Annotated in this window: 51 protein-coding genes and 7 tRNA genes (2 of these 58 running past the window's edge); 13 read left to right on the top strand and 45 right to left on the bottom strand. The window is 72.9% G+C overall.

Annotated features, from left to right (window positions below):
- From ABT092_RS06705 to ABT092_RS06670, 8 genes are all read right to left on the bottom strand, one after another.
- Nucleotides 1–97 carry the start of a shikimate kinase gene (locus ABT092_RS06705; RefSeq protein WP_351240660.1) on the bottom strand. It extends 407 nt beyond the left edge of the window, so the window shows 97 of its 504 coding nt (coding positions 1–97); its start codon is at nt 95–97; the stop codon falls past the left edge of the window.
- Between the two features lie 56 nt (nt 98–153).
- Nucleotides 154–1,338, bottom strand: coding sequence for a chorismate synthase (gene aroC, locus ABT092_RS06700; protein WP_351240522.1), 1,185 nt, complete (start codon nt 1,336–1,338; stop codon nt 154–156).
- A 175-nt stretch (nt 1,339–1,513) separates the two neighbouring features.
- A complete protein-coding gene (locus ABT092_RS06695; RefSeq protein ID WP_351240521.1) occupies nt 1,514–2,356 on the bottom strand; it encodes a shikimate dehydrogenase in 843 nt (280 codons plus the stop codon).
- A complete protein-coding gene (mltG, locus tag ABT092_RS06690; RefSeq protein ID WP_351240520.1) occupies nt 2,331–4,052 on the bottom strand; it encodes an endolytic transglycosylase MltG in 1,722 nt (573 codons plus the stop codon). Before mltG ends, ABT092_RS06695 begins: the two co-directional genes overlap by 26 nt.
- Before the next feature lie 122 nt (nt 4,053–4,174).
- Nucleotides 4,175–4,639, bottom strand: a complete 465-nt coding sequence (gene ruvX / locus ABT092_RS06685; protein WP_351240519.1) for a Holliday junction resolvase RuvX — start codon at nt 4,637–4,639, stop codon at nt 4,175–4,177.
- A complete protein-coding gene (alaS, locus tag ABT092_RS06680; protein WP_351240518.1) occupies nt 4,639–7,311 on the bottom strand; it encodes an alanine--tRNA ligase in 2,673 nt (890 codons plus the stop codon). The genes ruvX and alaS overlap by 1 nt, the downstream gene beginning before the upstream one ends.
- Nucleotides 7,311–7,670, bottom strand: a complete 360-nt coding sequence (locus ABT092_RS06675; RefSeq protein ID WP_351240517.1) for a hypothetical protein — start codon at nt 7,668–7,670, stop codon at nt 7,311–7,313. The genes alaS and ABT092_RS06675 overlap by 1 nt, the downstream gene beginning before the upstream one ends.
- 7 nt (nt 7,671–7,677) lie before the next feature.
- Nucleotides 7,678–8,139, bottom strand: coding sequence for a DUF948 domain-containing protein (locus tag ABT092_RS06670; protein ID WP_351240515.1), 462 nt, complete (start codon nt 8,137–8,139; stop codon nt 7,678–7,680).
- A 232-nt stretch (nt 8,140–8,371) separates the two neighbouring features.
- On the opposite strand from ABT092_RS06670, the gene ABT092_RS06665 reads away from it, so the two are divergent.
- Nucleotides 8,372–10,645, top strand: coding sequence for an ATP-binding protein (locus ABT092_RS06665; RefSeq protein ID WP_351240513.1), 2,274 nt, complete (start codon nt 8,372–8,374; stop codon nt 10,643–10,645).
- 20 nt (nt 10,646–10,665) lie between these two features.
- Here ABT092_RS06665 and rpsD read toward each other — a convergent pair whose 3' ends face one another.
- From rpsD to ABT092_RS06640, 5 genes are all read right to left on the bottom strand, one after another.
- Nucleotides 10,666–11,280 carry a 30S ribosomal protein S4 gene (gene rpsD, locus ABT092_RS06660; RefSeq protein ID WP_073792029.1) on the bottom strand — a complete coding sequence of 205 codons (615 nt, stop codon included), beginning with the start codon at nt 11,278–11,280 and terminating at the stop codon, nt 10,666–10,668.
- Between the two features lie 332 nt (nt 11,281–11,612).
- Complete coding sequence (locus ABT092_RS06655; protein WP_351240511.1) at nt 11,613–12,992, bottom strand: replication-associated recombination protein A; 1,380 nt, start codon at nt 12,990–12,992, stop codon at nt 11,613–11,615.
- 74 nt (nt 12,993–13,066) lie between these two features.
- A complete protein-coding gene (locus tag ABT092_RS06650) occupies nt 13,067–13,717 on the bottom strand; it encodes a vitamin K epoxide reductase family protein (protein ID WP_351240509.1) in 651 nt (216 codons plus the stop codon).
- A gap of 203 nt (nt 13,718–13,920) precedes the next feature.
- Complete coding sequence (hisS, locus tag ABT092_RS06645; protein WP_351240507.1) at nt 13,921–15,183, bottom strand: histidine--tRNA ligase; 1,263 nt, start codon at nt 15,181–15,183, stop codon at nt 13,921–13,923.
- Between the two features lie 15 nt (nt 15,184–15,198).
- A complete protein-coding gene (locus ABT092_RS06640; RefSeq protein WP_351240505.1) occupies nt 15,199–15,906 on the bottom strand; it encodes an MBL fold metallo-hydrolase in 708 nt (235 codons plus the stop codon).
- A gap of 223 nt (nt 15,907–16,129) precedes the next feature.
- Here ABT092_RS06640 and ABT092_RS06635 point away from each other — a divergent pair, with 223 nt between their 5' ends.
- Nucleotides 16,130–16,963 carry a peptidylprolyl isomerase gene (locus tag ABT092_RS06635; RefSeq protein WP_351240503.1) on the top strand — a complete coding sequence of 278 codons (834 nt, stop codon included), beginning with the start codon at nt 16,130–16,132 and terminating at the stop codon, nt 16,961–16,963.
- Between the two features lie 134 nt (nt 16,964–17,097).
- Nucleotides 17,098–18,327, top strand: a complete 1,230-nt coding sequence (locus ABT092_RS06630) for a DUF349 domain-containing protein (protein ID WP_351240501.1) — start codon at nt 17,098–17,100, stop codon at nt 18,325–18,327.
- An 87-nt stretch (nt 18,328–18,414) separates the two neighbouring features.
- Here ABT092_RS06630 and ABT092_RS06625 read toward each other — a convergent pair whose 3' ends face one another.
- The 15 genes from ABT092_RS06625 to pgsA form a co-directional block, all read right to left on the bottom strand.
- Nucleotides 18,415–20,961, bottom strand: coding sequence for a RelA/SpoT family protein (locus ABT092_RS06625; protein ID WP_351240499.1), 2,547 nt, complete (start codon nt 20,959–20,961; stop codon nt 18,415–18,417).
- Nucleotides 20,962–21,270: 309 nt separating this feature from the next.
- Complete coding sequence (locus ABT092_RS06620) at nt 21,271–21,810, bottom strand: adenine phosphoribosyltransferase (RefSeq protein ID WP_351240497.1); 540 nt, start codon at nt 21,808–21,810, stop codon at nt 21,271–21,273.
- Nucleotides 21,807–22,904 carry a protein translocase subunit SecF gene (secF, locus tag ABT092_RS06615; protein ID WP_351240495.1) on the bottom strand — a complete coding sequence of 366 codons (1,098 nt, stop codon included), beginning with the start codon at nt 22,902–22,904 and terminating at the stop codon, nt 21,807–21,809. The genes ABT092_RS06620 and secF overlap by 4 nt, the downstream gene beginning before the upstream one ends.
- Nucleotide 22,905: 1 nt before the next feature.
- Nucleotides 22,906–24,687: a protein translocase subunit SecD gene (secD, locus tag ABT092_RS06610; protein ID WP_351240493.1), complete on the bottom strand. Its 1,782-nt coding sequence runs from the start codon at nt 24,685–24,687 to the stop codon at nt 22,906–22,908.
- Between the two features lie 137 nt (nt 24,688–24,824).
- On the bottom strand, nt 24,825–25,319 hold the full coding sequence (gene yajC / locus ABT092_RS06605) for a preprotein translocase subunit YajC (RefSeq protein ID WP_351240491.1): 495 nt from the start codon (nt 25,317–25,319) through the stop codon (nt 24,825–24,827).
- Between the two features lie 164 nt (nt 25,320–25,483).
- Nucleotides 25,484–26,575, bottom strand: a complete 1,092-nt coding sequence (gene ruvB / locus ABT092_RS06600; RefSeq protein ID WP_351240489.1) for a Holliday junction branch migration DNA helicase RuvB — start codon at nt 26,573–26,575, stop codon at nt 25,484–25,486.
- 44 nt (nt 26,576–26,619) lie between these two features.
- Entirely contained in the window at nt 26,620–27,231 is a 612-nt protein-coding gene (gene ruvA / locus ABT092_RS06595; RefSeq protein ID WP_351240487.1) for a Holliday junction branch migration protein RuvA, read from the bottom strand.
- The gene (gene ruvC / locus ABT092_RS06590) at nt 27,228–27,773 is read right to left on the bottom strand and encodes a crossover junction endodeoxyribonuclease RuvC (RefSeq protein WP_351240658.1); all 546 of its coding nucleotides are present in this window, start codon (nt 27,771–27,773) and stop codon (nt 27,228–27,230) included. Before ruvC ends, ruvA begins: the two co-directional genes overlap by 4 nt.
- A gap of 170 nt (nt 27,774–27,943) precedes the next feature.
- Nucleotides 27,944–28,696: a YebC/PmpR family DNA-binding transcriptional regulator gene (locus ABT092_RS06585; protein ID WP_351240485.1), complete on the bottom strand. Its 753-nt coding sequence runs from the start codon at nt 28,694–28,696 to the stop codon at nt 27,944–27,946.
- A 141-nt stretch (nt 28,697–28,837) separates the two neighbouring features.
- Nucleotides 28,838–29,485 carry a pyridoxal 5'-phosphate synthase glutaminase subunit PdxT gene (gene pdxT / locus ABT092_RS06580; RefSeq protein ID WP_351240483.1) on the bottom strand — a complete coding sequence of 216 codons (648 nt, stop codon included), beginning with the start codon at nt 29,483–29,485 and terminating at the stop codon, nt 28,838–28,840.
- 87 nt (nt 29,486–29,572) lie between these two features.
- Entirely contained in the window at nt 29,573–30,421 is an 849-nt protein-coding gene (gene pdxS / locus ABT092_RS06575; protein WP_445402874.1) for a pyridoxal 5'-phosphate synthase lyase subunit PdxS, read from the bottom strand.
- A 271-nt stretch (nt 30,422–30,692) separates the two neighbouring features.
- Entirely contained in the window at nt 30,693–31,235 is a 543-nt protein-coding gene (locus ABT092_RS06570) for a LemA family protein (protein ID WP_351240479.1), read from the bottom strand.
- A gap of 46 nt (nt 31,236–31,281) precedes the next feature.
- Entirely contained in the window at nt 31,282–32,442 is a 1,161-nt protein-coding gene (locus tag ABT092_RS06565; RefSeq protein WP_351240477.1) for a glycosyltransferase family 4 protein, read from the bottom strand.
- Nucleotides 32,439–33,359 (bottom strand): phosphatidylinositol mannoside acyltransferase, encoded by a 921-nt coding sequence (locus ABT092_RS06560; RefSeq protein WP_351240475.1) that lies wholly within the window; start codon nt 33,357–33,359, stop codon nt 32,439–32,441. Before ABT092_RS06560 ends, ABT092_RS06565 begins: the two co-directional genes overlap by 4 nt.
- Nucleotides 33,356–34,042, bottom strand: coding sequence for a phosphatidylinositol phosphate synthase (pgsA, locus tag ABT092_RS06555; RefSeq protein ID WP_351240473.1), 687 nt, complete (start codon nt 34,040–34,042; stop codon nt 33,356–33,358). The genes ABT092_RS06560 and pgsA overlap by 4 nt, the downstream gene beginning before the upstream one ends.
- A 548-nt stretch (nt 34,043–34,590) precedes the next feature.
- Here pgsA and ABT092_RS06550 point away from each other — a divergent pair.
- Nucleotides 34,591–36,249, top strand: a complete 1,659-nt coding sequence (locus ABT092_RS06550) for an AbeC-like domain-containing protein (RefSeq protein WP_351240471.1) — start codon at nt 34,591–34,593, stop codon at nt 36,247–36,249.
- 50 nt (nt 36,250–36,299) lie between these two features.
- On the opposite strand, the gene ABT092_RS06545 is transcribed toward ABT092_RS06550, so the two are convergent.
- Nucleotides 36,300–36,860, bottom strand: a complete 561-nt coding sequence (locus ABT092_RS06545; RefSeq protein ID WP_351240469.1) for an HIT family protein — start codon at nt 36,858–36,860, stop codon at nt 36,300–36,302.
- Between the two features lie 49 nt (nt 36,861–36,909).
- Nucleotides 36,910–38,886 carry a threonine--tRNA ligase gene (gene thrS, locus ABT092_RS06540; RefSeq protein WP_351240467.1) on the bottom strand — a complete coding sequence of 659 codons (1,977 nt, stop codon included), beginning with the start codon at nt 38,884–38,886 and terminating at the stop codon, nt 36,910–36,912.
- Between the two features lie 333 nt (nt 38,887–39,219).
- On the opposite strand from thrS, the gene ABT092_RS06535 reads away from it, so the two are divergent.
- The gene (locus ABT092_RS06535; RefSeq protein WP_351240465.1) at nt 39,220–39,945 is read left to right on the top strand and encodes a 3'-5' exonuclease; all 726 of its coding nucleotides are present in this window, start codon (nt 39,220–39,222) and stop codon (nt 39,943–39,945) included.
- A 70-nt stretch (nt 39,946–40,015) separates the two neighbouring features.
- On the opposite strand, the gene ABT092_RS06530 is transcribed toward ABT092_RS06535, so the two are convergent.
- From ABT092_RS06530 to ABT092_RS06515, 4 genes are all read right to left on the bottom strand, one after another.
- Nucleotides 40,016–40,087: transfer RNA gene (locus ABT092_RS06530), tRNA-Val, on the bottom strand.
- Between the two features lie 39 nt (nt 40,088–40,126).
- On the bottom strand, nt 40,127–40,618 hold the full coding sequence (locus ABT092_RS06525; RefSeq protein WP_351240463.1) for an SRPBCC family protein: 492 nt from the start codon (nt 40,616–40,618) through the stop codon (nt 40,127–40,129).
- 240 nt (nt 40,619–40,858) lie between these two features.
- Nucleotides 40,859–40,930, bottom strand: a tRNA-Val gene (locus ABT092_RS06520).
- 90 nt (nt 40,931–41,020) lie between these two features.
- Nucleotides 41,021–41,464: a TIGR02611 family protein gene (locus ABT092_RS06515; RefSeq protein ID WP_351240461.1), complete on the bottom strand. Its 444-nt coding sequence runs from the start codon at nt 41,462–41,464 to the stop codon at nt 41,021–41,023.
- Between the two features lie 190 nt (nt 41,465–41,654).
- On the opposite strand from ABT092_RS06515, the gene ABT092_RS06510 reads away from it, so the two are divergent.
- Nucleotides 41,655–42,068 carry an SsgA family sporulation/cell division regulator gene (locus ABT092_RS06510; protein ID WP_003959770.1) on the top strand — a complete coding sequence of 138 codons (414 nt, stop codon included), beginning with the start codon at nt 41,655–41,657 and terminating at the stop codon, nt 42,066–42,068.
- A gap of 195 nt (nt 42,069–42,263) precedes the next feature.
- Here the strand turns inward: ABT092_RS06510 and ABT092_RS06505 are convergent, their stop codons facing one another.
- A complete protein-coding gene (locus ABT092_RS06505; protein ID WP_351240670.1) occupies nt 42,264–42,545 on the bottom strand; it encodes a hypothetical protein in 282 nt (93 codons plus the stop codon).
- A 452-nt stretch (nt 42,546–42,997) separates the two neighbouring features.
- Nucleotides 42,998–43,447, bottom strand: a complete 450-nt coding sequence (locus ABT092_RS06500) for a hypothetical protein (protein ID WP_351240459.1) — start codon at nt 43,445–43,447, stop codon at nt 42,998–43,000.
- 164 nt (nt 43,448–43,611) lie between these two features.
- Here ABT092_RS06500 and ABT092_RS06495 point away from each other — a divergent pair, with 164 nt between their 5' ends.
- Nucleotides 43,612–44,130 (top strand): DsbA family protein, encoded by a 519-nt coding sequence (locus ABT092_RS06495; RefSeq protein WP_351240457.1) that lies wholly within the window; start codon nt 43,612–43,614, stop codon nt 44,128–44,130.
- A 26-nt stretch (nt 44,131–44,156) separates the two neighbouring features.
- Here ABT092_RS06495 and ABT092_RS06490 read toward each other — a convergent pair whose 3' ends face one another.
- The 3 genes from ABT092_RS06490 to ABT092_RS06480 are packed head-to-tail and all read right to left on the bottom strand — an operon-like array spanning nt 44,157 to nt 46,919.
- Complete coding sequence (locus ABT092_RS06490) at nt 44,157–44,987, bottom strand: GNAT family N-acetyltransferase (RefSeq protein WP_351240455.1); 831 nt, start codon at nt 44,985–44,987, stop codon at nt 44,157–44,159.
- 60 nt (nt 44,988–45,047) lie between these two features.
- On the bottom strand, nt 45,048–45,866 hold the full coding sequence (locus tag ABT092_RS06485; RefSeq protein ID WP_351240453.1) for an aminotransferase class IV: 819 nt from the start codon (nt 45,864–45,866) through the stop codon (nt 45,048–45,050).
- Nucleotides 45,867–45,878: 12 nt separating this feature from the next.
- On the bottom strand, nt 45,879–46,919 hold the full coding sequence (locus ABT092_RS06480; protein ID WP_351240451.1) for a chorismate-binding protein: 1,041 nt from the start codon (nt 46,917–46,919) through the stop codon (nt 45,879–45,881).
- 144 nt (nt 46,920–47,063) lie between these two features.
- On the opposite strand from ABT092_RS06480, the gene ABT092_RS06475 reads away from it, so the two are divergent.
- From ABT092_RS06475 to ABT092_RS06455, 5 genes are all read left to right on the top strand, one after another.
- Nucleotides 47,064–47,136 (top strand) — tRNA-Gly (locus ABT092_RS06475).
- A gap of 35 nt (nt 47,137–47,171) precedes the next feature.
- Nucleotides 47,172–47,245: transfer RNA gene (locus ABT092_RS06470), tRNA-Cys, on the top strand.
- A 1-nt stretch (nt 47,246) separates the two neighbouring features.
- Nucleotides 47,247–47,318: transfer RNA gene (locus ABT092_RS06465), tRNA-Val, on the top strand.
- A gap of 23 nt (nt 47,319–47,341) precedes the next feature.
- Nucleotides 47,342–47,413, top strand: a tRNA-Val gene (locus ABT092_RS06460).
- 65 nt (nt 47,414–47,478) lie between these two features.
- Nucleotides 47,479–47,550, top strand: a tRNA-Val gene (locus ABT092_RS06455).
- A gap of 92 nt (nt 47,551–47,642) precedes the next feature.
- Here the strand turns inward: ABT092_RS06455 and ABT092_RS06450 are convergent.
- From ABT092_RS06450 to ABT092_RS06440, 3 genes are all read right to left on the bottom strand, one after another.
- Nucleotides 47,643–47,936: a TFIIB-type zinc ribbon-containing protein gene (locus tag ABT092_RS06450; RefSeq protein ID WP_351240449.1), complete on the bottom strand. Its 294-nt coding sequence runs from the start codon at nt 47,934–47,936 to the stop codon at nt 47,643–47,645.
- A gap of 112 nt (nt 47,937–48,048) precedes the next feature.
- Nucleotides 48,049–49,011 carry a phosphotransferase family protein gene (locus ABT092_RS06445; protein WP_351240447.1) on the bottom strand — a complete coding sequence of 321 codons (963 nt, stop codon included), beginning with the start codon at nt 49,009–49,011 and terminating at the stop codon, nt 48,049–48,051.
- Between the two features lie 213 nt (nt 49,012–49,224).
- A complete protein-coding gene (locus tag ABT092_RS06440) occupies nt 49,225–49,431 on the bottom strand; it encodes a hypothetical protein (protein WP_351240445.1) in 207 nt (68 codons plus the stop codon).
- A 622-nt stretch (nt 49,432–50,053) separates the two neighbouring features.
- Here ABT092_RS06440 and ABT092_RS06435 point away from each other — a divergent pair.
- Nucleotides 50,054–51,424 carry a serine/threonine protein kinase gene (locus tag ABT092_RS06435; RefSeq protein WP_351240443.1) on the top strand — a complete coding sequence of 457 codons (1,371 nt, stop codon included), beginning with the start codon at nt 50,054–50,056 and terminating at the stop codon, nt 51,422–51,424.
- On the opposite strand, the gene ABT092_RS06430 is transcribed toward ABT092_RS06435, so the two are convergent.
- The 3 genes from ABT092_RS06430 to cobT all read right to left on the bottom strand — a co-directional run.
- The gene (locus ABT092_RS06430; RefSeq protein WP_351240441.1) at nt 51,391–52,209 is read right to left on the bottom strand and encodes a TrmH family RNA methyltransferase; all 819 of its coding nucleotides are present in this window, start codon (nt 52,207–52,209) and stop codon (nt 51,391–51,393) included. The two genes, ABT092_RS06435 and ABT092_RS06430, sit on opposite strands and share 34 nt — an antisense overlap.
- Nucleotides 52,210–52,285: 76 nt before the next feature.
- The gene (gene cobA / locus ABT092_RS06425; RefSeq protein WP_351240439.1) at nt 52,286–53,548 is read right to left on the bottom strand and encodes a uroporphyrinogen-III C-methyltransferase; all 1,263 of its coding nucleotides are present in this window, start codon (nt 53,546–53,548) and stop codon (nt 52,286–52,288) included.
- Between the two features lie 220 nt (nt 53,549–53,768).
- Nucleotides 53,769–56,416, bottom strand: partial view of a nicotinate-nucleotide--dimethylbenzimidazole phosphoribosyltransferase gene (cobT, locus tag ABT092_RS06420; protein ID WP_351240437.1) — the 3' portion only. It continues 1,450 nt past the right edge of the window; 2,648 of the gene's 4,098 nt are visible here — the last part of the coding sequence; its start codon lies off the right edge, out of view; the stop codon is at nt 53,769–53,771.

Genomic DNA, 56,416 nt, shown 5'->3' with positions numbered 1-56,416 from the left:
GGCCCTCGGCGGCGACGATGTCGTCGTCGGTGTCGCGGTAGGGCAGGCCGAGCCGGTCGGCGAGCAGCGCGCCCACGGTGGACTTGCCGACGCCCATCGGGCCGACCAGCACGACCGCCGGGCCCGGGCGCCCGGGCTGCGGGGTCACGGCCGTCACCGGATGTGCAGGTGGTCGAGGTAGGACCGGACGTTGCGGGCGGTCTCGGGGACGCTGTCGCCACCGAACTTCTCGGCGACCGCATCGGCGAGGACCAGGGCGACCATGGCCTCCGCGACGATCCCGGCGGCCGGCACCGCGCACACGTCGGAGCGCTGGTGGTGGGCCTTGGTGGCCTCGCCGGTGGCCACGTCGACGGTGGCCAGTGCGCGCGGCACGGTGGCGATGGGCTTCATCGCGGCCCGCACCCGCAGCAGTTCGCCGGTGCTGAGGCCGCCCTCGGTGCCGCCGGAGCGGCCGGTGGAGCGCTTGAGCCCTTCGGGGGTGCTCACGATCTCGTCGTGGGCCTTCGAGCCCGGGACCCGGGCCAGTTCGAAGCCGTCGCCGACCTCCACGCCCTTGATCGCCTGGATGCCCATCAGCGCCGCGGCGAGGCGGGCGTCGAGGCGGCGGTCCCAGTGGACGTGCGAGCCCAGCCCGACCGGGACGCCGTAGGCGAGGACCTCGACCACTCCGCCGAGGGTGTCGCCGTCCTTGTGGGCCTGGTCGATCTCGGCGACCATCGCCTTGGAGGCGTCCGCGTCGAAGCAGCGCACCGGGTCGGCGTCGAGGCGCTCGACGTCGCCGGGGACGGGGAGGAGGCCGTAGGGGGCCTTGGCCGCCGCGAGTTCCACGACGTGGCTGACGATCTCGATGCCCGCGGTCTCCTTGAGGTAGGAGCGGGCGACGGCGCCGAGGGCGACCCGGGCCGCGGTCTCGCGGGCGGAGGCGCGCTCCAGGATGGGGCGGGCCTCGTCGAAGCCGTACTTCTGCATGCCCGCGAGGTCGGCGTGACCGGGGCGGGGACGGGTCAGCGGGGCGTTGCGGGCCGAGTCGGCGAGCACCTCCGGGTCGACCGGGTCGGCCGCCATGACCTGCTCCCACTTGGGCCACTCGCTGTTGCCGACCATGATCGCCACGGGCGAGCCCAGCGTGAGGCCGTGCCGCACGCCGCCGATGAAGGTGATCTCGTCGCGCTCGAACTTCATCCGGGCGCCGCGACCGTAGCCCAGGCGGCGCCGGGCGAGGTGGTCGGCCACCATCTCCGTGGTGATCGGGACGCCTGCGGGAAGACCCTCCAGCGTCGCCACCAAGGCGGGGCCGTGCGACTCCCCCGCGGTCAGCCAGCGCAACCTGCTCAACGGTGCTCCTCCTGTGGACCCGCGCATGCGACTGATACGGCCGGGCCGGGTGCGCAGTCCTGTGCCCGCCTCCCCCGATCCTCGCACGTCCCGGAGGGTCGCCCGTTCGAAGGTCCAGCAGGCGGACGCCGACGGAAGGGCGCCGTCCCGCCCGGACCCGGGCGCGCGCGCCGGCTCAGCGGGCGGCGAGCGCCCCTTCTCCCGCACGGCGCATGGCGACCAGCGGCGCCGACCGTCCGGTCATCCGCTCGACCTGGAGCACCGCCTGGTGGACGAGGAGGTCCAGTCCGCTGACGACGGCGCCCCCGTGGGCGGACCAGCGCGCCGCCAGCGCGGTCGGCCAGGGCTCGTAGAGCACGTCGAACAGGGTGGCCGGGCGTTCGGGGACCTCGGCGGCGAGCGCGTCGGTGGTGCCGGCGGGGGTGGTGGCGATCACCAGGGGGGCGCGCAGGGCGCGGGCGGCGTCCGCCCAGTCGGCGGTGCGGACCCCGATGCCGAGGCGTTCGCCCCACTGCCGCATCTCGGCCGCGCGGGCGGCGGAGCGCACGTAGGCGGTGATCTCACCGGTGCAGATCCGGGCGAGGGCGGCGAGCGCGGAGGAGGCGGTGGCCCCGGCGCCGAGCACGGCGGCGGAGTCCACGGTCTCGACGCCGCGCTCCCGCAGGGCCGCGACCATGCCGGGGACGTCGGTGTTGTCGCCGGTGCGGCGGCCGTCCTCGGTGAGGACCACCGTGTTGACGGCCTCGACCGCGGCGGCGGTGTCGCTGACCTCGTCCAGCAGGGGTATCACCGCGCGCTTGAGCGGCATGGTCAGGGAGAGCCCGGCCCACTGCGGGCCGAGCCCGGCGAGGAAGTCGGGCAGTGCCGCCTCGTCCACCTCGAACCGGTCGTAGCTCCAGGCGTCGAGGCCGAGCTCGGCGTAGGCGGCGCGGTGCAGGACCGGGGACAACGAATGGGCGATGGGCGAGCCCAGGACGGCCGCCCGGGTGCGGTCAGTCGCTCTTCGTGCGTCCGGCATTGAACTCCTCCACCAGCTTGTTGTGGTCGGTCAGGTTGTCGGTGAAGGTCGTCGTCTTGCCGTCGACGGAGACGAAGAACATCCAGCCGCCGTCGTCCGGTTCGAGCGCGGCGCTCAGGGCGTCCTCGCCGGGGTTGCCGATCGGCCCGGGCGGCAGGCCCTTGTAGAAGTAGGTGTTGTACGGGTGGTCGAGGTTGCGGATCTCCTTGATGGAGATGTCGAGCTTGCTCTGGTTCCTCAGGTAGTTGTAGGTGGAGTCGAACTCGATCTTCTGGTTGGTGACCGTGTTGTCGGGCTTGAGCCGGTTGTAGACGACGGCCGCCATCTTCTTGAAGTCGTCGTGCGTCCTGCCCTCGGCCTGGACCAGGCTGGCCACCGTGATGAGCTCCAGGGGGCCCTTCAACCCCAGCTCCCGGGCCTTGCCGTCGAGGTCGTGGGCCGCGTACTGGCTCTTCGCCCGGGAGATCATCTTCTTGAGCACCTCGGCCGGCTCGGTGCCCTCGGAGACGGGGTAGCTCGACGGGTAGAGGAAGCCCTCCAGCGGGTCCTTGCGGCTCGCCGCGCCGTTGGTCGCCCACTCGGGCAGGCCCAGGGACTTCCACTCGGTGAGGGCGACGTCCTTGGTGGTGCCCTCGGGGAGGTCGAGCCGCTTGTCGATCTGCTCGTAGACCCAGATGTTGCGGCGGCCCTCGGCGATGATGAGGTTGTTGCGGCTCTTCGGGTCGAGCATCAGCTCCACGGCGCTGGCCGCGGACATCTGTTTGCGCAGGATGTAGGCGCCGTCCTGGATGCTCTTGCCCTGGGGGTGCTGGTTCTGCGCCTGGGTGAACGCGTCGACGCTCTTGATGACGCCGGCTTCCTTGAGCTTCTGGCCGATCAGGGAACCGATCGCGCCCTTGGGGATGTCCACCGAGACGTTCTCGTCGGTGCCGGCGCCCGCGAAGTCCTCGGGCGCTCCGTAGCGGTCCTGGTAGAACTGGTAGCCGAAGTAGCCGACGGCGCCGATGCCGCCCACGAAGACCGCGGTCACCAGGAGGCAGGCGCAGCCGTTGCGGCGTTTGCGCTTGCCCTCCTTGCCGCTGCGGCCCCCCCGGCGGTCCTCGCGCCCGCCGGACCGACCGGGCGGTTCTTCGTCGTCGTACTCGTCCGGCGCGTCCGCGCGGCGGGGGGCGGCCGGGGCCTCCCGGTCGGGGCGGGCCGGGTCCCAGTCCTCCTGGTCGCCGGTGGACTCGTCGGGCGGGGCCGGGGCGGCGGTCCGGTGGGCGGGGGGCCTCGGCGGCGGGTACGCCTCCGGGGTGCCGTAGTAGTCGGGGGGCTCGGCCCCGTACGCCTCGGGGTGACCGGCGTACGGCGCGGTCGGATCGGTACCGTAGGGGATCTGGCCGGGCTGGGCCGCCTCCCAGCCGCCCTGGTACTGCTGGCCGTAGCCGTCCGAGTGCCCCGGGGCGGGCTGCTGCCCGGTCCACTGGTCGTAGCCCTGGCCGGCGTGCTGCTGTTGGACGTACTCCTGCGGGTGTCCCGACTGCGGCTCCAAGGGCCCGGCACCGTACTGCGGACCGCCCTGCGGGTACTGCTGCTGGCCGGTCTGCGGGGACTGGCCGGGGTGGCCCTGCTGCCCTCCCCATCCGACGTCCCCGTGCGACGGGTCCTCCGGATACCACGGTTCGGAGCCCTGGCCCCGGCCATATTCAGTCATGTGTCCCCATCGAGCCGCGAGGCGGGCCGGGGGCGCTCGCGGCGCACCCTCGCGCCCACCTCTTTGCTGTGCGGCGGCTGTTCGAACACCGTCGCATCGCGCGGAACGTTACCGTATCGCGATCAGATGACCACTTCGACGCCCTCTCCGGGGGCCCGACCAGACGCCCGTTCGGACTCCAGAGCGTTCTGGAGGATCACCACAGCGGCAACCTGGTCGATGACAGACCGGCCCTTTCGGGACGTGACGCCCGAGGCGCGCAGTCCCTGCGTGGCCGTAACTGTGGTCATCCTCTCGTCCACCAGACGCACCGGGACGGGGGCGATCGCGGCCGCGAGCCGTCCGGCGAAGGCACGGACCTTGGTCGCCGCCGGGCCCTCCCCGCCCTTCAGGGAGCGGGGAAGCCCGACGACGACCTCGATCGGTTCGTACTCGTCGACCAGTTGACGCAGCCGCCGATGGGCGGCCGGGACGTCGCGTCCCGGCACGGTCTCCACCGGGGTGGCGAGGATGCCGTCGGGGTCGCAGGAGGCGACGCCGATCCGGGCGTCACCCACGTCGATCGCCAGTCTGCGGCCCCGGCGCATCAGGCCGCCGTCTCGGCGACGAGCCGCTCGACGGCGGCGACGGCGTCGCCGACCGCGGCGGCGTTCTGACCGCCGCCCTGGGCGACGTCGGGCTTGCCGCCCCCGCCGCCGCCGAGCGTCTTGGCCGCGGCGCGGACCAGGTCGCCGGCCTTGAGGCCGCGGGCGCGGGCGCCGTCGTTGGTGGCGATGACGGTGAGCGGCTTGCCGCCGACCGTGGTGAACAGGGCCACGACGGCGGGCCGACCGCCCTGGATGCGGCCGCGGACGTCGAGGACCAGCTTGCGCAGGTCGTCGGCGGTGGTGCCGTCCGGCACCTGCCCGGTGACCAGGGCGACCCCGTGGACGTCGCGGGCCGTCTCGGCGAGCCCGGCGGCGGCCTGGAGGACCTTCTCGGCACGGAAGCGCTCGATCTCCTTCTCGGCCTCGCGCAACTTGGCGAGCATGCCCGCGACCTTCTCGGGCAGTTCCTCGGGACGGCCCTTGACCAGTTCCTGGAGCTGGGCGACGACGGTGTGCTCCCGGGCCAGGAAGTTGTAGGCGTCGACGCCCACCAGGGCCTCGATGCGCCGGACGCCGGAGCCGATCGAGGACTCGCCGAGCAGCTTCACCAACCCGAGCTGGGAGGTGTTGTGGACGTGCGTGCCGCCGCACAGCTCCTTGGAGAAGTCGCCGATGGTGACGACCCGGACCCGCTCGCCGTACTTCTCGCCGAACTCGGCGATGGCGCCCTGCTTCTTGGCCTCGTCGATGCTCATGACCTCGGCCTCGACGTCGAGGTCCCGGGTGAGCACCTCGTTGATCCGCTGCTCGACGTCGGTCAGCACGGCGCCGGGCACGGCGGCCGGGGAACCGAAGTCGAAGCGGAAGCGACCGGGCTGGTTCTCCGAACCGGCCTGGGCGGCGGTCGGGCCCAGGGCGTCACGCAGCGCCTGGTGGGTCAGGTGGGTGGCGGAGTGGGCGCGGGCGATGGCGGTGCGCCGGCGCACGTCGATGGTGGCGTGGGCCGGGGCGTCGAGGGTGACCTCCCCGACCTGGACGACGCCCTTGTGCACGTAGACGCCCGGCACCGGCTTCTGGCAGTCGCGGACCTCGACCACGGCGCCCGAGTCCAGTCGGATGCGGCCGGTGTCGCCGATCTGCCCGCCGCCCTCGGCGTAGAAGGGGGTGCGGTCCAGGACGATCTCGACCTCGTCGCCCTCGGTGGCGGCGGGCGAGGCCACGCCGTCCACCAGGATGCCGACGATCCGGGACTCGCCCTGGGTGTCGACGTAGCCGATGAAGTCGGTCTCGCCCGCCCGGTCGGCGATCTCCCGGTAGGCACCGAGGTCGGCGTGGCCGGTCTTCTTGGCGCGGGCGTCGGCCTTGGCGCGCTCCCGCTGCTCCTTCATCAGGCGCCGGAAGCCGTCCTGGTCGACGCTGAGGCCCTGCTCGGCGGCCATCTCCAGGGTGAGGTCGATCGGGAAGCCCCACGTGTCGTGCAGCAGGAACGCCTTCTCGCCGGGCAGGACGCTGCCGCCGGTGCTCTTGGTCTCGGTGACGGCGGTGTCGAGGATGTTGGTGCCGGCCTTGAGGGTCTTGAGGAAGGCGGCCTCCTCGGCGAGGGCGACCGACTCGATGCGGCTGCGCTCGTCCTCCAGCTCCGGGTACTGCTCGGCCATCGACCGGATGACGGTGTCGACGAGCTCGCCGGCGACGGGGCCGGTGGCACCGAGCAGGCGCATGTTGCGGATGGCACGACGCATGATGCGGCGCAGCACGTAGCCGCGGCCCTCGTTGCCGGGGGTGACGCCGTCGCCGATGAGCATCACGGAGGTGCGCATGTGGTCGGAGACCACGCGCAGCGAGACGTCGCTCCCGTGGGCCTTGCCGTAGGCGACGCCGGTGAGTTCGGTGGCCTTGTCGATCACGACCCGGGAGGTGTCGATCTCGTACATGTTCTGCACGCCCTGGAGGATCATGGCGAGCCGTTCGAGACCGAGGCCGGTGTCGATGTTCTTGTTGGGCAGCTCGCCGAGGATCTCGAAGTCCTCCTTGCCGGTACCCTCGCCGCGCTCGTACTGCATGAACACGAGGTTCCAGATCTCCACGTACCGCTCGTCGTTGACGGCGGGGCCGCCCTCGACGCCGAACTCGGGGCCGCGGTCGTAGTTGATCTCGGAACAGGGGCCGCAGGGGCCGGGCACGCCCATGGACCAGAAGTTGGGGCCCTTGCCGAGGCGCTGGATGCGCTCGGCGGGGACGCCGATGACGTCGCGCCAGATCCGCTCGGCCTCGTCGTCCTCCTCGTAGACCGTGATCCACAGGCGCTCGGGGTCAAGGCCGTAGCCGCCGTCCGCGAGGGAGCTGGTGAGCAGCTCCCAGGCGTACGTGATGGCGCCTTCCTTGAAGTAGTCGCCGAAGGAGAAGTTGCCGCACATCTGGAAGAACGTGCCGTGGCGGGTGGTCTTGCCGACCTCTTCGATGTCCGGGGTGCGCACGCACTTCTGCACGCTGGTGGCCCGGGCGTAGGGCGGCTTGACCTCGCCGAGGAAGTAGGGCTTGAAGGGCACCATGCCCGCCGGGACCAGGAGCAGCGTCGGGTCGTCCGCGATCAGCGACGCCGACGGCACGACGGTGTGCCCGCGCTGCTCGAAGAAGCGCAGCCAGCGACGGCGGATTTCAGCCGACTCCATCAGTGGTCCTCATTCCGGTTGTCCTTGTGCGAATACGTGTCCGAACGCGCACCGTAGCCGAGGTATTTCGGCGCGGTCGGGCGCCCGGGGGGAGGGGGGTCGAGGGCCGCGCGGCGCGGCGGGCCGTCCACGGGAGCGTCGAGTCCGAGCGCGTCGCCGAGTTCGGCCTCCCGCTGGAGCATGCCGGCGCGGACGTCGAGGGCGAACTCGCGCACCCGGTGGCCCGCGTCGAGGGCCTTGTCGGCGGCCTGGGCGGCGAGGCTCTCCGGGGTGAGCTGCTTGAGCTTGCGGTTGACCTTGGCGGTGGCCCAGACACCGGCCGCGGCACCCGCGGTGAACCAGAACGCACGGCGGAACATCGCTGTCTCAGTCCTTCTTCCGCCGGCCGCGGCGGGCGGTGGGCACGGTCCGGCCGACGATGACGGTGCGGCGGTTCCGCTGGGCGGGCTGGGGGGGAGCGGGCGCTGCGGACCCGGGGTCGGCGCCCTTGCGTCCGATGGCGCGGCGCACCCCGTAGCCGAACGCGGCGACCTTCACCAAGGGGCCGCCGAAGGTGGAGGCGACGGTGGTGGAGAGCGCGGAGGCGTTCGAGGTGACCTCCTGCACGTCGGAGGCGATGGCGTCGACCCGGTCGAGCTGCGTCTGGGCGGAGCGCACGGCCTCGGTGGCACCGGCGAGCAGCGGGACGGCCTGGTCGGTCACGTCCGCGACGAGCTTGGTGGTCGCCTTGAGCGTCTGGGTCAACCTCACCAGCGCGACGGCGAGGAAGGAGACCAGGATCGCCCAGAAGACGGCCACCAGGATCCCGGCAACCTCTCCACCGGACACTGTGCACCGCTCCCTGAGATGGGCGCCCGAACGGGCCGGGCTCGTATGTGGTCGTTCGCCGCCGGTCGTGGCCGACGGACGTCGTACGAGCCTATCGCGCCGGGGGTGGGGTTCCGCACGCGCGATTCCCCGCCCGCGCGGAGGGGAACCGCAGGGCGGGGCCTCGAACGGGGCCCGCGCGCACCTGGACTGATTGTACGTAACGCTTATGCGTGGGTACGCTCCGTTGCTCATGCGACCCACATCGCGGCACGGGCGGCGAACGAACGATTCTGCGCGCAGCGCCCGGGCGCCCCGTGACCTCCCGCTGGAACTGACCGCCCTGGTGGGCCGCGCCCCCGAGCTGACCCTGCTGGGCGAGGCCACGGCGCACTCCCGGCTGGTGACCGTCGTCGGCCCCGGCGGGATCGGCAAGTCGCGGCTGGTCGCCCGGGCCGCCGCCACCTGCGCCCTGCCGGACGGGGCTCGCCTGGTGGACCTCGCCCCGCTGGCCGCCGGCGAACTCGTCGAGTACGCGGTGGCCCAGGCCCTGGGCCTGACCGAGCACGCGGTACGACCGGCCCGCGCGGTGCTGGTGGACCACTTCGCGCCGCAACGGGCCCTCCTGGTCCTGGACGGCTTCGAGCACCTGGTGGACGGCTGCGCCGGGCTCGTCCGCACCTTGTTGCGGGCCGCACCGGGCCTACGGGTGCTCGCCGCCGGGCGGCGCCCCCTCGGGGTGCGGGGCGAGCGGGTGGTCCCGCTCGCCCCGCTGGCGGAGGGCGACGCCGTGGCCCTGTTCGCCGACCGGGCCGGTGCGGTCCTGCCCGGCTTCGCGCTGGACGAGGCCAACGCGGCGGACGTGCGGGAGATCTGCCGACGGTTGGACGGCATCCCGCTCGCCGTGGAGCTGGCCGCCGGCCGGCTCACCGCACTGTCCCCGGGGCAGTTGCTGCACCGCCTCGACGACCGGTTCCGGCTGTTGACCGGCGGCGGGCGGGACGCGCTGCCCCGGCATCGGACGCTGCGCACCGCCATCGGGTGGAGCCACGAGTTGTGCACCACGCAGGAGCGGTTGCTGTGGGCACGGCTGTCGGTGTTCTCCGGCACCTTCGACCTGGAGGCCGCGGAGTACGTGTGCGGGGGCGACGGGCTGCCCCCGGACGAAGTGCTCGACGTGCTGAGCGCCTTGCTGGACCAGTCGGTGGTGCACCGCGAGGACGGGCCCTCGGGGGCGCGCTACCGGATGCTGGAGACGGTCCGCGCCTACGGGGCGGACTGGCTGGAGGGCTCCGGGGACACGGCCCGGCTCCGCCGGCGCCACCTGGACTGGTACGCGGGACTGGCCGCCTGGTGCGAACTGGAGTGGTTCTCCCCGCGGCAGCGGGAGGTCGCCGCCCGGACCGCGGCGGAGCTGCCCAACGTGCGCGCGGCCCTGGAACACGCCCTGACCGAACCCGGCAGCACCCCGGTGGCCCTGCACGTCGCGGGCACCCTGTGGTTCTGCTGGGTGGGGTGCGGTCGACTCGCCGAGGGCCGGCACTGGCTCCAGCGCGGCCTGGAACTCGACTGCGGCCCCGAGGGGGCCTGCGAGAGCCCGCCGGACGTCCGGCTCAAGGCGCTGTGGGTGCTCGGCCACGTCGCGGCGCTCCAGGGCGACACGGTGGCGGCCCTCGCCGCGCTGCACGAGTGCCGGGAGGAGGCGGAGCGCACCGACGACGCCCTGGCCGTCGCCCACGCCGAACACCGCACCGGGGTGCTGGCGCTGGTCGCCGACGACGCGGAGCGCGCCGAGCGGCTGCTGCGCTCGGCGCTCGACCACTACCGGGAGATCGGCGAGCTGAACAGCAACGTGCTGATGGCCCGGGTGGAACTGGCGACGGCACTGATCTTCCAGCACGATCCGCTCGCCGGAGGGCTCGGGGACGCGGACGGAGGCCGGAACGCGGTGGCGGAGGCCGTGGGGTGGTGCGAGGAGGTGCGGGAGGCGTGCGAGGACCACGGGGAGCGCTGGGCACTGTCCTACGCGCTGCTGGTGCTCGCCTACGCGGCCTGGTCCGAGGGCGATCCGGCGCGGGCCCGGCGGCTGTTGGAGGAGGGCCTGGTCATCGGCCACGCCTTCGGGGACCTGCTGGGCGTCGCCCTGGCCGTCGAACTGCTCGCCCTGGTCACCCTGGACGAGGGCGACCCCGGGGAGGCGGCGGTGCTCCAGGGCGCGGCGGGCGGTCTGTGGCCCTCGGCGGGGCGGCACTCGCTCGGACCGGCGTCGCCGAGGGCGGCGCGGGCGCCCCGTGCGCTGGGCGAGCGGCGCGCCCGCGCCGCCCTCGGCGACGCACGGTACGAGGAGGGCCTGCGGCGGGGCGCGCCGCTCGGCCTGGACGCGGCGGTGCGGCGCGCCCTGGGGCGGGGCGCCGGTCCGGTGCCGGCCCCGCCGGAGTGCCCGCGGGAAGCGGCGGACGCACGAACACCGGGGCCCGTCGCCCCGCCCGCTCCGTGGAGCGGGGAGGCGACGGGCCCCGGTGCGTGACGCGGAGGTCTACGTCCGGATCAGCGGGCGTAGTACTCGACGACGAGCTGCTCGTCGCAGATCACGGGGATCTCCTTGCGCTGCGGGTCCCGGTCGAGGCGGAAGGCCAGGGCCTTCAGGTTGACCTGGAGGTAGCGCGGGGTCTCGCCGTCGGCGGCGTAGCCACCCTCGCGGGAGACCTGGAACAGCGTCTTCTCGCGGGAGCGCTCGCGCACCATCACGACGTCGTCGGGGCGCACGCGGAAGGAGGGCTTGTCGACCTTCTTGCCGTTGACCTCGATGTGGCCGTGGACGACCATCTGGCGGGCCTGGTAGATCGTGCGGGCGATCCCGGAGCGCAGGACCAGCGCGTCGAGGCGCCGCTCCAGCTCGATGATCAGGGCCTCGCCGGTCTTGCCCTGGACCTTGCTGGCGCGGTCGTAGGCGCGGACCAGCTGACGCTCGGAGACGTCGTACTGCGCGCGCAGGCGCTGCTTCTCCAGCAGACGGACCTTGTAGTCCGAGGTCTGCTTGCGACCGCGGCCGTGCTCGCCCGGCGGGTAGGGGCGGGCCTCGAAGTACTTGACGGCCTTGGGGGTCAGCGCGATGCCGAGGGCACGCGACTTCTTGACCTTGGGACGGGACTGGTTCGGCACGAACCAACCTCTCTCACTCTGTACGAATACGGCTTCACCAGGGTTAGGGGAGGTCGCATCCGCAGCCGGGGAAACCCGCCGGACCCGGAGGGTCCTTCGGGCAGCCGCTCCCCTGGTCTGGGCACATACGTGCAGCACGCGAGTGGCCCACCGACCTCCGCAAGGGGGTGGTGGGCTGCCCGCGACACCGTTCGACGGTGCGCGACGCTCCTGGGACCGTCCTCGCGGACGGATCCCGGCTGCCTGTCCCGTTCTGGTGAGCCGACCGGGGTCGGGCACGGGACGCAGCGCTTGGGCAAGTTTACCCGGTGTCCGGGGCTCCGGTGACCCGGCTACTGCTCCGGGGCCTGCGGAGCCGGCGGCGGCTCGCCCTTGAGGCGGGCCCGGACCCGCTCCACCACGTCCGCGTAGCGGGCCTCCGCCCCGTAGCGGGTGGGCTGGTAGTAGCGCTTGGCCTCGACGGCCTCCGGGGCGTACCGCTGGGTCGCGATGCCGCCGGGGACGTCGTGCGGGTACACGTACCCCTGGGCGTGGCCGAGCTTGGCCGCGCCCCGGTAGTGGCCGTCCCTCAGGTGCGTCGGGACCGGGCCGGCGAGGCCCGCCCGGACGTCGGCCAGGGCGGCGCCGATGGCGAGCGTCGCGGCGTTGGACTTCGGGGCCAGGGCCAGGGCGATGGTCGCGTGGCTGAGGGTGAGCGCGGCCTCGGGGAAGCCGATGAGCGCCACGGCCTGGGCGGCGGCGACGGCGGTGGGCAGGGCGGTGGGGTCGGCGAGGCCGATGTCCTCGCTGGCGGAGATCATCAGCCGCCGGGCGATGAAGCGGGGGTCCTCACCGGCCTCGATCATGCGGGCCAGGTAGTGCAGGGCGGCGTCCACGTCGGAGCCGCGGATGGACTTGATGAGGGCGCTGGCCACGTCGTAGTGCTGGTCACCGGCGCGGTCGTAGGTCACCGCGGCCCGGTCGACCGACTCCTCCAGGGTGGTCAGGGTGAGGGCGCCCTCGCCCTTGGCCAGGGCTGCGCCGGCACCCGCCTCCAGGGCGGTCAGGGCCCGACGGGCGTCCCCGCCGGCGATCCGCAGCAGGTGCCCCTCGGCGTCCTCGTCGAGGGTGAGCGCGCCGTCGAGCCCCCGGGCGTCGGCGAGGGCCCGGCGCAGCAGTCCGCGGACGTCGTCGTCGGCCAGCGGCTCCAGGGTGAGCAACAGGGAGCGGGAGAGCAGCGGGGAGATCACCGAGAAGTAGGGGTTCTCGGTGGTGGCGGCGATGAGGGTGATCCAGCGGTTCTCCACGGCGGGCAGCAGGGAGTCCTGCTGCGCCTTGCTGAAGCGGTGGATCTCGTCCAGGAAGAGAACCGTTTCCTTGCCGTAGCCGCCGGTGGCGCGGCGGGCGCTGTCGATGACGGCGCGGACCTCCTTGACGCCCGCGGTGATCGCCGACAGCTCCACGAACCGCTTGTTGGTGGCCTGGGAGACGACGTACGCCAGGGTCGTCTTGCCGGTGCCGGGCGGGCCCCAGAGGATCACCGAGGAGGGCCCCGCGGGACCGCCGCCGCCCTCGCCGACCAGCCGGCGCAGGGGTGCGCCCGGCTTGAGCAGGTGCTGTTGGCCGAGGACCTCGTCGAGGCTGCGCGGACGCATGCGCACGGCCAGCGGCCTGCTCGCCGGGTCCCTCTCCTGACGTTCCTCGGCTGCCGCGGTGAAGAGATCGGGTTCCACGTCGGGAAGCCTATGTCACGGCACCGACAGCGCGGCCCGTGCCGCCGGCGGTCCGGCAGCCCGGGCCGCGGAGCTCAGCTGGCGTTCCAGAGCTGGTCCTGCCAGCGGGTCAGCACCAGCATGGCGATGATGCCGACGTGCACCAGGGGCAGGACCCAGGTGAACTCCTCCAGGAAGCGCTTCAGCCCGGCCGGCGCCGGCAGGAAACCGTTGCGCACGTTGAACGAGGTCACGTACCAGAACATCAGGATCGTGGCGACCCAGGCGAGGTTGCACCACAGGCACAGGGCGTTGATCTCGTACAGCGACTGGTAGGTGAGCCAGGCGCAGAAGCCGACGCCGAAGAGCATGCCGGCGTTCAGGGTGAGCCAGTACCAGCGGGGGAAGCGGGCGCCGGCGAGCAGGCCCATGCCGACGCAGATGACCATGCCGTAGGTGACCAGCCCCAGCATCGGGTTGGGGAACCCGAAGACGGACGCCTGGTCGCTCTTCATGATGTTGCCGCAGGAGATGATCGGGTTGACGCTGCACCCGGGGACGTAGTCCGGGTCCTCCAGCAACTTGAACTTGTCCAGGGTGATGATCCAGGAGGCCAGCAGGCCGGCGGCGCCCGTGATCACCAGCAGCAGGGCGAGGCCCCGCCCGGCCCCCGCTCTGGTGGTGGGGTCCGGCGAGGGGGAGGGAACCCGGGGTTCTGCCGCCGCTGTCTTGGTCATCTCGGTCATCTCGCCGCTTCCGTCAAGTCGAGTCACGGTCCAAGGGCATCGTCATTGTGCCGTACCCGCCTGTGGACGCACCGTTCGCTGCGCATAAGCGTCGTCCGCCGGGCCGGGCGCCGTCGCAGGTGGCCGCGGGCCGGGGACGGGACGAGGGGGTCGAACGGCACCCGGCCGCGCGACCCCCTCGTACGGTTGTGCTCCCCGGCGCCTCAGCCGAGCCGGGAGCGGACCCCGTCCACGACGGAATCCAGGGCGATCGGTTCCTGGGCGCCCGACTCCATGTCCTTGAGCTGGACGACGCCCTCGGCCAGGTCCCGCTCCCCCGCGACCAGCGCGAACCGGGCGCCGGAGCGGTGGGCGGACTTCATCGCGGACTTGATGCCCCGGCCGCCGTAGGCGAAGTCGGCCGCGATCCCCGCCCGGCGCAGTTCGGAGACCACCCCGAAGAGCGTCCTGCGGGCCGCCTCGCCGAGCGGGACCGCGTACACGCTGGTGGCGGGCGGGAGGTCGAGGACGATCCCCTCGGCCTCCAGGGCAAGGACCGTCCGGTCCACGCCGAGGGCCCAGCCCACCGAGGGCAGCGCGGGGCCGCCGATCATCTCGGACAGGCCGTCGTAACGACCGCCGCCGCCCACCGCGGACTGGGCACCGAGGCCGTCGTGGACGAACTCGAAGGTGGTGCGGGTGTAGTAGTCGAGGCCGCGCACCAGCCGCGGGTCGTCCTCGAAGGCGACGCCCTGGGCGGTCAGCAGCTCGCGCACCTCGGCGTGGTAGGCCCGGCACTCCTCGCACAGGTGGTCCCGCAGCAGCGGGGCGCCCACCAACTGCGCCTGCACCTCGGAACGCTTGTCGTCGAGCACCCGCAGCGGGTTGATCTCGATGCGGCGGCGGGTCTCCTCGTCGAGGTCCAGACCGCGCAGGAAGTCCTGGAGGGCGGCCCGGTAGGCGGGCCGGCAGACGCGGTCGCCGAGCGAGTTGAGCAGGATGCGGAACCGGCTCAGGCCCAGCGACCGGTACGCCTGGTCCGCGAGGACGATCAGCTCGGCGTCCAGGGCCGGGTCCTCGGTGCCGATGGCCTCGGCGCCGACCTGCGAGAAGTGGCGGTAACGGCCCTTCTGCGGGCGCTCGTAGCGGTAGTAGGAGCCGGAGTACCAGAGCTTGACCGGCAGGTTGCCGGCCTTGTGGAGGTTGGCCTCCAGTGCGGCGCGCAACACGGAGGCGGTGCCCTCGGGGCGCAGCGCGAGTTCGCTGCCGCCCTTGGTGGTGAGGGTGTACATCTCCTTGGTGACGATGTCGGTGGACTCGCCGACGCCGCGGGCGAAGAGTTCGACGTCCTCGAAGCCGGGCGTCTCGACGTAGCCGTAGCCGGAGGCGCGCAGCGGGGCGGCGAGGGCGTCCCGCACGGCGAGGAACGCCGCGCTGGTCGGGGGGATCAGGTCGTACGTGCCCTTGGGGGCGGTGAAGGTGCTCACGGGGTCTTCGTCTCGTCACATTCCTCGTCGGGGAGCCGGGGGGGCTCCCTGGCCGTCGGCCACCTGCCGCAGGTAGGGGTTGGTGGCGCGTTCCCGGCCGATGGTGGTCTGGGCGCCGTGGCCGGACAGCACCACGGTCGAGTCGTCCAGGGGCAGGCACACCCGGGCCAGGGACCGCAGGATCTCGGGGTGGCTGCCGCCGGGCAGGTCGGTACGTCCGATGGAGCCGGCGAAGAGCAGGTCGCCCGAGAAGAGGACGGACGGGACGTCCGCGGCCTCGGGCATCCGGAAGGTCACCGACCCCCTGGTATGGCCCGGGGCGTGCGCGACGGAGAACTCCAGACCGGCCAACTCCAGCGCCGAGCCGTCGGTCAGCTCCCGCAGGTCGTCGGGCTCCCCCACGGTCAGCTCGCCCATCAGGGGGGCGCCGATGGCCCGGCCGAGCGCCTTCTCGGGGTCGCTCATCATGTACCGGTCCTCGGGGTGGATCCAGGCGGGCACGTCGTGCGCGCCGCACACCGGGACCACCGAGGCGACGTGGTCGATGTGGCCGTGGGTGAGGACGACCGCGACGGGCTTGAGGCGATGCTTGGCGATGGCCTCCTCGACCCCCTGGGCGGCCTGGTGGCCCGGGTCGATGATCACGCACTCCTCGCCCGCGGCGGGGGCCACCAGATAACAATTGGTGCCCCAGGCCCCGGCGGGGAACCCCGCAATGAGCACGATCGTCCTTCGTGTGTCTCGGATCTTCTCGCCGACGCCCCGCACGAACGCGTACGAACGGGAGGCCGTGACGCCCTCCGTCCGGAGGGCTCGACTTCCCCAGAGCCTACCGGCGCTGCCGTTCCCACAGCGAACCCGGATACGGTACGGGGCACATGTGCAAGCGGTCAGGGTCTTGCAGGCGGAGCGACGACTCGGCCACGACAGGAACGGAGACATCCCGTTGGTCAGCCAGGAGCAGCGGCGGCGGCAGCTCGCCCGGGAGAAGTTCTTGCGGCAGCAGCAGCGGCGCGAGGACGCGCGCCGCCGGGGGCGGACGCGCAACGCGGTGATCGCGTCGGCGCTCGCGGTGGTGTTGGCGGGCGGCGCGGTGTCGTACGCGGCGGGCGCCTTCGACGGCGACGACAAGAAGAAGAAGGAGACCGACGCCGCCGCCCCGCCGAGCAAGGGCCCGGACCCGTGCGCCAAGCCGGCCGCGGGCAAGCCGAAGACGGCGACGTACAAGAAGGAGCCGAAGCTCGCGATCGACGAGTCGGCGACCTACACGATGAAGCTGGACACCACCTGCGGTGCCATCGACGTCGAGTTGGACGCGGCGGCGGCGCCCCGGACGGTGAACTCGTTCGACTTCCTGCTGGACAAGGGCTACCTGGACCACACGACGTGCCACCGGCTCACCACCACCGGCATCTACGTGCTCCAGTGCGGCGACCCGCAGGGCACCGGGCAGGGCGGGCCGGGCTACTCGATCCCGGACGAGAACCTGAAGGACAAGCGGCTCAAGGGGAACGTGTACCCGGCGGGCACGGTCGCCATGGCCAACCAGTACAACCCGCAGACGAAGCAGGGCCGGGACACCGGGGGCAGCCAGTTCTTCCTGGTCTACCAGGACAGCCAGCTGCCGCCCGACTACACCCCGTTCGGGACGGTTTCCGCGGAGGGCATGAAGGTCCTCAAGAAGATCGCGGACGCCGGTGCGACGGCCCCCGACCAAATGGGGATGACCAAGCCCAATGCGACGGTGGTCATCAACAAGGCCACGGTCACCTCGTCCTGATCCCCAACTGCACAATTCCGATCGCGCGGGATGCGGACAGCCGCCCCGCCGGTCGCCTAGATTGACCGTGACGAAACTGTGGACGATGTCCGGGGGCCCTTCGGCCCGCGCGGGCATCATGTGGAGGAGGCGCTGTGAGCAGCGACCCGTGGGGCCGCGTCGACGAGACGGGGACCGTGTACGTGCGGACGGCCGAGGGTGAGCAGGTCGTCGGTTCCTGGCAGGCGGGCTCTCCCGAGGAGGCGCTGGCCTACTTCGAGCGCAAGTACGAGGGTCTGGTCGTGGAGATCGGCCTCCTCGAACGTCGGGTGAAGACCACCGACCTGTCGGCGAAGGACGCCCAGACCGCCGTCGACCACCTCCGCGAGCAGGTGGACGCCCACCACGCGGTGGGCGATCTGGACGCGCTCCGCAAGCGGCTCGACGCCCTGGTGGGGACGGTCGAGACGCGTCGTGAGGAACGGCGTGCGGAGCGGGCCAAGCAGTCCGACGAGGCGCGTCACGCCAAGGAGGCCCTGGTCGCCGAGGCGGAGGAGCTGGCGCGCAGCGACCAGTGGCGGTCCGCCGGGGAGCGCCTGCGGGCGCTGGTGGACACCTGGAAGGGGCTGCCGCGGCTCGACCGCAAGTCGGACGACGAGCTGTGGCACCGCTTCTCGCACGCCCGTTCCGCGTTCTCCAAGCGGCGCAAGGCGCACTTCGCGTCCCTGGACGCGCAGCGCGAGGACGCCCGCAAGGCCAAGGAGAAGCTGGTCTCGGAGGCCGAGGCGCTGTCGGGTTCGACGGACTGGGGGCCCACGGCCGCCCGTTACCGCGAGCTGATGGCGGACTGGAAGGCGGCCGGGCGGGCCCAGCGCGAGCACGAGGACGACCTGTGGAACCGCTTCCGCGGCGCCCAGGACGTCTTCTTCGCGGCGCGCAGCGGGGTGTTCGCGGAGCGCGACGCGGAGCAGGCGGAGAACCTGAAGCTGAAGGAGGAGTTGGCCGGGGAGGCCGAGAAGCTCCTCCCGGTGACGGACCTGAAGGCGGCGCGGGCCGCGTTCCGTTCGATCAACGAGCGCTGGGAGGCCATCGGCCACGTGCCGCGGGACGCCCGCGGACGGGTCGAGGGCCGGATGCACGCCGTGGAGCGGGCCTTCCAGGAGTCGGAGGAGGCCGAGTGGCGGCGGACCAACCCCGAGGCGCGGGCCCGTGCCGCGGGGCTGACCGGCCAGCTCCAGGCCGCCGTGGACAAGCTGCGGACGCAGATCGACGCGGCCCGTGCCCAGGGCAACACCGCCCGGGCCGACAAGCTGGCGCGGGAACTGGAGGGGCGGCAGGCGCTGCTCGACCAGGCGCTCAAGGGCCTCCAGGAGTTCGGGGGCTGACCCAGGTCGCACCCACGGGAAGGGGGCGGGCCGCACCGATCCGGTGCGGCCCGCCCCCTTCCCGGTGTGCGGGGTGCGGCGGGCCGGTCAGGGCCGCCGGGCGGAGGTGACGCGGTAGACGTCGTAGACGCCCTCCACGCCACGGACCGCCTTGAGGACGTGGCCCAGGTGCTTGGGGTCGCCCATCTCGAAGGTGAACCGGGAGGTGGCGACCCGGTCGCGGGAGGTCTGGACGGCCGCCGAGAGGATGTTGACGTGCTGGTCAGACAGGACCCGGGTGACGTCGGAGAGCAGTCGGGACCGGTCCAGCGCCTCCACCTGGATGGCGACCAGGAACACCGAGGACTGGGTGGGGGCCCACTCGACGTCCAGGATGCGTTCGGGCTGCTTGGACAGGGACTCGACGTTGACGCAGTCCGCACGGTGCACCGAGACGCCGCTGCCCCGGGTGACGAACCCGATGATCGGGTCGCCGGGGACGGGGGTGCAGCAGCGGGCCAGCTTGACCCAGACGTCCTCGACGCCCTTGACGACCACCCCGGGATCGGCGTTGGAGCGACGCTTGCGGGTCCGCCCGCGGGCCGGCGGGACGCTCTCCGCGATGTCCTCGCTGGCCGCCTCCTCGCCGCCGAGCGCGTGGACGAGCTTCTGGACCACGTTCGCCGCGGCGACGTGGCCCTCGCCGATCGCCGCGTACAGCGAGGAGATGTCCGGGTAACGCATCTCGTGGGCGAGGGTGACCAGGGAGTCGCCGGTGAGGATGCGCTGGATGGGCAGGTTCTGCTTGCGCATCGCGCGGGCGATGGCGTCCTTGCCCTGTTCGATGGCCTCGTCGCGGCGTTCCTTGGAGAACCAGGCACGGATCTTGTTGCGGGCGCGCGGGGACTTCACGAAGCCGAGCCAGTCCCGGGAGGGGCCGGCGCCGGCCGCCTTGGAGGTGAACACCTCCACCAGGTCGCCGTTGTCGAGGGTCGACTCCAACGGGACGAGCCGACCGTTGACCCGGGCCCCTATGGTGCGGTGCCCGACCTCGGTGTGGACGGCGTAGGCGAAGTCGACCGGGGTGGCGCCGGCGGGCAGGGCGATGACGTCGCCCTTGGGCGTGAAGACGAAGACCTCGTTGCGGGAGAGGTCGAAGCGCAGCGACTCCAGGAACTCGCCGGGGTCCTCGGTCTCCTTCTGCCAGTCCAGCAGCTGGCGCAGCCACGCCATGTCGTTGACGGCGGCGCCGTCCTTGCCGGCCTTGCCCGCCGGGCTCTTGGGGGCGTCGGTGCGGACCTTGGAGGCGCCCGCCACCGCCTCCTGCTTGTACTTCCAGTGCGCGGCGATGCCGTACTCGGCGCGGCGGTGCATGTCGAAGGTGCGGATCTGGAGTTCGACGGGCTTGCCGTTGGGGCCGATCACCGTGGTGTGCAGCGACTGGTACATGTTGAACTTGGGCATCGCGATGTAGTCCTTGAAGCGCCCCGGAACCGGGTTCCAGCGCGCGTGGACGGTGCCCAGGGCCGCGTAGCAGTCGCGGACGGTGTCCACCAGGACGCGGATGCCCACCAGGTCGTAGATCTCCGCGAAGTCGCGGCCGCGGACGATCATCTTCTGGTAGACGCTGTAGTAGTGCTTGGGACGGCCGGTGACCGTGGCCTTGATCCGGGCGGCCCGCAGATCGGCCTGGACCTCGTCGGTCACTATGGCCAGGTACTCGTCCCGCTTGGGCGCGCGCTCGGCGACCAGACGGACGATCTCGTCGTACATCTTGGGGTAGAGGATCGCGAAGGCGAGGTCCTCCAGCTCCCACTTGATGGTGTTCATGCCCAGCCGGTGGGCGAGCGGGGCGTAGATCTCCAGGGTCTCGCGGGCCTTCTTCTCCTGCTTCTCCCGCTTGAGGTAGCGCATGGTGCGCATGTTGTGGAGCCGGTCCGCGAGCTTGATGACCAGCACCCGCGGGTCCTTGGCCATTGCGACGACCATCTTGCGGACCGTCTCGGCCTGGGCGGCCTCGCCGAACTTGACCTTGTCCAGTTTGGTGACGCCGTCCACGAGGAGGGCGACGGTGTCCCCGAAGTCCCGGCGCAGGGTGTCCAGCCCGTACTCGGTGTCCTCGACCGTGTCGTGCAGCAGGCCGGCCATCAGGGTCGCCGGGTCCATGCCCAGCTCGGCCAGGATGGTGGTGACGGCCAGCGGGTGCGTGATGTACGGGTCCCCGCTCTTGCGCTTCTGGCCGCGGTGCCAGCGCTCGGCGACCTGGTACGCCTTCTCCAGCTGGCGCAGGGTGGCCGTCTCGGTCTTCGGGTCGTTGCCGCGCACTATCCGCAGCAGCGGTTCCAGGACCGGGTTGTACGGGGTCGAGCGCTGGACGCCCAGCCGGGCGAGGCGGGCCCGGACGCGGTTGGAGGAGGCCGGACGCGCGGGGACCTGCCCCTGGGTGACCCGGGCCGGGACCGAGGAGGCGGCGGCGGGGGCGGGCCGTGCGGGCGCCTTGGGACGCGAGGGCTCCTCGGTCCGGCCGCCGCGCTTGTCGGCGGGCTTGCCCGGCCGCCCGTCCGGTGCGGGCCTGGCGGGCGCGGTGGTGCGGGCCGCCGCCCGTTCGGCCTGTGGATCGGGCGTGGCGGCGACTGGCTGGGGCTCGTCTGGCAAGTGCGCTCCTCGTGCGCTTCCGGGTCCCCCGGTCAGGTCCCGGAAGGCCCATGGTATCGACCCCGGGCCGGGACCTCCTGTCGTGGTGGGGCCCTCGTGCTCCGGCCCCGCGCTCGGAGGTCGTGCGGCACGGCCGCGGCGCGACCGGGGCCAGGGGGCCCTGGGCCCTGCGTCGGGGACGCCGTCCCGGTGGTGCCCGGGAGGGCTTCCGGTGCCCATGGGACATCCCTGTGTGGGGTGAACGCAAGAGACGGGCCCGGAATTTCTCCGGGCCCGTCGTTCACTGCCACCGCACGTGCGAGCGCGGTGTCACAGGGTGATCAGCGCCTCCAGCGGGGCACCGTCCAGGGCGGACTCCAGACGGGCGCGGCCGTTCAGGAAGCCCAGTTCCATCAGCACGACGACGCCCGCGACCTCTGCGCCGGCCCGGTGTATCAGGGACAGCGAGGCCTCCGCCGTGCCGCCGGTGGCGAGGACGTCGTCGATGACCGCCACCCGGTCCCCCGGGCTGAGGTCCTCGGCGTGCACCTCGATCTCGGCGGAGCCGTACTCCAGGTCGTAGGACTGGCTGAGGGTCGCTCCGGGGAGCTTGCCCGCCTTGCGGACCGGGATGAAGCCGACCCCGGCGCGCACGGCGGCCGGAGCACCCAGGATGAAGCCCCTGGCCTCCAGCCCGACGACCTTCGTGGCCCCCGTCCGCACGACGAACGCGGCCAGCGCGTCGGTCAGCTGGGTGAACGCCTCGGGGTCCGCGAGCAGCGGGGTGATGTCCTTGAACACCACCCCCGGCTCCGGGTAGTCGTTGACGTCGCGGATGCGACTGAGCAGCAGATCGCGCACCTCGGTCACCGGCGCTTCCCCGAGGAACGGCCGTGGCCCCGTTGGCTCCGCGGACCGACGACCGCGGGCTGCGTTCCGTCCGGGTCGGCGTCCTGCGCCCCGCCGTCGGAGAACCCGCCGGCTTCGGCTTCGCGGGTGGCCTGGGCCCGCTTGGCGAGCACCCGCTTCTTGAGTGCCTTCATCTGCGGTTCGCGCTCCTTGAAGTCGGCGACCAGTGGCGTGGCGATGAAGATGGACGAGTAGGCGCCGGCCGCGAGGCCGACGAACAGCGAGAGCGAGATGTCGTTCAGCATGCCCGCGCCGAGCACGCCGCCGCCGATGAACAGCAGGCCGGCGACCGGCAGCAGTGCCACGACGGTGGTGTTGATGGAACGCACCAGGGTGCTGTTGATGGACCGGTTGGCGACCTCGCTGTAGGTGAAGCGGGTCTGCTTGGTGAGGTCCTTCGTCTGTTCCTTCAAGGAGTCGAAGACGACCACCGTGTCGTACAGCGAGTAGCCGAGGATCGTCAACAGACCGATGACCGTGCCCGGGGTGACCTCGAAGCCGACGAGCGCATAGACCCCGACGGTGATGGTGAGGTCGTGGATCAGGGCGATCAGGGCGGCCAGCGCCATGCGCCATTCGAAGGCGATGGCCAGGTAGATCACCACGAGGATCATGAACACGCCGAGGCCGGTCCATGCCTTGTTGGCGATCTGTTCGCCCCAACTCGGTCCGACCAGTTCGGCGTTGATGTCCTCCGCCTTGACGTTCAGCTCCTGCGCCAGCAGCGGACGGAGCTGGTCGGCCTTGGCGGTGTCGACGTTGCTGATCTGGATGCGCATGCCGCCGGTGCCGAGTTCCTGCACGATCGCGTCGTGTCCGGCCGCCTCCTCGGCGACCTTCTCCGCCTGTGAGGCGGAGACGCTGGTCTTCGGCGTGGTGAAGACGGCACCGCCCTGGAACTCGATGCCCATGTTCAGCCCGCGCACCGCCAGGCCGACGATCGCCGTGATGGTGATCAGGATGGAGACGCCGTACCAGAAGCGGCGCTTGCCGACGAAGTCGTACCCGACCTCGCCGCGGTACAGCTTGGCGCCCAGTTCGCCGAGTCGCGACATGTCACGCCTCCTTCGGGTCGGTCAGGGGGGCGGAGGGGCGACGGCCGCGGCGGATCGGCGGTGTGATCCCGAGGCGCTTGGGGTCGAAGCCGGACCAGGGGTGGCCGTCCGCGAAGAACTTGGTGCGGGCCAGCAGGGTCAGCAGCGGCTTGGTGAAGAAGAACACCACGACCACGTCGAGCAGGGTGGTGAGGCCCAGGGTGAAGGCGAAGCCCTGCACCTTGCCCACGGTGACGACGAAGAGCACCGCGGCGGCCAGGAAGGACACGAAGTCGGAGACCAGGATGGTGCGCCTGGCCCGGGGCCAACCGCGTTCGACGGCCGGCCGCAGCGAGCGGCCCTCGCGGATCTCGTCACGGACCCGTTCGAAGAACACGATGAACGAGTCGGCGGTGATGCCGATGGCGACGATGGCACCGCAGACCGCCGGCAGGTTCAGCGCGAAGCCGATGGCCGGGCCGAGCAGCGCCATGATCACGTAGGTCAGCGCCGCGGAGACCAGCAGCGAGGCGATCGCGACCAGGGACAGACCGCGGTAGTAGACCACCAGGTAGATCACGACGAGCGCCAGGCCGATGGCACCCGCGATCAGACCGGCTTCGAGCTGCTCACCGCCGAGGGCCGCGGTCACCGTGGTGACGCTCTGCTCCTCGAAGGTCAACGGCAGCGCACCGTAGGAGAGCATGTTGGCCAGGTTGGTGGCCTCCTCCTGGGTGAAGCTGCCGGAGATCTGGGCGTTGCCGCCGGTGATCGGGCCGTTCACGGAGGGGGCGGAGGCGATCTCGCCGTCCAGGACGATCGCGAACTGGTTCTGGGGGGCGGCCTTCTTGGAGATCTCGGACGTGATCGTGCCGAACTGGTCCGAGCCCTTCTTGTCGAAGTCCATCGTCACGATCCAGCCGGAGGCACCCTGGGTGTCGATGGTGGCCTCGGCATCGGCGATCTGCTTGCCCTCGACGGCCACCGGACCGAGCGAGTACTTGAACTGGGAGTCCGGGTCACAGGCGACGACGGGATCCTCGGGCTTCGCGGCCCGGGCCTTGTCGCTGGCGGCGAGGCGGGCTTCCCTGGTCGAGCAGTCGAGTGCTTCGAGCTGCTTGTCCAGACCGGTGGGGGCCGGGGCGGCGGGGGTGGCCGGAGCGGCGGGGGTGGCCGGGGCCGAGGGCTCGGTGGAGGGGCTGGCCGAGGCGCTGGGCGTGGCGTCGGCGGCGAGGGCGCCGGTGAGCGCGCGTCCCTGGGTGGTGGCGCCGTCCGAGGGCTCGGCGGAGCTGCTCGCGGTGGGCGCGGCGCTCTTGTCGTCGCCCTTGCCGTCCTTCTGGTCCTTGCCGCTGGAGGCACTGGGGGACGGGCTGGGCGAGGCACTGCCCGGGGCGGTGATCGGCAGACCGTTCAGCACGGGGCGGAAGGACAGCTTGGCGGTCGTGCCGACCTGCTCGCGCGCCGCCTTCTCGTTGGTACCCCGGGGGATGTTGACGATGATGTTGTCGTTACCCTGGGTCTGAACCTCGGCCTCGGACACTCCGAGGCCGTTCACCCGTCGTTCGATGATGCCGACGGCGGTTTCCATGTTGGTCTTGTTGACCGCGTTCTTCTGACCGGGCTCGCTCTTCGCCTTGAGCGTGATGCTCGTGCCGCCGGCGAGGTCGATCCCGAGTCGCGGAGTGGTGTGCCCCGATAGGAACATCCCCCCGGTGAGCGCCACGATGGCGATCAGGATCAGGACCAGCGTGCGCCCGGGCTTCCCCTGTGCGCTCGGCTTACGGCCCTTCTTGGGTGCTGCCACCTTGTCGTTTCTCCCTCTCCAGCCGCCCCGCGCAGGTCGGGCGCCGACGGCCGGTCACTGGTGTGGAGACCCGCGTGAAGCCAGCACGACCCGGGAACCCCGCACACGAGCGGTGGGGTCGGGGTTCCCGGGCGTGACTACTTCGCGTCGGACTCGCCGTCGGTCTTCTTCGGCTCGGCGTCGGCCTTCTTCGCGGCCTGGTCCGCCGTGCCCTCGGCGGTGTCAGCGTCGCTCGTGCCCGGCTTGGCCAGGTCGATGCGGGGGGAGTCGGCGGCTTCGGTGAGGGAGGATGCGTCGTCGGGGACGACTGCGCCGTCGATCTCCCCGGACTCGTCGTCGTCGGCGAATTCGGGACCGTGGACGAGACGGTTGTACTCGTCGTCGTCGAGGACGGCGCCGATCGCGTTCTTGGCGAAGATCAGGTGGACGCCCGGGGCCGCTTCGAGGAGCACCGTGTCCTCGCTGACCTCCTTGACGGTGGCGTACATGCCGCCGATCGTGCGGACACCAGATCCGGGCTGGATGTTGTCGCGCATCTGGACGGCCTGCTGCTGCTTCTTCTTCGCAGACCGCGTCATCAGGAACATGGCCCCGATGAGCACGATGAACGGGAGGAGGGTCACGAGACTCACGGGTCGGAACTTCCTTCAAGGGACCGCTTGCGATGCGGCCTGGTCATTGGGGGTGGGTGGCGCCCCCGACAAGGGGGGCATCGGCGGAGTCTAAGCGAGTCCGCATCGTTGGAACAACGCTCAGCATGGCACCGGGGTTCCCGCCCCCGCGAGGACGCGCGCCGTCACGCCCCGAACAGGCCCTGTTGTCCTGATCCGCCCACGGGCCCGCCCGGAGCCTGCTGCGGGGCGGTGAGTCCCAGGTGCGCCCAGGCCGCCGGGGTGGCCACCCGACCACGGGGCGTACGCGCCAGGAGCCCTTCGCGCACCAGGAAGGGCTCGGCGACCTCCTCCACCGTCTCGCGCTCCTCCCCCACCGCCACGGCCAGGGTGGACAGCCCGACCGGGCCGCCGCCGAAGAGCTTGAGCAGCGCCTCCAGCACCGCCCGGTCCAGTCGGTCCAGTCCGCGGTCGTCCACCTCGTACACCCGCAGGGCCGCCGCGGCGACCTCCCGGGTGATCGCACCGTCCGCCTTGACCTGGGCGTAGTCGCGCACCCGGCGCAGCAACCGGTTGGCGATGCGCGGGGTGCCCCGGGAGCGTCCGGCGATCTCGGCGGCGCCCTCGGCGTCGAGGGGGACGTCGAGGAGGCCGGCGGAGCGGTGGACGACGCGCTCCAGCTCGGCCGCTCCGTAGAACTCCATGTGCGCGGTGAAGCCGAAGCGGTCGCGCAGCGGCGGCGGGAGCAGACCGGCCCGGGTGGTGGCGCCGACCAGGGTGAAGGGCGGCAGCTCCAGCGGGATCGCGGTGGCGCCGGGTCCCTTGCCGACGATGACGTCGACGCGGAAGTCCTCCATCGCCATGTACAGCATCTCCTCGGCGGGCCGCGACATCCGGTGGATCTCGTCGAGGAACAGGACCTCGCCCTCCTGGAGGGAGGAGAGGATCGAGGCCAGGTCGCCCGCGTGCTGGATGGCGGGGCCGCTGGTGATGCGGATCGGGGCGCCCATCTCGGCGGCGATGATCATGGAGAGGGTGGTCTTGCCGAGGCCGGGGGCGCCGGAGAGCAGCACGTGGTCGGCGGTGGCCCCGCGGGCCCGGGCCGCCCGCAGCACCAGGTCGAGTTGTTCGCGGACCTTCTCCTGGCCGATGAACTCGTCCAGGTCCTTGGGACGCAGGGCGGCCTCCACGGCCTGGTCCTCGCCGTCGGCCGACGGTCCCACCAGCCGGTCCGCCCCGGGTGCGGAGGTCGCGTCGGTCGTGTCGTCCCAGTTCATCAGGTGTGCCTCGGGGGTCGGGGGCGGGCCGGCGCGGGCAGCGCTCAGCGCGCCCGGTTCAGGGTCTGGAGGGCGGCCTTGAGGAGTTGACCCACCGGGGGGACGCCCTCGGCGGCCTCGGCCTGCGGGGTCACGGCCTCCACGGCCGCGTCGGCCTCCCGGGTGGCGTAGCCCAGGCCGATGAGGGCGGTGTGGAGTTGGTCGCGCCAGCCGGGTGCGACACCGGCGGCCGGCGGCCGGGCCCCGGTGCCGACGGGTGCGCCCAGCCGGTCCTTGAGCTCGATCAACAGCTTCTGCGCGCCCTTCTTCCCGATGCCCGGGACCGCGGTGAGCGCCTTCTCGTCCGCCGCGGCAACCGCCTGGCGCAGCGCGTCGGGGCTGTGCACCGCGAGCATCGCCTGGGCGAGTCGGGGACCGACCCCGCTCGCGGTCTGGAGCAGTTCGAAGGTCTGCCGTTCGTCGTCGTCGGCGAAGCCGTAGAGCGTCAGCGAGTCCTCGCGGACCACCAGCGAGGTCGCGATCCGCGCGGGCTGGCCCACCCGCAGCGCGGCGAGGGTGGCCGGCGCGCACTGGACGGCGATCCCCACGCCGCCGACCTCGACGACGGCCCCATCAGGGTTGAGGGCGGCGATCGGGCCGCTGACGAAAGCGATCATCGGTTGACCTTCCGTGCGAGGGCGTGGGCGCGGCGGGCGGCCTCGTGGGCCTGCTGGAGGCGGTTCGCGGCAGGGGCGCGCCAGATGTGGCAGATGGCGAGGGCGAGGGCGTCGGCGGCGTCGGCGGGCTTGGGCGGGGCGGCGAGCCGGAGGATGCGGGTGACCATGGCTCCGACCTGCGCCTTGTCGGCCCGCCCGCTGCCGGTGACGGCGGCCTTGACCTCGCTGGGGGTGTGCAGGGCGACCGGCAGTCCGCGGCGGGCGGCGCAGAGCACCGCGACGGCGCTGGCCTGGGCGGTGCCCATGACGGTGCTGACGTTGTGCTGGCTGAAGACCCGCTCGACCGCGACGTACGCGGGACGGTGCTCGTCCAGCCACCGCTCCACGCCCTCCTCGACGGCGACCAGGCGGTGACCGAGGTCCGCGTCGGCGGGGGTGCGGATGACGCCCACGCCGATCATGGCGAGCGGGCGGCCGGCGACGCCCTCGACGACCCCGACGCCGCACCGGGTCAGCCCGGGGTCCACCCCCAGTACGCGCACGCCGTACCGCCTTCCGTCGATCATGTGTTCAGGCAGGCTATCGGGGGCCGCTGACAATCGTGGACCGCGACGCGTGCGGCGGCTCCCCGGGGCGAACGCGTCGACGGGCCGGCGGGGTGCTCCCCCAGCGGCCCGTCGACGAGCGGGCTCGCGCGCCCGTCCGGCACGCGTCAGGCGTCGATCTTCGCCATGACGTCGTCGGAGACGTCGAAGTTGGCGAAGACGTTCTGCACGTCGTCGCTGTCCTCCAGGGCGTCGATCAGCTTGAAGATCTTGCGGGCGCCCTCCTCGTCCAGCTCGACCTGCATGGTCGGGACGAAGTTGGCCTCGGCGGAGTCGTAGTCGATGCCGGCGTCCTGGAGGGCGGTGCGCACGGCGACCAGGTCGGACGCCTCGCTCAGCACCTCGAAGGACTCGCCGAGGTCGTTGACCTCTTCGGCACCCGCGTCGAGGACCGCGCCCAGGACGTCGTCCTCGGTCAGCTCGCCCTTGGGGACGATCACCACGCCCTTGCGGTTGAACAGGTACGACACCGAGCCCGGGTCGGCCATCGAGCCGCCGTTGCGGGTCATCGCCACGCGCACGTCGGAGGCGGCGCGGTTGCGGTTGTCGGTGAGGCACTCGATGAGGACGGCCACGCCGTTGGGTCCGTAGCCCTCGTACATGATCGTCTCGTAGTCGGCGCCACCGGCTTCGAGACCACCGCCGCGCTTGATCGCCGAGTCGATGTTCTTGTTCGGCACCGACTGCTTCTTGGCCTTCTGCACGGCGTCGTACAGCGTCGGGTTGCCGTCGAGGTCGACGCCGCCGAGGCGGGCCGCGACCTCGACGTTCTTGATCAGCTTCGCGAAGAGCTTGCCGCGCTTGGCGTCGATCACGGCCTTCTTGTGCTTCGTCGTGGCCCATTTAGAGTGGCCGGACATCTGCCTGTCTCCTTCGCGTAACCCATCTCTTTACGAACGCCAGCGATCCTACAAGGATCGCGCGGCCCGCCGTTCCGTCCGCGGGGAAGACTCCCCGGGGCGTCTTCCGCGACGTTCCAACACGTCCCGGACGCCGCCGTCTCAGGCCGCGAGGGCGGCCCGTGCCATCGCCACGAAGTGGGCGTGCACCCGGTGGTCGCCGGTCAGCTCGGGGTGGAAGGAGGTGGCGAGCGCGTTCCCCTGCCGGACGGCGACGACATGGCCCCCGTGGGTGGCCAGCACCTCGACCCCGGGGCCGACGGACTCCACCCAGGGCGCCCGGATGAAGACCCCCTCCACCGGTGCACCGGTGATCCCCTCGACGGTCACCGCGGCTTCGAAGGACTCGTTCTGACGGCCGAACGCGTTGCGCCGCACCACCATGTCGATGCCGCCCACGGTCTGTTGGCCGGAGCGCGGGTCGAGGATCCGGCCGGCCAGCAGGATCAGCCCCGCGCAGGTCCCGTAGACGGGCATGCCGGCGGCGACCCGGGCCCGCAGGGGTTCCATCAGGCCGAAGAGGACCGCGAGTTTGGAGATGGTGGTGGATTCGCCGCCCGGGATGACCAGGGCGTCCACCCGGGAGAGCTCCTCGGGACGGCGGACCTGGCGGGCCGTGGCCCCGGCCGCGTCCAGGGCGGCCAGGTGTTCGCGCACGTCGCCCTGGAGGGCGAGCACCCCGATCACGGGCGCGGGTCCGTCCGCCACCGGTGCGGCGGGGACGACGGGGGGTGCGGAGGGGGTGGTCATGGCGGGGTGCCCTGTGCCTCACTGCTCGGTGCGGGTACGGGGTACGGCGCCGCAGGGACGCCGTACCCCGGGGGTCGGGACGCGCGGTCACCAACCGCGGTTGGCGTACCGCTCGGTCTCGGGGAGGGTGTCGCAGTTGATGCCCACCATGGCCTCGCCCAGGTTGCGGGAGGCGTCGGCGATGACCTTCGGGTCGTCGTAGAAGGTGGTGGCGCGGACGATGGCGGCGGCCCGCTTGGCGGGGTCACCGGACTTGAAGATGCCCGAGCCGACGAAGACGCCCTCGGCACCGAGCTGGCGCATCAGCGCGGCGTCCGCGGGGGTGGCGACGCCGCCGGCGGAGAACAGCACCACCGGGAGCTTGCCCAGCTCGGCGACCTCCTTGACCAGCTCGTAGGGCGCCCGCAGGTCCTTGGCGGCGGCGTACAGCTCGTTGTTGTCGTAGCCGCGCAGGCGCGCGATCTCGTTCTTGATCTGCCGCAGGTGGCGCACGGCCTCGACCACGTTGCCGGTGCCCGCCTCGCCCTTGGAGCGGATCATCGCCGCGCCCTCGGCGATCCGGCGCAGCGCCTCGCCCAGGTTGGTGGCCCCGCAGACGAACGGGGTGGTGAAGGCGAACTTGTCCGAGTGGTTGACCTCGTCGGCGGGGGTCAGCACCTCGGACTCGTCGATGTAGTCGACCCCGAGCGCCTGGAGGACCTGCGCCTCGACGAAGTGGCCGATGCGGGACTTGGCCATCACGGGGATGGAGACGGCGTTGATGATGCCCTCGATCATGTCCGGGTCGGACATCCGGGCCACGCCGCCGTCCTTGCGGATGTCGGCGGGAACCCGCTCCAGGGCCATGACGGCGACGGCACCCGCGTCCTCGGCGATCTTCGCCTGCTCCGGGGTGACGACGTCCATGATCACACCGCCCTTGAGCTGCTCTGCCATGCCGCGCTTCACGCGCGCGGTACCGGTGGCGGGGTCGGCCTGGGCGGCCTGGTCGGTGGGGGCAAGCGTGCTGGACACGGAGGACCTCGCTCGGAAGGGCTCGGAAGACTCGCCAGGAGTCTCGGGGGGTGGAGTTCTGCTGCCCCGAGGAAACCTCCCGGGCTCGTCGAGCGGCAAGGGCCAATGGGGAGCCGGTGGATCGTTTTCCCCCGCTCAGGGGCCCGGTGGACACCTCCGGTGCCCGTGGTGGCCCCACCGCACCCGGCCGCGCTCAGGCGGCGCGGTCGGCCAAGGCGGTCGGTGGCTGGTCGTCCATCTCGAACGCCAGCGGGAAGGGTGCGTGGCCGGCGAGGCGGAACCAGCGGACCTTGCGGTGCCGGCGCAGTGCCCGGGCGGCCCGGACGGCGTCGTTGTGGAACCGCCGGGCCATCGGCACCCGGCGCACCGCCCGGGCCAGTTCGCCGGCGGCCTCCTCGCCGCCCGGCGCCTCGCGGACCGCCTCCACCTGCGGGGCCTCGCCGAAGACCGCCCGCAGCGCCTGGCTCAACTCGCTCTCGGCGACCTCGCGCTGCTCCTCCTCCGCCTGCCGGGCCGCGTGGGCCGCCTCGTACAGGACGATGGAGGCCGCCGGGTCCAGGACCCCCGAGGTCGCGAGTTCCTGGGCGACGGAGGCCCGGCGCAGCAGTTCGGCGTCGAGGGCGGCGCGGGCGGCGTCGATGCGGGTGTGCAGCCGGTCCAGTCGGCCCGCGGTCCAGCTGAGGTAGAGGCCGATGACCAACAGGGCCACCGCGATCCAGATGAATGTCGAGGTCACGGGGGAAGGCTAGCCGTCCGGTGGCCGGCCACCGGACGGCCCGTCCTCAGCTCCCGATGCCGAAGCGGGCGCGCAGCCCGGTGGCCCGTTCGTCGGCGGCGACGGCCGCGGCGCCCGCGGTGACCGTCTCGTACACGGACAGGATGTCCGCGCCCACGGTGGACCAGTCGAACTGGCGCACGTGCTTGCTGCCGTGCTCCCGCAGTTCCGTGCGCCGGTCCGGGTCGCCCAACAGGCGCACCGCGGCGTCGGCGAGGGCCTCGGCGTCCTCGTTGGCGAAGAGCTCGCCGGCGCTGCCGTGGTCCAGCACCTGGGCGAACGCGTCGAGGTCCGAGGCGAGCACCGGCGCACCGGCGGACATGGCCTCGACCAGGATGATCCCGAAGCTCTCGCCGCCGGTGTTGGGCGCCACGTACAGGTCGACGCTGCGCAGCAGTCGGGCCTTCTCCTCGTCGCTGACCATGCCGAGGAACTCGACCCGGGAGCGGAATTCGGCGGGCAGCGGGGCGAGGGCCTCCTCGGTGTCCCCCCGGCCGGCGATCAACAGTCGGGCGTCCGGCCGCTCGGCGAAGATCCGCGGCAGCGCCCGCATCAGCACCGGGAGGCCCTTGCGGGGCTCGTCGATCCGTCCGATGAAGCCGAGGGTGTCGCCCTGCCACTCGGGGCGGGGCTCGGCCCGGGCGAAGAAGTCGACGTCGACGCCGTTGGGGATGACGACCGCGTCGCCCCCCAGGTGCTCGACCAGGGTCCGGCGGGCGTACTCGCTGACCGCGATGCGGGCGCTGATCTTCTCCAGGGCCGCCTGGAGGATGGCGTAGGCGGCGATCATGGCCCGGGAGCGCGGGTTGGAGGTGTGGAAGGTCGCCACGATGGGCCCCTGGGCGGCCCAGCAGGTCAGCAGGCCGAGCGAGGGCGAGGCGGGTTCGTGGATGTGGATGACGTCGAAGGTGCCCTCGTGCAGCCAGCGGCGGACCCGGGCGGCGGAGAGGAAGCCGAAGTTCAGGCGGGCCACCGAGCCGTTGTACGGAACGGGAACCGCGCGGCCGGCGGAGACCACGTACGGCGGCAGCGGGGTGTCGTCGTCGGCGGGCGCCAGGACGGACACCTGGTGGCCGAGCCCGATCAGGTGCTCGGCGAGGTCCCGGATGTGGAACTGCACGCCACCGGGGACGTCCCAGGAGTACGGGCAGACGATGCCGATCCTCATGCCGTCCCTCCCCCGGGTGCGCGGACTGCGGGGGCGAGGTCCGCGAGCCACAGCCGCTGGAGCATGTGCCAGTCCTCCGGATGGTCGGCGATGCCCGAGGCGAAGGCGTCCGCCAGGGCCTGTGTCATGACGGACGTCTTCTCGGCGCGGGTGCCTGACACGGGCACCTCGACGGGCGGGTGGACCCGGCCGTGCATCGTCGTGTCGCCGTACCAGAGGGTCGCCGGCATCAGCAGGGCGCCGGTCTGCTGGGCGAGCAGCGCCGGCCCGGCGGGCATCCGGGCCGTCTCGCCGAAGAAGTCGACCTCGATGCCGGCGGCGGACAGGTCGCGGTCGGCGACCAGGCAGACCAGGCCGCCGGCGCGCAGCCGTCGGGCGAGGACGCCGAAGGCGGCACCGCCGTCGTGCGGGAGCACCTCCATGCCGAGGCCCTCGCGGTAGGCGACGAAGCGGTCGTACAGGGTCTCCGGCTTGAGGCGCTCGGCGACGGTGGTGAACGGGGTCTTCAGCGCGGTGGTGACCCACGCCCCGGCGAGGTCCCAGTTGGCGAGGTGCGGCAGGGCCAGGACGACGCCCCGGCCGGCGGCGAGGGCGTCGGTGACGCGGTGGATGTCCGCTATCGCGCATCCGGCGCTCACCCGCTGCTCGCTCCAGGTGGGCAGCCGGAAGGACTCCATCCAGTAGCGCAGGTAGGACCGCATGCCGGCGCGGGACAACTCGGCCAGCCGTTCGGGGCCGGCGTCCGGCACCACACGGGCCAGATTGGCCTCCAGCCGCAGCACCGCAGGACCCCGTCGCCGCCACGCCAGGTCGGCGAGGGTGCGGCCGAGGCGGGTGGCCACCGGTTCCGGCAGTCGCTTCACGGTGGCCCACCCGGTGCCGTACAGGGCGTCGCTGAGGCGGTCGCCGAAGCTCATCCGGCGTTCTCACCGCCGAGGGCGCCCCGCCCGCTGGGCGGGCGCGGCTGGCCGGCATCGGCCTCGGCGGCCTCGCGACGGACGGTGACCACCCGCTGGACGAGCGTGACGAGACTGCCCAGGGCGACGATCCACAGGGCGACGGGCAGCAGGACGTCGATGCCGGGGACGCCGAAGGCGTGCAGTCCGGCGAGGCCGGCGGCCACCAGCGAGACCACGAGCCGTTCGGCCCGCTCGACGAGGCCGTTGACGGCGACCGGCAGACCGATGGACTCGCCGCGGGCCTTGGTGTAGGAGACGACCTGGCCACTGGCCAGACAGAAGATCGACACCGCGCACAGGACGTCGTTGTCGCCCTGCCCCGCGTACCAGAGGGCGAACCCGCCGAAGATCGCCCCGTCGGCGACCCGGTCCAGGGTCGAGTCGAGGAAGGCTCCCCAGCGGCTGGAACGACCGAGCTGACGGGCCATGTTGCCGTCCACCAGGTCCGAGAAGACGAACAGGGTGATGACGATGGTGCCCCAGAAGAACTCGCCCCGGGGGAAGAAGGCCAGCGCGCCGACCACCACTCCGGCGGTTCCGATCAGGGTGACCGTGTCGGGGCTCACCCCGCGGCGGATCAGAAACGCGGCGAACGGCGTGAGGACACGCGTGAAGAATGCACGCGCGTACTTGTTCAGCATGGCCTTCCCGGATGTTCGGTGGATCGGGCGGCCCTGATGACCACCGGCTGGCCCATGGTAGCCACGCTCGGCCCGATGCTCCCCCGGGGCACCGTGCGCCCCGGACGCCGCGTCCGGCGGATGGACGTGCAGGAGGAGGGGTGGCGGGGGCGGTCCGGGGGCGCCGCGGGCCTTGCCGGAGCCGGCTCCCTGCGCCGCGGCCCCCTCGGGCCGTCCGGGGGCGCGCGCCCCCGGACGGGCGTCCCGGATGCCGGGCCGAGCGTGCGGAACGGGGTCCGAGCTGGGCGTCCGTACGCGTGCGCCGGCGCGGGCCGGGGCGTGTCGGCACGGCTGTCCGCTCCCCGCACCGGGTGGCCTTTTCCCGTCCCCTGACGGATGCGCACCCCGGCGGATACGCTGAGTCCTGATCGGGTCGCGGTGTGCGTCACCTACCGCGACCGCGACGGACGGGACGCCCGCTCCGCTCGTCGGCCTGATCAACAGGCGTGCGGGGTAGGCAAGTCGGGAAGCCGCAGCAGCGACAACGCGGCGAAGGAGGGGGTTCCGCGGTGGCGGACGGTTTCGATTTCACTCCGGGGGCTCAGGTTCCGCTCTCGGGCTCGTCGGGGCAGACCGCGGCCACCACGGCGCTCGCCTCGGCCGCGTACCGGGACGGCCCGTTGGAGGACATCAAACAGGCCGATAACGACTGGTACCAGTCCGGCATCAGCGGGGGCCGCAAGTGGGCCACCCTGTTCACCCCGAACCTCGGCGAGGCGTTCTCCCGGGCGATCCAGGTGCGGATGCTCGGTGGTGGGCGCGCACCGCTCATCCAGTCCTTCGGGATCGATCCGCAGTCGGTGGTGGAGCACGCCCTCGCGGCGGCCCGCATCCGCAAGCACCGCGACAGTTGGCTGACCGCGATCATGGCGCTGTGCGGACTGGTGTTCCTGCCGGGCCTGCTCGGTTGGCTGTTGGTGTTCCAACTGCGCAAGTGGGCCAACGGGGCCGGCGACAAGCGGGCCTCGACCCTGAGCACCGCCCTGCTGGTCGGGGTGTGCCTGTTCGCCGCCCTCCTGCTGCTGCGGCTGCCGTTCACCGGCTTCTGGCCCTGGTACGCGCGGGCCGCGATCGTGGTCCCGGTCATCGGCTGGGTGTGGGCCAAGCGGATCTGCGAGCGCACCGCGCACGACCTGCGCGCCCGCTGGGACGGTCTGCTGTCCGGGGGCGGGGTCGGGGCGAAGGTCCCCGAGTCGGTGCCCACCCACCCGGGCCAGGGCGCGGCCGAGGCGCTGCGGCAGGGGTTGGCCAGGCTCGGCGCCGAGCAGCAGTCCAATTCCATCTTCTATGCGGGGCCCAAGGGCATCCTCGGCATGGGCACCCGTTGGGGCAGTTGGCAGCTCGCGGAGGAGTTGGTGTCCCGCGAGCCGGGCAAGGAGATCCATCCCTTCCGCAGCTGGGACGTCATCCGGGCGATCCACGACCAGCTGAGGATGCTGACCCGCGGTCCCCTGCACACCGGCGGCTTCCCGACCCCGTCCATACGCCACTGGATCGTGACCCCGGTCGGCGAGGGCGCCAAGGGCGTGTCCCGGCCCAGCGGTTCGGACGTGGACGCGTACCAGATCAAGCAGCACGAGATACAGCGGATCTGCAACGAGCAGCAGTTCGGCAGCGGTGACCGGCACTACCTGGGCGTGCAGTTCGTGCTCTGGGACGGCCAGTTGGTGATCACGATGATGATCACCGTGACCGTGCTCCACGAGACCCTGCGCATCGAGGTCACCGGGTACGCCCTGGGACCGGTGCACGGGCTGTTCACCACCAAGTCGTCACCGCGGACGAAGTCCGTGTCGAAGGCGATCAGGTTCTGGGAGAGCCGGACGGTGACCCTGCCGTTGATCGAGTCGGACGAGGTGGTGCGGTTGGCCGTACGGGCCCCGTTCACCTGGTACCCGCCGCTGCTGGACTGGCTCGGCGGCAAGCTGTCGCTGCCGGAGCCCTTCGGACTGCGGCACGCCTGGGCGGCGGCGCCGTGGCGGCACCGCTTCATGGCCGACGACGCGCTGCGCGCGGCCACCCCGGTGCTGCGGGTGGTGCACAAGGCGGCGTTGAAGGTCCTGGAGGAGAACGGCGTCGACACCACTTCGTTCGGGTCCCGCTCGTCCTCGCTCTCCGGTGCCGTGCAGGACGCCGCTCCGCGCAAGGCCGACCTCTACGACGCCTGACCCCGGGCCGGACCGTTCCCCGGTGCACGGGGAACGGCGGCCGGGCCGGCTCAGGCGGGCCAGGCGTCCGCCAGGAGGGCCCGGGTGTCGGCGAGGAGTTGGGGCATCACCTTGGTGTGACCGACGACGGGCATGAAGTTGGTGTCGCCGCCCCAGCGGGGCACCACGTGCTGGTGCAGGTGGGCGGCGATGCCCGCACCGGCCACGGTCCCCTGGTTCATGCCGATGTTGAAGCCGTGCGCCCCGGAGGCCGCCCTCAGGGCCGTCATCAGCCGCTGGGTGAAGTCCGCGAGTTCCAGCGTCTCGCCCCGGTCCAACTCGGTGTAGTCGGCGACGTGCCGGTAGGGCACGGCCATCGCGTGGCCGCCGGTGTACGGGTACAGGTTCAGCACCGCGTAGACCAGCTCGCCCCGGGCGATGATCAGCCCGTCCTCGTCCGATTTCGTCGGGATGGTGCAGAACGGACAACCGTCGTCCACTCCGGGGCCGGTCGGCTTGTTCTCTCCCTGGATGTACGCCATCCGGTGGGGGGTCCACAGCCGCTGGAACGCGTCGGGGACGCCCACTCCGATCTGCTGCTCCGGCTCACTCGTCGTCATGCTGTGCAGCATAAGACCCCCGGGAGGGTGATCCTCCCGGGGGCCGTGGGCCGGACGTCGATCAGACCTGGGTGCGGTCCGCGACGACCTGTTCGATCTTGGCCAGGGCATCGGCCACCGGGATGCCGTTCTCCTGGGAGCCGTCGCGGTAGCGGAAGGACACCGCACCGTTGGCCATGTCCTCGTCGCCCGCGATGATCATGAACGGCACCTTCTGCCGCTGCGCGTTGCGGATCTTCTTCTGCATCCGGTCCGAGGAGGAGTCGACCTCCACGCGCAGCCCCCGGCGACGGGCCTGCCGGGCGAAGTCCTCCAGGTACGGCACGTGTGCGTCCCCGATCGGGATGCCGGTGGCCTGCACCGGCGCGAGCCACGCCGGGAAGGCGCCCGCGTAGTGCTCCAGGAGCACCGCGAAGAACCGCTCGATCGAGCCGAACAGGGCCCGGTGGATCATGACCGGACGCTGCTTGGACCCGTCGGGGCCGGTGTACTCCAGGTCGAAGCGCTCGGGCAGGTTGAAGTCGAGCTGCACCGTCGACATCTGCCAGGTACGGCCGATGGCGTCCTTGGCCTGTACCGAGATCTTGGGCCCGTAGAAGGCGGCGCCGCCCGGGTCGGGGACCAGCGGCAGCCCCTGCTTCTCCGCCACCTTGCGCAGCGTCTCGGTGGCCTCCTCCCACACCTCGTCGGAGCCGACGTACTTCTCCGGGTCCTTGGTGGAGAGCTCCAGGTAGAAGTCGGTGAGCCCGTAGTCGCGCAGCAGGCCCAGCACGAAGGTCAGGGTCGAGTCCAGCTCGTCCGCCATCTGCTCCTTGGTGCAGTAGATGTGCGCGTCGTCCTGGGTGAAGCCGCGGGCCCGGGTGAGACCGTGCACGACGCCGGACTTCTCGTAGCGGTACACGGTCCCGAACTCGAACAGGCGCAGCGGCAGCTCACGGTAGGAACGCCCGCGCGCGTCGAAGATCAGGTTGTGCATCGGGCAGTTCATGGGCTTCAGGTAGTAGTCCACGCCCTCGTCGAGCTGCATGGGCGGGTACATGCCGTCGGCGTACCAGTCGAGGTGCCCGGAGGTCTCGAAGAGCTTCCCCTTGGTGGCGTGCGGGGTGTAGACGAACTCGTACCCCTCCTCCTCGTGGCGGCGCCGGGAGTAGTCCTCCATGACCCGGCGGACGATGCCGCCCTTGGGGTGGAAGACGGCGAGGCCGGAGCCGATCTGCTCGGGGATCGAGAAGAGGTCCAGCTCGTTGCCGAGCTTGCGGTGGTCACGCTTCTCGGCCTCGGCGAGGAAGTCGAGGTGTGCCTTGAGCTCCTCCTTGGACGGCCAGGCGGTGCCGTAGATGCGCTGGAGCATCGGGTTCTTCTCGCTGCCGCGCCAGTACGCGGCGGCGTTGCGCATCAGCTTGAACGCGGGGATGTTCCGGGTGGTGGGCAGGTGGGGGCCCCGGCAGAGGTCCTTCCAGCACAGGTCGCCGGTCTTGGCGTCCAGGTTGTCGTAGATCGTCAGCTCGCCGGCGCCGACCTCGACGTCCGCGCCGTCCTCGTGGGAGGCCGCGCCCTTCAGACCGATGAGCTCCAGCTTGTACGGCTCGTCCGCCAGCTCCTCGCGGGCCGCCTCGTCGCTGACCACCCGGCGGGAGAAGCGCTGGCCCCGCTTCTGGATCTCCTGCATCTTCTTCTCGATGGCCTTGAGGTCCTCGGGGGTGAACGGCTTCTCGACGTCGAAGTCGTAGTAGAAGCCGTCCCGCACCGGCGGGCCGATGCCGAGCTTCGCCTCGGGGAAGAGCTCCTGCACGGCCTGGGCCATGACGTGCGCGGTGGAGTGGCGCAGGATGTCCAGGCCGTCCTCGGAGGCGATGTCGACGGGCTCGACGGACTCGCCGTCCCGCACCGCGTACGCCAGGTCCTTCAGCTCGCCGTCCACCCGGGCCGCGACCACCGCGCGCTCGCCCGGGAAGAGCTCGGCAGCGGTGGTGCCCGTCGTCACCGTGCGCTCTTCCCGCTCGGAATCGCGTTGGATGATCACACGGACGTCTGACACCGGTCTCTCCTGCCTGAAGGTGGGGCGCTCCGGTCGATGGGAGGCGCTCCCCGGATCGTACCGAGCCGGGGCCGCCCCTCGCGAAACGGCTACCGCCCGCGACGCTCCGCGCACGCCCCGGCGGTCCGACCCCCGCCGGGTCCCGGGGCGCCCGCGGGTGGGCGGGGCGCGCCGGGGCGCGTCCGCTGCGCCCCCGGTGGTCCCGGTCCGTCGTCGAACTTCCGTATCCGCGGCGGACCTTGCCGAGCCCGGGTGTGCTCCCGGCCCGCCCGGGTATCACCCGGGCAAGCAGGGCGAGTTCAACTGCCGGGGGCGACGGAGGAGTTGGGTGACATGATGCTCTGGTACGAAGGCCCGCTGACCGCCTTCGGCATCGAGACCACCGGTCCGGACGTCGAGTCCGACCGGATCGTCTCGGCCGCCGTGGTCTGCCAGGACGCGCCCGGCGGACGCCCCCGGGTGACCCGCTGGCTGGTGAACCCGGGGGTGCCGATACCCGCCCGGGCGACGGCGGTGCACGGCCTGACGGACGAGCAGGTGGCGCTGACCGGGCGCTGGCCCTCGCCCGTGGTGGAGGAGATCGCCCGGGCCCTCGGCGAGCAGGGGGCGGCAGGCCGTCCGGTGGTGGTGATGAACGCGCCGTTCGACCTGACGCTGTTGGACCGCGAGGTGCGGCGGCACCGGGCGACCCCGCTCGGGCAGTACCTGGAGACCGCCCCCCTGCGGGTCCTCGACCCCTGGGTGTTGGACCGGCACTTCGACCGCTACCGCAAGGGCGACCGGACCCTGACCGACCTCTGCGCCCACTACGACGTGGAACCGGTCCCGGCGCACGAGGCGGCGACGGACGCGCTGGCCGCACTGGAGGTGGTGCGCGCACTGGGCCGGCGGTTCGCGTCCCGCCTCGACCGGCTCACCCCGGCCGAGCTGCACACGCTGCAAGCGGTCTGGCACGCCGCGCAGGCCCGCGGCCTCCACACCTGGTACGCCCGCACGGGGACCGAGGAGGCGGTGGACCCGGCCTGGCCACTGCGTCCGGAGCTCCCGACCGCGGTGTGACGCCACCGGCCCGAACCTGCGGGCAACGCGGAGGACCGGCCCGCCGAACGGCGGACCGGTCCTCTCCGGGTGGGCGATACTGGGTTCGAACCAGTGACCTCTTCGGTGTGAACGAAGCGCTCTCCCACTGAGCTAATCGCCCGGGAACGGACTGAACCATACAGGTCCCCGGTCGGTTCGTTCAAACCGTTCCGCGCTCGCCCCCGGACCGGCGCCCCGGACCCCGCTCGGCGGCCAGCAGGGCGCGGAGGCCGCGCCGTCCGCCGCGCATCATCCAGCGGTGGTTCAGCCGGAAGAAGGGGCGCCCCGGCACCGCCAGCCGGCGCATCGCGGGCCGCCGCACGTCGACCACCTGGTCGAACAGCACCCGGGTGCCGGCCCCCCGGGCCACCAGGGTCCACCGGGCCCAGCCCTCCAGGTCACCCCCCAGGTCGACCTCCAGGACCCCGGGGGCCTGCTGGCCGGGGGCCCGGGACACGGTGACGGTCAGGGTGTAGGGGAGGAGGGAGCGGAACCGCGCCTCACCGGTGCGCCCGTCGGGAGCGGGAACCACCGCGCGGACCTGGCGCCACCAGCGGGGGTACTCCTCGGCCCGTCGCAGGACGGCGAGGACCGCCGCGGGCGGCCCGGGCAGGTCCCAACGGCTGTGGAAGCGGTAACGGCACCAGTCCATGGAGGCAGTGTGCCCGCCGGGTGGCCCCTTCCGCGGCGGACGCGCGGCGCCGTCGGGGCCACGGGCCGCGGGGCGGGGGCGAACTGATCTCCGGTCAGAATCCCGGCGAACGCACGGAGTTCCCGAAGGGAATTCACCGAAAACGTGAACGCCGAATTCAGCGGGGGCCGCCGCCGGGGAAGAAACACGCCAAAAAGCCCGTGACCCGGAGGCTTTGGGCCTCCGGGTCACGGTCCGGGGTGGGCGATACTGGGTTCGAACCAGTGACCTCTTCGGTGTGAACGAAGCGCTCTCCCACTGAGCTAATCGCCCGGGCACACGGAGAACATTACCCCATGTCAGCTGGTGCCCCGACCACCGCCCGCCGGGCCGTCGCGGCGGCCCGTTGACGCGCCGGCCGCCTCACTCGCCGACCTTCCACGGCAGGGTCAGCCCGTACTGCCACAGATAGACGGCCGACAAGACACCCACGATGGTCAGACCCAGCGCCGTGAGGATCATGTTCCGGCGTCGCACCTTGGGATCGAGGGCACGCTGTGCCGCCTCGGTGACCTTGCGTTTCGTCCAGCGGAGCACCAGTTGCGCCCAGACGAACTCGGTCCCCCAGATCGCCATGCCGGCGAAGATCACCAACCACCCGGGGCCGGGCAGCACCAGCATCGCGACGCCCGCGCCGACCACGGCGAGGCCCACCACGAACACGCCGACCTGCCAGCTCAGGTGCAGCACTCTGCGCCGCTGGATGTACTCCGGAGCCCGCGAACCCAGCGGGCGCTCCGGCTGCTCGTCGTCTGCTTCGTCGATCGCCAAGGCCGCCTTCCCCATTTCGTCACTCCCCGTATTCATGTGGACAAACGTACCTGAAGGATTCTGGTCACCGGAATGGTCCCGTGGTACCAACAATGACTCCGCCGTACGGGGTACCTAAAGACACGCAAAACGCTCAGAGGGGTTTACAACGGCACCGTAGGTGGCATGTCGATTTCGCCGACGTGCGAATCCCCGAGCGCACACTGAGCGAAAGGCCATGGCGCTTATGAACACCACGGTCAGCTGCGAGCTGCACCTGCGCCTCGTTGTGTCGAGCGAGTCCTCACTGCCTGTTCCCGCGGGACTGCGGTATGACACGGCCGATCCCTACGCCGTGCACGCCACCTTTCACACCGGAGCCGAGGAGACCGTCGAGTGGGTTTTCGCCCGCGACCTCCTCGCCGAGGGCCTGCACCGGCCCACCGGCACCGGAGACGTCCGTGTCTGGCCGTCCCGGAGCCACGGTCAGGGCGTGGTCTGCATCGCTCTGAGCTCCCCCGAGGGCGAGGCCCTGCTCGAAGCCCCGGCGCGGGCGCTGGAATCGTTCCTCAAGCGGACGGACGCCGCCGTACCCCCGGGTACGGAGCACCGGCACTTCGATCTCGACACCGAGCTGTCCCACATCCTGGCCGAGAGCTAGGACCTCCGGACCGACACGACACGAGGGAGCGCAGGACGGAGCCACCCGAACGAGCCCGCCGCCGTCCGACTCGGGGAGACGGCGCGGGCCCGGCAGTGCCGGGTGGATCCGCACGGACGGCGTCACCGCGCTTGCGTAACGCGCGGTGACGCCGTCCGCGTGCGGGGTGCGACGGGGGCACCGCCCCGGAGGCGGTCAGCGGCCCAGCAGGAACAGGTCGTGGACCGCCCCCATCATCAGCAGGGTGCCGATCACCGTGAGGAAGATCATGAGTGGGGGTTGGGAGAGGGCGAACAGACACCCCCGGGCCTCCGGTGCGGGGCCCTGTGGCGCCGCCCCGGCCGCGGTGCGGGACTGACCCCCGACCGGGTCGGCCCCGGGGGTCTGAGGGCCCGCTGGGGCCTGTGTGACCCCTGGTGCGGAAGCGGTCGCCGCGGCCCCGGCCGGGGCGGACGACGACTTCGGGGGATCGGTCACCCGGGGTGACCGAGCGGGTTCGCTCCGGGGCGCCGGGCGGGCATGGACACGCCGGACCCCGGGCGGGGTCGGCGGCGCGCTGCCCGGGGAGGCCGCGCTGGCGGCGCGCCCCGGGGCGTGGGCGCGCCGGTTCCGCGCCCGGTGGGCGGCGGCGCGCATCGCATGGACGGGGGGAGTTGGGTGTTTCCTGGTGGCGCCGTTGTCCAGGGGGGCCTGGCCGGCCCCGTCCGTCGTGCGTGCGACGGGCGGGTCGGAACGGGCGGCACCGTGGTGCGTGGTGTCGAGCATCTCCCGCAGATGATGACCCATCGCCGAGCTGTGGCGCGGTCAACACGCCCGTATTGGACGGGAGTTCACCGGATTCTGTGTCACATCTTGAGACGGCCTGGTAATGGGACGGTGACCTGTGCAGGAGGCGTGTTCGGCGGTTCTGGTGAATGTCGGGAGATGGCTCAGATGCCGTGCTTCTTGAGGATGGCCTCGATGTCGCTGAAGTCGTCGCCACCGCCCGCCGCCGGTGCGGACTTCTTCTTCCGGGAGGTGAGGGAGGGCCGCCCGGTCGCAGGCGTGGCGGCACCCGGCGCCACCGCGTCCCGCCCGGCGCCACCACCGGCCGCCGGCCGGGCCTCGGCTCCCTTGTCCCCGCCCCGGCGGCGCTCCACGAGCCGGGTGGTCATGAACAGCGCCCACGCCACCCCGAGCACGCCGAACCCGGCCCACTTGGCCGGGCTGAACACGAGGTCCGAGATCCACTGGACGGCTCCGGTCATGACCAGGCCGAGCGGCACCAGTGCGTACGCGGCGGTGCGGGCCGCCGCGAGGAAGCGCTTGCGGTAGGCGGTGACCGCCGCGATGCCCAGGCCCGCCACGGCCACGGCGGAACACACGGTCTCGGCAATCATTCCGACCTCCAGTTGATCTGTGGAACGGTTCCCCCCGTCCATCCTGCACCGGGTCGCGGCCCCGGGGCCACGACCCGACCCCACCTCTCAGGGAGAACTCCGGGTCCCGCCTCCTCCCCAGGTCCCGGCCCGGGCCGCCCGGGCTGAGCTGCGAGACTGACCCCATGAGTGACTCGACCGCCCCGTCCGCGCCCCGCCCCGTCCTGCTCGACGTGTGGTGCGAACTCCAGTGCCCCGACTGCCACACCGCGCTGGACGACGTCCGCGCGCTGCGCGCCCGCTACGGCGACCGGCTGGAGGTGCGGCTGCGCCACTTCCCGCTCCCCAAGCACCCGCACGCCTTCGCCGCGGCCCAGGCCGCGGAGGAGGCCGCCGCGCAGGGACGGGGATGGCCGTACGTCGAGGCCGTCCTCGCACGGACCGCGGAGCTGGACCGGCGGGGCGAGGCGCTGCTCCTCGCGGTCGCCGCGGAACTCGGCCTCGACACGGAGGAGTTCGACACCGCACTCGTCGACGGGCGGCACATCCTGACCGTCGACGCCGACCAGGCCGAGGGCAAGGCGATCGGGGTGACGGGCACCCCCACCTACGTCGTCGACGGCCAGCGCCTCGACGGGGGCCAGAGCCAGGAGGGGTTGCGGGAACGCATCGAGCGGATCGTGGACGGGCTGCTCGCCGGCTGAACCGCCGGCGGTGCCGGGCCGCCCGCTCACACCAGCGGCTTGTACAGGTGGTGGGCGACCGGCTCGTACCCCAGGGACTCGTACAGCCGCAGTGCCGGGGTGTTGCCCGCGAAGACGTTGAGGCCGAGCCTGGTGTGGCCGGCGTCGAGGGCGATCCGTTCGGCGTGCCGCATCAGGGTCCGGCCGTGGCCCTCGCCCCGACGTTCCGGTGCGACCTCGACATCGAGGACGAAGGCCCCGTCGTCGGACGGCGCCGAGGTGGTCACCCAGATCGTGCCGACCGTGGTGCCGTCGTGCTCCAGGACGCCGAACGCCGCGCCGGGGGTGGCCGGCCCCTCGGGCAGCAGCCGTGCCCAGTCGTGGGCGACCTTGGCCCGCGCCTGGGGCTCCGGCACGCCCCGCTCCGTCCACTCGGCGAGGTAGGCGGCGCCGGCCGCCTCCCGCCAGGGACCGTACTCGGCCGGTTCCATCGGCCGCGCGGTCGAACCGGGCGGCGGCGCGGGGACGACGTCCAGCCGCTTGGTCAGGTGCCGGCTGCGCTCGGTGTAGCCGAGGGCCTGGGCGAGGCGGAGCGCCACCGCGGCGTCCGCGGGGACGGACGCCTGGAGCTGCTGGCAGTCCCACCCCCGGGCGACCTCCTCGGCGGCGAGGGCGGCCACCGTGCCCCGGCCCCGGCCCCGCTCCGGCTCGTCGACGCGCAGTGCGCGCACCTGGGCGACCCGGGGGCCGAAGCCCTCGTGGGTGGCGAGGTGGATCTCGCCGACGGGGCGGCTGTTGACGCAGATCCGGAAGGTGCGGGAACGCCCCCCGTCGGCCTGCTGCTGGAGCGGCCCGACCGGCCGCAGGGTGGTGGTCACCCCCTGATGTCTACCCACCGGCCCCGCCGCAGTCATCCGGATTTCGGCCGCACCGGGCGCTCAGGGATCCAGATCGGCCGCGGACCGCTCGGCGAAGATCCGCACCGCCTTGGCGGTGACGGGTCCGGGCGCCGGCAGTTCGCGGTCGTCGACCCGGTGGACGGCCTGGACGTCCCGCAGGGTCGAGGTGAGGAAGATCTCCTCGGCGCGGTCGAGGACGTCCAACGGCAGATCGGTCTCCCGGGCACCGGTCCACTCGACGGCGAGGGCCCGGGTGACGCCGGCGAGGCAGCCGGAGGCGATCGGCGGGGTGTGGACCTCCCCGTCGAGGACGACGAAGACGTTGGATCCGGTGCCCTCGCACAGCGACCCCGCCGTGTTGGCGAACAGCGCCTCGGTGGCGCCCCGTTCCCGGGCCCGGGCCAGGGCGACCACGTTCTCCGCGTACGAGGTGGTCTTCAAGCCGGCCAGGGCTCCGCGCTCGTTGCGGGTCCAGGGCACGGTGACGACCGCCGTGGTGGGGGCGGGCGGCGGGACGGGCCCCAGCGCGACGACGAGGGTCGGCGGGTTCTCCCCCCGGTCGGAGCCGAGCGGGCAGACGCCTCCGGTGTAGGTGACCCGCAGCCGACCGCGCGCCGTCGGGTTGGCCTCCAGGACCGCCCGGCAGGCCCGGCGCACCTCGTCGAGGTCGGGCTCGGGCAGGGCGAGGCCGCGGGCGGAGCGGGCGAGGCGGTCCAGGTGGCGGGTGAGGGCGAAGGCCCGCCCGTCGACGGTCTTCATGGTCTCGAAGATCCCGTCGCCGACCGTCAGCCCGTGGTCGAAGACGGAGACCTGCGCGGAGGCGGCGTCGCGCAGTCCGCCGTCGAGCCAGAGTTTCACGTGGAGCCCTCTCTACGGTTCGGTGGCGACGGGGTCGCCCGAGGCCACGGCGAGCAGCCGGGCGGCCTTCAGTTCGGTCTCGTGCCACTCGCGTTCGGGGTCCGAGCCCCAGGTGATGCCCGCGCCGGTGCCGAAGCGCAGCAGGCCGGCGGCGCGGTCGAGCCAGAAGGTGCGGATGCCCACGGCCAGTTCGCCGGTGCCCCGGTCGGCGTCGACCCAGCCGATGCCGCCGCAGTAGGGGCCGCGCGGCGCGGTCTCCAGCGCCTCGATGATCCGCAGCGCGCTGGACTTGGGCGCCCCGGTGACGGAACCGGGGGGGAAGGCGGCGGCGAGCAGGTCGCCCCAGCCCGCGTCGGGCAGCAGTTCACCGCGCACGGTGGAGACGAGGTGGACGAGCCCGGGGTGCTTCTCCACGGCGCACAGGTCCGGGACGGTGACCGAGCCGATGGTGCAGACCCGGCCGAGGTCGTTGCGGACCAGGTCGACGATCATCACGTTCTCGGCGAAGTCCTTCTCCAGCAGGTCGGCCTCGGTGCGCCCGGTGCCCTTGATCGGTCCGGACTCGACGGTGCGGCCGTGTCGACGCAGGAAGAGCTCGGGCGAGGCGGTGGCGACCTCCACCCCGTGCTCGGGGAGCCGGATCGTTCCGGCGTACGGGGCGGGGTTGCCCCGGGCGAGCAGCGCGGTCAGGGCGTCGACGTCGGCGACGGCGCCGGGAGCGATCGGGGCGGACAGCACCCGGCACAGGTTCGCCTGGTACACCTCGCCCGCGGCTATGCGCTCGCGTATCCGGCGCACGCCCCGGGTGTACGCGGCGCGGTCGAGTGAGGACAGCCAGTCGCCGGGGGCGGGGCCCCGCCAGGCGCCGGGGACCGGCGCGGGAACCGGCGCCGGTCGAACCTCGGCGAAGCGCGCGCACACCGTGCGCCCCTCGAAGTCGGCGCACACGGCCCAGAAGCCGCTGCCGTCCAGCGCGGCGACGTCGCTGGTCACGTCGCGCAGGCCGGTGGCGAGGAGGCCACCGAAGCGGGCCAGGGGAGGAAGGGTGCGCACGGCTGCGAGTCTAGGCGGGGGACCGTGCTCGGCGCCCCGGCACGGCGCGGTCCAGCACGCTGCGTAAACGCGTTTTTGAGGTTCCCCGGGAATCCGCTAGAGTTCAACACGTCGCCGGGACGCGCAAGCGGACCGAAACGACAGGCGGACGTAGCTCAGTTGGTAGAGCGCAACCTTGCCAAGGTTGAGGTCGCGAGTTCGAGCCTCGTCGTCCGCTCAGGAGCGGGGAGTTCCCGGAGCACCCCGCGCCCTGGTGGAGTGGCCGAGAGGCGAGGCAACGGCCTGCAAAGCCGTCTACACGGGTTCAAATCCCGTCTCCACCTCCATGGACGATTAGCTCAGCGGGAGAGCGCTTCCCTGACACGGAAGAGGTCACTGGTTCAATCCCAGTATCGTCCACTGGACCCGATCATCGGGTACCCGCGCGATTAGCTCAGCGGGAGAGCGCTTCCCTGACACGGAAGAGGTCACTGGTTCAATCCCAGTATCGCGCACGCAGCACCCCGGTGGATCCGGGCGACCCGCGAGGGAGTGCCCTGGTAGTCTGCCGGAACGTCCCGCGCGATTAGCTCAGCGGGAGAGCGCTTCCCTGACACGGAAGAGGTCACTGGTTCAATCCCAGTATCGCGCACCGCACCCCAGCCCCCGGTCGTCCTCGACGCCGGGGGCTGGGTCGTTCCCGAACGGTCTGCGCCGACCCCGGTGGCGGGGCGGCGCATGCGCTCACGAGGAGAACAGCATCCGGCCGAAGCCGCGGTTCCGGTGGCCGTGACCGTGGTGGCCGTGCTGGCCGTGGCCGCCGTGCGGGGCGCCCCAGGCGGGCGCGGGCGGGGCGGCGGGGTAGCCCTGCGGGGCGGGCGGGGGCGGCGCGGGCTGCGTCCACTGGGACTCCAACCGGGTCAGCGCCTCCAGCTCGCCGTAGTCCAGGAATATCCCGCGGCAGCCGGAGCACTGCTCGATCTGGACGCCGTTCCGGTTGTACGTGCTCATGACCGCATGGCATTTCGGACACTGCATGGGCGGGTTCAACTCCTCGTCGTTCACTACCGCTTCACCGGACCGCTGCCCGGCTTCCGTTCCCCTGCACCTTACTTCGCTTCCGTCCCCGCCAACTCCCCCGATCGGCACCTCATTCGACGGCGGACGGAACGCCCATCCGGTCACAGGCCGTGATCACCGCCCACTCGTCGGGGTCCGGGCCCCGGCCCTCGCGCCGGGCGCGCGCGACGGCGAGGGCGGCCGTCTGCACGGTCAGCGCCCGCGCGGCCGGGTCCAGCGCGGGCCAGGGGTCGCCCGTCGCCGGGACGGCCGGGCCGCCCGCCGCCCGGTACGCGCCCAGGAAGCGGTCCCACTCGGCGGGACCGAGGAGGCCGCAGGCGTACCAGGCGGCCGGGCGGGCCAGGTCCCAGACCGCCGGACCGACCCCGAGGTCGTCCACGTCGATCAGCCGCCACGGGCCGTCCGGCGCGGGGGCCCGGACCAACTGGCCGAGGTGGAGGTCTCCGTGGCAGAGGGTGTCCGTGCGCGGGGCGGGCGTCTCGTCGCGCGCCCAGCGGGGCAGGGTCAGCCAGGCCCGCTCCACCGCCGCGGCGGCCGGTGCCGAGGCCCGGGCCGCCGGGGTGGACGGCACCGCGGAGCGCATCCGCCGGACCGCCCGGGCGGCCTTCGCCGGCCCCCGCATCGGCGGCAGCGGCCCGGGCAGCCGCGCCACGTCGACGCGGTGCAGCCGGGCCAGCAGCTCCCCGGCCTCCGCCCAGGGAGCGCGGTCGGGGGCCTGCGGGTCGACGGGGGTGCCGTACGGCCAGAGGCTGACCGGGCGGCCGTCCGGCAGGGCGGCCCGGGCGCGGCCCAGCGGAGGCAGCAGGACGTCGGCGAGCAGCGGATGGGCCGCCACCGCGAGCCGGGCGGCCAGGCCGTCGGGGTCCGTCTCCCGGGCGTGCGCCTTGGCGACCACCGCCCCGTGCCGGACGACGACGCCGTCGTCCCGCTCGGCGAGCACCCGCCCCGCCTCCACGCAGGCGCAGGGGCCGTCCGGACGGTGCACGGCCGTCCGGGCCCTGACGCGCAGCCCCCGCACCACCGCACCGCTCATCGACGCCCCGCCCCTTCCGTCCGTCGTAAAACGGCCGGGACGACCGTTCCCGCCCAGCCTACGAGCTCGGGCCCGGGGCCCGGACACGGCAAAGTGCCCGCGCAACCTCCCCAGGTTGCGCGGGCCTTGTGCCGTCCGTCGCACCCCCGTCCCCACGGGGTTTCATGGTCGGATGTCCCCGCCCGGACCGCTCTTCCGGGCCCGGGGCGCCGCTCAGCGCCCCAGCACCTCGACCACGGACGACGCTTGGGTGACCACCGCCTCCCAGCCGCCGAAGACGACTACGAGCAGGGCCGCCAGGGGGAGCACCATGGCCGTGGCCACCAGGGGGTGGCGCCGACCGGACCGGCCGCCGTCGAACGCCGCGTACAGCCGGCGTCCTCGTGCACGGATCATCGTCCGGGTGGCCGTGTCCGCCATGGTCCCTCTCCTGGATCGGTTCGTGTGCGGGCCGGGTGCTCCCGCGCCACCGTCTGTGGCCGCGGCGGGCGCTTGACCTCGGGGGACGAGTACCGCACCCGCCGCTTGACGACCAATCTATGGCGCGGGTTCCCTCGGGGGCGTCATGCCCTCGTACCGGTTCCTGGCCTCCGCAAGGATGACCGCGCCCCGGACGCGTACTCCCCTGGGTGGAGACGGCGCCCCCGGTCTCGGGGTCTTCCCCGAAGGGACGGGGAACCACGGGCCCGGTGCCGTGCCGGTACCGGGCCGGGGTGACTTCGCTCACTTCCCCGTGATCGGCACCGGCCCGCGTGCCGGTGGACCGGGCCGCTCCCCCGAGGCGTCCGGGCCGCCGGTGCCGGGTGCGGACCCCTGCCGCGGCAGCCGGGAAGCGTCCCTCCGCCCTCGCGCCAATCCCCTTGGCGATCCGCGCGGTTGGCCCCGCCCGTAGCCGGAATCCGCCGGAAAGCGGCGGTCCCTGACCGCCCCTCACCACGCCTGCGCGGCGCCGTCAACCGATCGGATCGGGAGGGCGCGGCCTCTGCGCGCTCCGGGCCCGGTGTACGTAAGCTGTGCTCGTCAACCGGACCGGGCAGCGGGGATGAACATGGCGATGATGCGCCTGAGGCGTGAGGACCCGCGCGTGGTCGGCTCGTTCAGGCTGCACCGACGGCTCGGGGCCGGCGGCATGGGCGTCGTCTACCTGGGGTCCGACCGCCGCGGCCAACGGGTCGCGCTGAAGGTCATCCGGCCGGACCTCGCCGAGGACCAGGAGTTCCGTCAGCGGTTCGCCCGTGAGGTGTCGGCGGCCCGCCGCATCCGCGGGGGCTGCACCGCCCGGTTGGTCGCCGCCGACCTGGAGGCCGACCGTCCCTGGTTCGCCACCCAGTACGTCCCCGGTCCCTCCCTGCACGACCGGGTCGCCGACGGCGGCCCGCTCCCCGCGGCCGACGTCGCAGCGGTGGGGGCCGCGCTCTCCGAGGGGCTCGTCGCGGTCCACGAGGCCGGTGTGGTGCACCGGGACCTGAAGCCGTCCAACATCCTGCTCTCCCCCAAGGGCCCGCGGATCATCGACTTCGGCATCGCCTGGGCGACCGGCGCGAGCACCCTGACCCATGTGGGCACCGCGGTCGGCTCCCCCGGGTTCCTGGCGCCGGAACAGGTGCGGGGAGTCGCGGTCACCCCGGCCACCGACGTGTTCGCGCTCGGCGCCACGCTCGCCTACGCCGCCACCTCCGACTCCCCCTTCGGGCACGGCAGTTCGGAGGTGATGCTGTACCGCGTGGTGCACGAGGAACCGCAGCTGCACGGGGTGCCCGACGCCCTGGCTCCGCTGGTGCGGGCCTGTCTGGCGAAGGACCCGGAGGAGCGGCCCAGCACCCTCCAACTCTCGCTGCGGCTCAAGGAGATCGCGGCGCGCGAGGCCCAGGGGTTGACCGACCCGCGTCCCCCCGTCCCGCGCGGGGAGCCGGACCGGCCCTCCGGGCGGCTCGCGGCGGAGTACGCGGCACAGCGCACCCAGCGGCGTTCCCCGGGCACTCCCCCGCCCCGGTCCTCCTCCGCGCGGCCGTCGCGCGGTTCCGGTTCCGCCCAGCGCTCCGGTGCGGTCGGTCCGACGCGCGGCGGGCAGTCCTCCGGGACGGGCCGCAGCGGTGGTCGGGACTCCCGGGCGACCGGCGGTTCGCGCGGCGGCCGGCCCGCCCGGTCCGGCACCCGCCCGCTGCCCCGGAAGGGGCAGCCCCGTCCGCGGCCGACCGGGACCGGGCGTCGCCCGGCGAACCCCCGGTTGTTGCGGCAGCGGCTGATCGTGTTCGTGGTCGTGACCCTGCTGGTGGCCTTGGGCATCGCTGCCGCCCAGGGCTGCCAGGGCCCCTCCCGGGGCGCCGGGGAGGGTCGGCCCCCGGCGGGGGCGACGGCCGCCGCCCCGTCGGACCCGGCTCAGTCGACGGGGCGCCCCGAGGTCACCGCGTAGAAGGCGACGGCCGCCGCGGCGCCGACGTTGAGCGAGTCCACTCCGTGGGCCATCGGGATGCGCACCCGCTCGTCGGCGGCGCGCAGCGCCCGGGGGGACAGTCCGGTCCCTTCCGCGCCCAGCATCAGGGCCACCCGCTCCCTGCGGTGCGGGGCCGCCGTGTCCAGGGTGACGGCCGTGGCGTCGGGGGTCAGCGCGAGCAGGTCGAAGCCGGCTTCGCGGACGGTCTCCAGGGCGTGCGGCCACGGCTCCAGCCGGGCGTAGGGCACGGAGAACACGGCGCCCATCGAGACCTTCACCGAGCGGCGGTACAGCGGGTCGGCGCAGTCCGGGGAGAGCAGCACGGCGTCCATGCCCAGGGCAGCGGCGGAGCGGAAGATCGCACCGATGTTGGTGTGGTCGTTCACGGACTCCATGACCACCACCCGGCGGGCGGTGGACAGCAGGTGCCCCGCGCTCGGCAGCGGGGCGCGGGCCATCGAGGCGAGCGCGCCGCGGTGGACGTGGTAGCCGGTGACCCGCTCGGCCAGTTCGGGGGTGACCGCGTAGACGGGTGCGGGGAGTTCGTCGATCACGTCCCGCATGGCATCGACCCATTTGGACGACAGCAGCATCGACCGCATCGCGTAGCCGGCGTCCAGCGCCCGGCGGATGACCTTCTCGCCCTCGGCAATGAAGAGCCCCTCGGCGGGTTCGCGGCGCCGGCGCAACTCGACGTCGGTGAGCGCGGTGTAGTCGCGCAGACGGGGGTCGTCGGCGTCCTCGACGGTGATCAGTTCGGCCACGGGGTGGTGCCGCCTTGTCGGTGTGGTGCGGGTGGGGGTGCGGGCCGGTGGGGGCCGACCGGCCCGCGGTGGTGGCTCAGTGCGGGGTCGGCCCGTGGGCGGAGGAGGCGTCGGGGCCGATCCGGACCACCTCGCCGATGACGATGACCGCGGGCGGCCGCACGCCCTCGCGTTCGACCACGGCGGCCACGGTGCCGAGCGTCGCGTCCACCCGGCGCTGGGCCGCGGTCGTGCCCTCCTGGACCAGGGCCACCGGGGTGTCGGCGGCCCTGCCGTGGGCGATCAGCGCCTCGGCGATCCGGCCGATCTTGTCCACGCCCATCAGCACCACCAGGGTGCCGCGGAGCTCGGCGAGGGCCGCCCAGTCCACCAGCGAGCGGGGGTCCTCGGGTGCGACGTGCCCGCTGACCACGGTGAACTCATGGGCGACACCGCGGTGGGTGACCGGGATGCCGGCCGCGCCGGGCACCGAGATCGAACTGGAGATGCCGGGCACCACCGTGTACGGGATGCCCGCCTCGGCCAGTGCCTCGGCCTCCTCCATCCCGCGCCCGAAGACGAACGGGTCGCCGCCCTTGAGCCGGACCACCGACCGGCCCGCCTTGGCGTGTTCGACCAAGGCCGCGTTGATCGCCTCCTGGGCCATGAACCGCCCGTAGGGGATCTTCGCGGCGTCGATCACCTCGACGTGCGGGGGCAGTTCGGCGAGCAGGTCACGGGGACCGAGCCGGTCCGCGATGACCACGTCGGCCTCCGCGAGCAGTCGACGGCCCCGGACCGTGATCAGGTCGGGGTCGCCGGGCCCGCCGCCGACGAGGGCGACGGAGCCGGCGCGGCTGCGGTGGTGGCGGGCCACCAGGGTGCCGTCGCGCAGCCCTTCGACCACCGCGTCCCGGATGGCGGCGGTGTGTCGCGGGTCGCGGTCCCGGGCGTCGGTGGTGAGCACCGCGACGGTGACCCCCGCGCTGTGGCCGGTGGCGGGCGTCCAGGCGGTGGCGACGTCGGCGTCGTCGGAGCGGACGCACCAGATGCGGCGGGCCTCGGCCTCCGCGGACGCCCGGTCGTTCGCCGTCCGGTCCGAGGTGGCGACCAGCACGTACCAGGCGTCTGCGAGGTCGCCGTCCTGGTAGCGGCGGCGGTGCCAGGTGAGTTCGCCGGTGTCGGCCATGGCCTCGACGGACGGGGTCGCCGACGGGGACACCAACTGGATGTCGGCGCCGGCGGCGATCAGCGCCGGCAGCCGCCGCTGGGCGACCTGACCGCCGCCGAGGACCACGACGCGGCGGCCGGTGAGGCGGAGACCGACGGGGTAGGCCGGATCACTGGCTGACGTGGGCATGGCGGCTCCTCGGGTGGGCCGCTGCGACGGTGGAGCGGCGGACTGGTCCGGACGGTGGGGATCACCCGGGCCCGGGTACGGACGCGTGCACGTCGGCGGGCCGGGGTTCCCGTCCGTCAACGATACGGTTCCGCTGGTCACGGGCACCGGCGGGGCCGGCACCGGGGTGTCCCGGAACCGGCCCCGGGGGCTGGCGGCCGGCGACGGGCCGGCGGGCCCCCTACTTCTCGGTGACCCCGGCGGCGTCGAAGGTCGCCACCTCGTGCATGACCCGGGCCGCGCTCTGCACCAGGGGCAGGGCGAGCAACGCGCCCGTTCCCTCCCCCAACCGCAGGTCCAGTTCCACCAGGGGACGCAGCCCCAGCTTGTTGAGGGCCGCGACGTGTCCGGGCTCGGCGCTGCGGTGACCGGCGATGCAGGCCGAGAGCGACTCGGGGGCGATGGCCCGGGCCACCAGGGCGGCGGCGCCGGCGCTCACCCCGTCCAGGATCACGGGGGTGCGCAGGGAGGCACCGCCGAGCACCAGACCCACCATGGCGGCGTGCTCCAGACCGCCGATCGCCGCGAGCACGCCGATCGGGTCGGCCGGGTCGGGCCGGTGCAGTGCCAGCGCCCGGCGCACCACCTCGGTCTTGCGGGCCAGGGTCTCGTCGTTGATGCCGGTGCCCCGACCGGTGATCTCCGCGGGGTCGATTCCCGTGTACACGGCGATGAGGGCGGCCGAGGCAGTGGTGTTGGCGATGCCCATCTCGCCGGTGAGCAGTGCCTTGTTGCCGGCGGCCACCAGATCGCGGGCGGTCTCGATGCCGACCTCGATCGCCGCGGTGACCTCCTCGCGGGTGAGCGCCGGGCCCGCGGTCATGTCGGCGGTGCCGGCCCGGACCTTGCGCGGCAACAGCCCCGGCGTCGTGGGCAGGTCGGCCGCGACGCCCACGTCGACCACGCACACCTCGGCGCCGACCTGCGTGGCGAAGGCGTTGCAGACCGCGCCGCCGTTCAGGAAGTTGGCGACCATCTGCCCGGTGACCTCCTGCGGCCACGGGGTCACGCCCTGGGCGTGCACCCCGTGGTCACCCGCGAAGATCGCCACCGCGGCGGGCTCCGGGATGGGCGGCGGGCAGGTCCGGGAGAGTCCGCACAGCTGCGCGGAGAGGATCTCCAGCATGCCCAGCGCACCGGCCGGCTTGGTCATCCGCTTCTGTCGTTCCCACGCCTCGCCGAGCGCCTTGGCGTCCAGCGGCCGGATGCCGGCGACGGTCTCGGTGAGCAGGTCGTGCGGCTCCGCGCCGGGCAGCACCCGACGGCCGTACGTCTCCTCGTGGACGACCCAGGCCAGCGGACGCCGCTGGGACCAGCCGGCCTGCACCAGTTCCGGGTCCTCGGGGAACTCGTCGACGTACCCGACGCAGAGGTAGGCGACGACCTCCAGGTGTTCGGGCAGGTCGAGGGCGCGCACCATCTCACGCTCGTCGAAGAAGCTGACCCAGCCGACACCGAGGCCCTCGGCGCGGGCGGCCAGCCACAGGTTCTCGACGGCGAGCGCCGAGGAGTAGGGGGCCATCTGCGGCTGGGTGTGACGGCCGAGCGTGTGGCGGCCGCCGCGGGTGGGGTCGGCGGTGACCACGATGTTCACCGGCGTGTCGAGGATGGCCTCGATCTTCAGTTCCTTGAACTGCTTGGCACGGCCCTTGGGCAGGGTCCTGGCGTACGCGTCCCGCTGGCGCTCGGCCAGTTCGTGCATGGTCCGCCGGGTCTCCTCGGAGCGGATGACCACGAAGTCCCAGGGCTGGGAGTGCCCGACCGAGGGGGCCGTGTGCGCGGCCTCCAGCACCCGCAGCAGCACCTCGTGCGGGATGGGGTCGGGCCGAAAGCCGTTGCGGATGTCCCGGCGCTCCCGCATGACGCGCAGCACCGCTTCGCGCTCCGCGTCCTCGTAGCCGGGTGCGGGGGCCTCGGGCCGGGCCGCGGGCTCGACGGGGGTCTCCCCGGCCGGACCGGTGGGCTCCGGTGCGGGGGCAGCGGCCTGCACGGGGGGCACGCCGACCGTGACGGTGACCGCCTCGGTGGCCTCGGGTGCGGCAGTCGGCTCGTCGTCGCCCGAGTGCGTCGGCAGACCGTCCGGGCTCTGGGCGGGGGCCTCGGCCTCCGGGTCCGCCGCGACCGCCGCCTCCGCGGCCGGGGACTCGTCCGCCGGGGTGGCCACGGCCGCCCCGTCCGCCGGTGGGGTCTGCGGCTGCGGCTGCGCCAGCGCCTCGGGGGCCTCGTCGTCCTCCGCGTGGACGGGGGCGGGCTCGGGGGCCCCGGTGACGGCCGCGGCGGGTTCCACGGCGGCCGGCTCGGCCACCGCTTCGGCAGCGGCCGGTGCGGGTGTGGGTGCGGGCTGCGGCTGCTCCTCCGCCGGGGCCGGGTGCTCCACGGCGGGGGCTTCGTCGGTCGCGGGGGGTGCGGCCGGTGCCTCCTCCTCCGGCGGGCCCTCGGGGGTCGCCGACGCCACCACCGGGGCCTCGTCCGCTTCCCCGGACACCGGAGCGGGGACCTCGGTGAGGGGCTCGGCCGCCGGCTGCGGTTCGGCGGGTCGTTCGGCGACGGGCACGGGCCGGGGGGCCTCGACGGGCTCCGGCGCGGGCTGCTCCTCGGTCGGGGCGGCGGCCGGCGCCTCGGCGACGGGCTGCACGGCCGTGACCGGGGCCGGCTCGGCTTCGACGGGCGGCTGCGGGAGGGCGGGAACCGGCTCGACGGCGACGGGTTCGGGCGTCTCCGGGGCCGCCACCACGGGGGTCGCCTCCGCGGCGGGCGCCTCGGCTGCGGGTTCCGGGACGGCCTTGACCGGGGCCTCGGCGACGGGTGCCGCCGGGGCCGGGGGCCGTT

It is taken from the genome of Streptomyces sp. NPDC002490 (assembly GCF_040296045.1).
In the GTDB taxonomy this organism is placed as follows: domain Bacteria; phylum Actinomycetota; class Actinomycetes; order Streptomycetales; family Streptomycetaceae; genus Streptomyces.
This window is presented reverse-complemented; position numbering and strand designations above follow the sequence as displayed.

What these genes read in the sequence shown, in the direction of transcription:
- ABT092_RS06695 (WP_351240521.1), bottom strand. Translation starts at nt 2,356, where the DNA reads ATGCCGGACGCACGAAGAGCGACTGACCGCACCCGGGCGGCCGTCCTG.
- mltG (WP_351240520.1), bottom strand. Translation starts at nt 4,052, where the DNA reads ATGACTGAATATGGCCGGGGCCAGGGCTCCGAACCGTGGTATCCGGAG.
- ruvX (WP_351240519.1), bottom strand. Translation starts at nt 4,639, where the DNA reads ATGCGCCGGGGCCGCAGACTGGCGATCGACGTGGGTGACGCCCGGATC.
- alaS (WP_351240518.1), bottom strand. Translation starts at nt 7,311, where the DNA reads ATGGAGTCGGCTGAAATCCGCCGTCGCTGGCTGCGCTTCTTCGAGCAG.
- ABT092_RS06675 (WP_351240517.1), bottom strand. Translation starts at nt 7,670, where the DNA reads ATGTTCCGCCGTGCGTTCTGGTTCACCGCGGGTGCCGCGGCCGGTGTC.
- ABT092_RS06665 (WP_351240513.1), top strand. Translation starts at nt 8,372, where the DNA reads ATGCGACCCACATCGCGGCACGGGCGGCGAACGAACGATTCTGCGCGC.
- ABT092_RS06650 (WP_351240509.1), bottom strand. Translation starts at nt 13,717, where the DNA reads ATGACCGAGATGACCAAGACAGCGGCGGCAGAACCCCGGGTTCCCTCC.
- secF (WP_351240495.1), bottom strand. Translation starts at nt 22,904, where the DNA reads ATGTCGCGACTCGGCGAACTGGGCGCCAAGCTGTACCGCGGCGAGGTC.
- ruvB (WP_351240489.1), bottom strand. Translation starts at nt 26,575, where the DNA reads ATGAACTGGGACGACACGACCGACGCGACCTCCGCACCCGGGGCGGAC.
- ruvA (WP_351240487.1), bottom strand. Translation starts at nt 27,231, where the DNA reads ATGATCGCTTTCGTCAGCGGCCCGATCGCCGCCCTCAACCCTGATGGG.
- ABT092_RS06585 (WP_351240485.1), bottom strand. Translation starts at nt 28,696, where the DNA reads ATGTCCGGCCACTCTAAATGGGCCACGACGAAGCACAAGAAGGCCGTG.
- pdxT (WP_351240483.1), bottom strand. Translation starts at nt 29,485, where the DNA reads ATGACCACCCCCTCCGCACCCCCCGTCGTCCCCGCCGCACCGGTGGCG.
- pdxS (WP_445402874.1), bottom strand. Translation starts at nt 30,421, where the DNA reads ATGGCAGAGCAGCTCAAGGGCGGTGTGATCATGGACGTCGTCACCCCG.
- ABT092_RS06565 (WP_351240477.1), bottom strand. Translation starts at nt 32,442, where the DNA reads ATGAGGATCGGCATCGTCTGCCCGTACTCCTGGGACGTCCCCGGTGGC.
- ABT092_RS06560 (WP_351240475.1), bottom strand. Translation starts at nt 33,359, where the DNA reads ATGAGCTTCGGCGACCGCCTCAGCGACGCCCTGTACGGCACCGGGTGG.
- pgsA (WP_351240473.1), bottom strand. Translation starts at nt 34,042, where the DNA reads ATGCTGAACAAGTACGCGCGTGCATTCTTCACGCGTGTCCTCACGCCG.
- ABT092_RS06545 (WP_351240469.1), bottom strand. Translation starts at nt 36,860, where the DNA reads ATGCTGCACAGCATGACGACGAGTGAGCCGGAGCAGCAGATCGGAGTG.
- ABT092_RS06535 (WP_351240465.1), top strand. Translation starts at nt 39,220, where the DNA reads ATGATGCTCTGGTACGAAGGCCCGCTGACCGCCTTCGGCATCGAGACC.
- ABT092_RS06525 (WP_351240463.1), bottom strand. Translation starts at nt 40,618, where the DNA reads ATGGACTGGTGCCGTTACCGCTTCCACAGCCGTTGGGACCTGCCCGGG.
- ABT092_RS06515 (WP_351240461.1), bottom strand. Translation starts at nt 41,464, where the DNA reads ATGAATACGGGGAGTGACGAAATGGGGAAGGCGGCCTTGGCGATCGAC.
- ABT092_RS06510 (WP_003959770.1), top strand. Translation starts at nt 41,655, where the DNA reads ATGAACACCACGGTCAGCTGCGAGCTGCACCTGCGCCTCGTTGTGTCG.
- ABT092_RS06500 (WP_351240459.1), bottom strand. Translation starts at nt 43,447, where the DNA reads ATGATTGCCGAGACCGTGTGTTCCGCCGTGGCCGTGGCGGGCCTGGGC.
- ABT092_RS06495 (WP_351240457.1), top strand. Translation starts at nt 43,612, where the DNA reads ATGAGTGACTCGACCGCCCCGTCCGCGCCCCGCCCCGTCCTGCTCGAC.
- ABT092_RS06450 (WP_351240449.1), bottom strand. Translation starts at nt 47,936, where the DNA reads ATGCAGTGTCCGAAATGCCATGCGGTCATGAGCACGTACAACCGGAAC.
- ABT092_RS06445 (WP_351240447.1), bottom strand. Translation starts at nt 49,011, where the DNA reads ATGAGCGGTGCGGTGGTGCGGGGGCTGCGCGTCAGGGCCCGGACGGCC.
- ABT092_RS06440 (WP_351240445.1), bottom strand. Translation starts at nt 49,431, where the DNA reads ATGGCGGACACGGCCACCCGGACGATGATCCGTGCACGAGGACGCCGG.
- ABT092_RS06435 (WP_351240443.1), top strand. Translation starts at nt 50,054, where the DNA reads ATGAACATGGCGATGATGCGCCTGAGGCGTGAGGACCCGCGCGTGGTC.
- cobA (WP_351240439.1), bottom strand. Translation starts at nt 53,548, where the DNA reads ATGCCCACGTCAGCCAGTGATCCGGCCTACCCCGTCGGTCTCCGCCTC.